This is a genomic window from Mesorhizobium sp. B263B2A (assembly GCF_020165775.1).
Lineage (GTDB): Bacteria > Pseudomonadota > Alphaproteobacteria > Rhizobiales > Rhizobiaceae > Mesorhizobium > Mesorhizobium opportunistum.
The window spans coordinates 1-41,821 of the sequence record NZ_JAIUIU010000040.1 but is presented as its reverse complement, the minus strand read 5'-3'; the positions used below and the strand labels follow the sequence as shown (position 1 = coordinate 41,821).

37 protein-coding genes and 1 pseudogene are annotated in these 41,821 nt (G+C 63.5%); 17 read left to right on the top strand and 21 right to left on the bottom strand.

Going from position 1 to position 41,821, the window contains the following annotated elements:
• The first annotated feature begins 168 nt into the window (after nucleotides 1-168).
• Nucleotides 169-894: a DNA polymerase III subunit epsilon gene (gene dnaQ, locus LB568_RS31815; protein WP_224732262.1), complete on the top strand. Its 726-nt coding sequence runs from the start codon at nucleotides 169-171 to the stop codon at nucleotides 892-894.
• Between the two features lie 3 nt (nucleotides 895-897).
• On the opposite strand, the gene LB568_RS31810 is transcribed toward dnaQ, so the two are convergent.
• The 9 genes from LB568_RS31810 to LB568_RS31770 form a co-directional block, all read right to left on the bottom strand.
• Nucleotides 898-1,854: an alpha/beta hydrolase gene (locus LB568_RS31810; RefSeq protein WP_224732261.1), complete on the bottom strand. Its 957-nt coding sequence runs from the start codon at nucleotides 1,852-1,854 to the stop codon at nucleotides 898-900.
• 9 nt (nucleotides 1,855-1,863) lie between these two features.
• Nucleotides 1,864-2,544, bottom strand: a complete 681-nt coding sequence (locus LB568_RS31805) for an isochorismatase family protein (protein WP_224732260.1) — start codon at nucleotides 2,542-2,544, stop codon at nucleotides 1,864-1,866.
• A gap of 93 nt (nucleotides 2,545-2,637) precedes the next feature.
• Nucleotides 2,638-3,942, bottom strand: a complete 1,305-nt coding sequence (locus LB568_RS31800) for a M24 family metallopeptidase (RefSeq protein WP_224732259.1) — start codon at nucleotides 3,940-3,942, stop codon at nucleotides 2,638-2,640.
• Nucleotides 3,943-4,264: 322 nt separating this feature from the next.
• Complete coding sequence (locus tag LB568_RS31795) at nucleotides 4,265-5,233, bottom strand: GlxA family transcriptional regulator (protein WP_224732258.1); 969 nt, start codon at nucleotides 5,231-5,233, stop codon at nucleotides 4,265-4,267.
• Between the two features lie 48 nt (nucleotides 5,234-5,281).
• Nucleotides 5,282-6,463 (bottom strand): trans-sulfuration enzyme family protein, encoded by a 1,182-nt coding sequence (locus LB568_RS31790; RefSeq protein ID WP_224732257.1) that lies wholly within the window; start codon nucleotides 6,461-6,463, stop codon nucleotides 5,282-5,284.
• Nucleotides 6,460-7,899 (bottom strand): pyridoxal-phosphate dependent enzyme, encoded by a 1,440-nt coding sequence (locus LB568_RS31785; RefSeq protein ID WP_224732256.1) that lies wholly within the window; start codon nucleotides 7,897-7,899, stop codon nucleotides 6,460-6,462. Before LB568_RS31785 ends, LB568_RS31790 begins: the two co-directional genes overlap by 4 nt.
• Nucleotides 7,900-8,261: 362 nt before the next feature.
• The gene (locus tag LB568_RS31780) at nucleotides 8,262-9,596 is read right to left on the bottom strand and encodes an FAD/NAD(P)-binding protein (protein ID WP_224732255.1); all 1,335 of its coding nucleotides are present in this window, start codon (nucleotides 9,594-9,596) and stop codon (nucleotides 8,262-8,264) included.
• Between the two features lie 55 nt (nucleotides 9,597-9,651).
• Nucleotides 9,652-10,155 carry an RrF2 family transcriptional regulator gene (locus LB568_RS31775; RefSeq protein ID WP_224732254.1) on the bottom strand — a complete coding sequence of 168 codons (504 nt, stop codon included), beginning with the start codon at nucleotides 10,153-10,155 and terminating at the stop codon, nucleotides 9,652-9,654.
• Between the two features lie 484 nt (nucleotides 10,156-10,639).
• A complete protein-coding gene (locus tag LB568_RS31770; RefSeq protein ID WP_224732253.1) occupies nucleotides 10,640-11,842 on the bottom strand; it encodes a helix-turn-helix transcriptional regulator in 1,203 nt (400 codons plus the stop codon).
• 523 nt (nucleotides 11,843-12,365) lie between these two features.
• Here LB568_RS31770 and LB568_RS31765 point away from each other — a divergent pair.
• Entirely contained in the window at nucleotides 12,366-13,007 is a 642-nt protein-coding gene (locus LB568_RS31765) for a LysE family translocator (protein ID WP_013892115.1), read from the top strand.
• 24 nt (nucleotides 13,008-13,031) lie between these two features.
• Here LB568_RS31765 and LB568_RS31760 read toward each other — a convergent pair whose 3' ends face one another.
• Both LB568_RS31760 and LB568_RS31755 read right to left on the bottom strand, forming a co-directional pair.
• Nucleotides 13,032-13,661 carry a hypothetical protein gene (locus LB568_RS31760; RefSeq protein WP_412033940.1) on the bottom strand — a complete coding sequence of 210 codons (630 nt, stop codon included), beginning with the start codon at nucleotides 13,659-13,661 and terminating at the stop codon, nucleotides 13,032-13,034.
• 126 nt (nucleotides 13,662-13,787) lie between these two features.
• Nucleotides 13,788-15,002, bottom strand: a complete 1,215-nt coding sequence (locus LB568_RS31755; protein ID WP_224732251.1) for a YadA-like family protein — start codon at nucleotides 15,000-15,002, stop codon at nucleotides 13,788-13,790.
• Nucleotides 15,003-15,589: 587 nt separating this feature from the next.
• Here LB568_RS31755 and LB568_RS31750 point away from each other — a divergent pair.
• The 6 genes and pseudogenes from LB568_RS31750 to LB568_RS31725 all read left to right on the top strand — a co-directional run bounded on the left by LB568_RS31750 (nucleotide 15,590) and on the right by LB568_RS31725 (nucleotide 21,950).
• The gene (locus LB568_RS31750; RefSeq protein WP_224732250.1) at nucleotides 15,590-16,711 is read left to right on the top strand and encodes a helix-turn-helix transcriptional regulator; all 1,122 of its coding nucleotides are present in this window, start codon (nucleotides 15,590-15,592) and stop codon (nucleotides 16,709-16,711) included.
• Between the two features lie 125 nt (nucleotides 16,712-16,836).
• Complete coding sequence (locus LB568_RS31745) at nucleotides 16,837-17,958, top strand: helix-turn-helix transcriptional regulator (RefSeq protein ID WP_224732249.1); 1,122 nt, start codon at nucleotides 16,837-16,839, stop codon at nucleotides 17,956-17,958.
• 965 nt (nucleotides 17,959-18,923) lie between these two features.
• A pseudogene (tauA, locus tag LB568_RS31740) lies at nucleotides 18,924-19,936 on the top strand (taurine ABC transporter substrate-binding protein).
• 156 nt (nucleotides 19,937-20,092) lie between these two features.
• Complete coding sequence (locus LB568_RS31735; RefSeq protein ID WP_224732248.1) at nucleotides 20,093-20,884, top strand: taurine ABC transporter ATP-binding protein; 792 nt, start codon at nucleotides 20,093-20,095, stop codon at nucleotides 20,882-20,884.
• Complete coding sequence (locus LB568_RS31730) at nucleotides 20,881-21,741, top strand: ABC transporter permease subunit (RefSeq protein ID WP_224732247.1); 861 nt, start codon at nucleotides 20,881-20,883, stop codon at nucleotides 21,739-21,741. Before LB568_RS31735 ends, LB568_RS31730 begins: the two co-directional genes overlap by 4 nt.
• A gap of 20 nt (nucleotides 21,742-21,761) precedes the next feature.
• On the top strand, nucleotides 21,762-21,950 hold the full coding sequence (locus tag LB568_RS31725) for a hypothetical protein (RefSeq protein ID WP_224732246.1): 189 nt from the start codon (nucleotides 21,762-21,764) through the stop codon (nucleotides 21,948-21,950).
• 233 nt (nucleotides 21,951-22,183) lie between these two features.
• Here LB568_RS31725 and LB568_RS31720 read toward each other — a convergent pair whose 3' ends face one another.
• Complete coding sequence (locus LB568_RS31720; RefSeq protein WP_181176821.1) at nucleotides 22,184-22,381, bottom strand: hypothetical protein; 198 nt, start codon at nucleotides 22,379-22,381, stop codon at nucleotides 22,184-22,186.
• 309 nt (nucleotides 22,382-22,690) lie between these two features.
• Between LB568_RS31720 and LB568_RS31715 the strand changes: the two genes are divergently transcribed.
• From LB568_RS31715 to LB568_RS31700, 4 genes are all read left to right on the top strand, one after another.
• Nucleotides 22,691-23,056 carry a septal ring lytic transglycosylase RlpA family protein gene (locus tag LB568_RS31715; RefSeq protein WP_023769300.1) on the top strand — a complete coding sequence of 122 codons (366 nt, stop codon included), beginning with the start codon at nucleotides 22,691-22,693 and terminating at the stop codon, nucleotides 23,054-23,056.
• Nucleotides 23,057-23,285: 229 nt separating this feature from the next.
• Nucleotides 23,286-24,563 carry a polyhydroxyalkanoate depolymerase gene (locus LB568_RS31710; protein ID WP_224732245.1) on the top strand — a complete coding sequence of 426 codons (1,278 nt, stop codon included), beginning with the start codon at nucleotides 23,286-23,288 and terminating at the stop codon, nucleotides 24,561-24,563.
• A gap of 245 nt (nucleotides 24,564-24,808) precedes the next feature.
• Entirely contained in the window at nucleotides 24,809-25,429 is a 621-nt protein-coding gene (locus tag LB568_RS31705; protein ID WP_013892103.1) for a transglutaminase-like cysteine peptidase, read from the top strand.
• 150 nt (nucleotides 25,430-25,579) lie between these two features.
• A complete protein-coding gene (locus tag LB568_RS31700) occupies nucleotides 25,580-25,822 on the top strand; it encodes a hypothetical protein (RefSeq protein ID WP_013892102.1) in 243 nt (80 codons plus the stop codon).
• A gap of 90 nt (nucleotides 25,823-25,912) precedes the next feature.
• On the opposite strand, the gene LB568_RS31695 is transcribed toward LB568_RS31700, so the two are convergent.
• From LB568_RS31695 to LB568_RS31680, 4 genes are read right to left on the bottom strand one after another with little or no spacing between them, the layout of a single operon-like run.
• Nucleotides 25,913-26,281: a helix-turn-helix domain-containing protein gene (locus tag LB568_RS31695; protein WP_013892101.1), complete on the bottom strand. Its 369-nt coding sequence runs from the start codon at nucleotides 26,279-26,281 to the stop codon at nucleotides 25,913-25,915.
• Between the two features lie 25 nt (nucleotides 26,282-26,306).
• Nucleotides 26,307-26,837 (bottom strand): Smr/MutS family protein, encoded by a 531-nt coding sequence (locus LB568_RS31690; protein ID WP_013892100.1) that lies wholly within the window; start codon nucleotides 26,835-26,837, stop codon nucleotides 26,307-26,309.
• On the bottom strand, nucleotides 26,837-27,943 hold the full coding sequence (locus LB568_RS31685; RefSeq protein ID WP_224732244.1) for a murein transglycosylase A: 1,107 nt from the start codon (nucleotides 27,941-27,943) through the stop codon (nucleotides 26,837-26,839). Before LB568_RS31685 ends, LB568_RS31690 begins: the two co-directional genes overlap by 1 nt.
• Before the next feature lie 24 nt (nucleotides 27,944-27,967).
• On the bottom strand, nucleotides 27,968-28,678 hold the full coding sequence (locus LB568_RS31680; RefSeq protein ID WP_013892098.1) for a Tim44/TimA family putative adaptor protein: 711 nt from the start codon (nucleotides 28,676-28,678) through the stop codon (nucleotides 27,968-27,970).
• A 216-nt stretch (nucleotides 28,679-28,894) separates the two neighbouring features.
• On the opposite strand from LB568_RS31680, the gene LB568_RS31675 reads away from it, so the two are divergent.
• The 3 genes from LB568_RS31675 to LB568_RS31665 all read left to right on the top strand — a co-directional run bounded on the left by LB568_RS31675 (nucleotide 28,895) and on the right by LB568_RS31665 (nucleotide 32,438).
• Nucleotides 28,895-29,395 (top strand): FxsA family protein, encoded by a 501-nt coding sequence (locus LB568_RS31675; RefSeq protein ID WP_224732243.1) that lies wholly within the window; start codon nucleotides 28,895-28,897, stop codon nucleotides 29,393-29,395.
• A 385-nt stretch (nucleotides 29,396-29,780) separates the two neighbouring features.
• Nucleotides 29,781-30,287: a protein-export chaperone SecB gene (gene secB / locus LB568_RS31670; protein WP_013892096.1), complete on the top strand. Its 507-nt coding sequence runs from the start codon at nucleotides 29,781-29,783 to the stop codon at nucleotides 30,285-30,287.
• A gap of 510 nt (nucleotides 30,288-30,797) precedes the next feature.
• Nucleotides 30,798-32,438 (top strand): ABC transporter substrate-binding protein, encoded by a 1,641-nt coding sequence (locus tag LB568_RS31665; protein ID WP_224732242.1) that lies wholly within the window; start codon nucleotides 30,798-30,800, stop codon nucleotides 32,436-32,438.
• Between the two features lie 98 nt (nucleotides 32,439-32,536).
• On the opposite strand, the gene LB568_RS31660 is transcribed toward LB568_RS31665, so the two are convergent.
• The 5 genes from LB568_RS31660 to lepA all read right to left on the bottom strand — a co-directional run bounded on the left by LB568_RS31660 (nucleotide 32,537) and on the right by lepA (nucleotide 39,963).
• Nucleotides 32,537-34,381, bottom strand: coding sequence for a C1 family peptidase (locus tag LB568_RS31660; RefSeq protein WP_224732241.1), 1,845 nt, complete (start codon nucleotides 34,379-34,381; stop codon nucleotides 32,537-32,539).
• Nucleotides 34,382-35,109: 728 nt separating this feature from the next.
• Nucleotides 35,110-35,619: a hypothetical protein gene (locus tag LB568_RS31655; RefSeq protein ID WP_224732240.1), complete on the bottom strand. Its 510-nt coding sequence runs from the start codon at nucleotides 35,617-35,619 to the stop codon at nucleotides 35,110-35,112.
• 31 nt (nucleotides 35,620-35,650) lie between these two features.
• The gene (locus tag LB568_RS31650; RefSeq protein ID WP_224732239.1) at nucleotides 35,651-36,679 is read right to left on the bottom strand and encodes a reverse transcriptase domain-containing protein; all 1,029 of its coding nucleotides are present in this window, start codon (nucleotides 36,677-36,679) and stop codon (nucleotides 35,651-35,653) included.
• Between the two features lie 537 nt (nucleotides 36,680-37,216).
• Nucleotides 37,217-38,110, bottom strand: coding sequence for a hypothetical protein (locus LB568_RS31645; protein ID WP_224732238.1), 894 nt, complete (start codon nucleotides 38,108-38,110; stop codon nucleotides 37,217-37,219).
• 47 nt (nucleotides 38,111-38,157) lie between these two features.
• On the bottom strand, nucleotides 38,158-39,963 hold the full coding sequence (lepA, locus tag LB568_RS31640; RefSeq protein ID WP_023769284.1) for a translation elongation factor 4: 1,806 nt from the start codon (nucleotides 39,961-39,963) through the stop codon (nucleotides 38,158-38,160).
• A gap of 209 nt (nucleotides 39,964-40,172) precedes the next feature.
• On the opposite strand from lepA, the gene LB568_RS31635 reads away from it, so the two are divergent.
• Both LB568_RS31635 and LB568_RS31630 read left to right on the top strand, forming a co-directional pair.
• Nucleotides 40,173-41,237 carry a TadE/TadG family type IV pilus assembly protein gene (locus tag LB568_RS31635; protein ID WP_224732237.1) on the top strand — a complete coding sequence of 355 codons (1,065 nt, stop codon included), beginning with the start codon at nucleotides 40,173-40,175 and terminating at the stop codon, nucleotides 41,235-41,237.
• A 31-nt stretch (nucleotides 41,238-41,268) separates the two neighbouring features.
• Nucleotides 41,269-41,703 carry an endonuclease domain-containing protein gene (locus tag LB568_RS31630; RefSeq protein ID WP_224732236.1) on the top strand — a complete coding sequence of 145 codons (435 nt, stop codon included), beginning with the start codon at nucleotides 41,269-41,271 and terminating at the stop codon, nucleotides 41,701-41,703.
• Nucleotides 41,704-41,821: the final 118 nt, after the last annotated feature.

Below are 41,821 nucleotides of genomic sequence, written 5' to 3'. Positions count from 1 at the left end.
ACGGATGAGGGGTGTTCCAGCGGAGTGAGGCATCTGCTTTCGCTGGAACACCCCTCATCCGTCGTCTTCGGCGACACCTTCTCCCGCAAGGGGAGAAGGGAAAACAGGCATTGGCCATTGCCATTTTGTTCCGGTCTGGCGATTCTGCCCCCAGGAGCACCTGATTCGATGCGCGAGATCATCTTCGATACAGAAACCACCGGCCTGGATTCGCGCGACGACCGCGTGATCGAGCTGGGCGGCGTCGAGCTGGTCAACCGGTTCCCGACCGGCCGCACCTTCCACCACTACATCAATCCTCAAGGGCGCGCGATCCATGCGGAGGCGCAAGCCGTGCACGGCATCAGCGCTGCCGACCTCGCGGGCAAGCCGACCTTTGCCGAGATCGTCGAGGAATGGCTGGCCTTCACCGACGGCGCCAAGCTGGTCGCGCACAATGCGACCTTCGATATCGGCTTCCTCAACGTCGAATTCGGCCGGCTCGGCCATCCCGTCGTCGATCCCGGCCTTGTCGTCGACACGCTGGCGCTGGCGCGCCGCAAGCATCCGATGGGCCCCAACTCGCTCGACGCGCTCTGCCGGCGCTACGGCATCGACAACGCCAAGCGCACCAAGCACGGCGCCTTGCTCGATTCCGAACTGCTGGCCGAGGTCTATATCGAGCTGATCGGTGGCAAGCAGGCCGCCCTCATCCTCGACAGCGCGACCGCGCCGGCGCAGCGCGGCGAAAATGTCCGCCACATCGAAATCATTGCCGCCGTGCGCCCGGGTCCGTTGCTGCCGCGCCTGACCGAGGCGGAGCGCGCTGCTCATGCCGCCATGGTCGCCACGCTCGGCGAAAAGGCGCTCTGGCTGAAGGCCACTTCATCCGAGGCAAAGGCCGCGGCGTCGTAAGAGTCAGTACGGCCACTCGCCGCGACCCAGAGCCGCGATAGCCGAAATGATGCGCCCAAAGGCTTGCGCCGCCGCCGGCACCGTGGTGCGGGCGCGCAGAAAACTGTGCACCAGGCGTTTTTCTTCATGCCACCATGCCTTGCCGCCGGCCGCCAGGATGTGGTCGCGATAGGTCTCGCCATCGGATGACAGCGGATCGCATTCAGCCATGACGATCGCCGTCGGTGGCAGGCCGGAGAAATCTCTGTCGCGCAGCGGCGAGAATGTCGGGTCGTCGGGCGATTGCCGCTTGGCCGACCGCACGTCGCGGTAAAAAGCAATGTCGCCGACGGACAGCAGCGGCGCGTTGGCGTGTTCGACATAGGAGCCGGACCTCTCGTCGCCGCCGAGGCCGGGATAGATCAGCACCTGGCCGATCGCAGCGCGGGGATGACCGCGCGTCGCCTGCGCCACCGCCGCCGCCAGATTGCCGCCGGCGCTCTCGCCGCACAGCACGATCGGTTCGCCAGTCTTGGCCGCCCATTCGAAGGCGGCCAGCGCATCGTCGAAGGCGGCGGGGTGGATATGTTCGGGCGCCAGACGGTAGTCGACGGACAGCACGGCATAGCCGGTGCCGGCACAGATTTCCGCGCAGATGTCGTCATGGCTGTTGAGCCCGCCAAGGATGAAGCCGCCGCCATGGTAGTAGAGCACCGTCGCGCGCGGCGCGCTGCCGGCGAGCTGGTAACGCCGAACCGGAATGTCGCGGCCGGCGGCAGCGATCAGCCCGTCCTTGGCGATGACGCCGGGCGGATAGGGCTGGCGCAGCGCCCGGCACATGCGGTCGTAGATCGCGCGCTGTTTGGCGATCGGCAGGTCGACGGTTTCGGGCGGATACCAGGCATTGATGGCGTCGATATAGGCCCACAGCGCCGGATCGAGCCGTGTCTCATATTCGCCGCGGCTGGTCTTGTCAGTCATGCCGGCAATTCAAAGCTCGGCATAGAGCGCGGCCGCATTGTCGAAGCTGAAGCGCAGCGGCACCGAGCCCTCGACCTGCCAGGCCGTCACGCTTTCGCCCGCCAGCAGCCGGCAGGCGCCGTCGGTATCGATGACCGCGCCGCCATAGAGCCGGTTGGCGAGGTTGAGGATGCCGGTCTGGTGCATGGCCGCGCTGCCGCTGCCGCAGGCATCCTTGACCAGCAGCACGCGAAATCCCCTGGCCACGGCGTCCTTCACGGATGCGTCGATGCAGGCCTCCGTCCAGACGCCGGCGACGACAAGCCATTCGATGCCGCTTGCCTTGATCTGATCGGCACCCGGCCCCGAACGGAAGGCGCTAGCCTCGGCCTTGATCAGCAGCGCCTCGCCCTCGGCCGGCGCCACCTCTTGGCAGATTTCGGTCAGCGGATCGCTCTTGTCGGAGAAGGCCGACTTGCCGTCCCCCCCGACCGGGTGAAACGGCCGGTCCTGTTTGTCGAGATCGACGATATAGGCCCAGTGATAGAGCGGCACATGGTTCTGCCGCGCCGCCGCCTGCAGGCGCTGGACGTTGGCGAGAATGCCGGCAAAGCCCTCGACCAGATAGCGCGGATCCTGCCGGTGTTCCTCCTGCAGGTCGATGAAGACGGCGGCCACGGTGCCGCGTTTGATGGAGATGGGGCTTTTCATGCGGATGCGCCTGGGTGTTGCATGGGCAAGGCAGTCAAAGACCCTTCCGTATGCCGGCAGGACAGGAACGAGGCGCTCATTGGTTGCCAACCGTCAAACCTGCTTCTCCAGAAACTCGTCCTCATAGGGGAAGCGCGACAGAAGCTCCGTACCAGTCTCGGTGATCAGGATCTCGTCCTCCAGCTTGACGCCCTCGCGGCCGCCCTTCTCGCCTATATAGCTTTCCACGCTCACCACCATGCCTGGCACGATATGGCCGTCGCGGCCATAGGTCTCGTAATCCATGGCATGGGCAATGAACGGTGTCTCGCCATGCATGCCGACGCCGTGCATGACCGAGGTGTAGCGCTGGTCGACGAAGCGGTCCGGGATCTTCCACGCCTTCTCGGCGATCTCGCGGAACGCCATGCCGGGTTTGACGATCGAAATGTTGTGTTGAACCTGGTCATGCGCCATGCGGTAGAGCGACTTCTGGTAGTCGGTCGGCTTGCCCGGCCCGCAGCGGAAGGTGCGCGAGAAATCGGAATAATAGCCATAGCAGCCGATCGTGTCGGTATCGAGCGCCAAAAGTTCGCCGGGCCGGATCTTGCGGCCGCTGGCCTCGTTGAACCACGGGTTGGTGCGCTGGCCGGAGGTCAGCAGCCGCGTCTCGATGAACTCGCCGCCCTGGCGGATCACCTCGCCATACATGATGGCGAACAGCTCGTTTTCGGAGACGCCGGGTTTGATCGCCTCGCGCACCGCGTAGACGGCGGCCTCGGCGCCAGCCATCGACACCTGCAGGCACTTCACCTCCTCCGGCGTCTTCACCGCGCGCACGGCAAGGATCTCGCCCTGGCAATCCTTGACCTCGCAGCCGCGCTTTTCCAGCGCCAACGCCTGCAGATGGCTGCAGCGGTCGAGCCCGAGCTTCATCGAGCCGCCGCCGTGCTGCTTCAGGAGTTCGGCGATCTCGTCGGCGAACGGACCGGCGGTCTCGTCGTCGCGGCCGGAGACCGACGACCAGACGAGCTTGGAAGGACGCGCCTCGTCGATCGTGTCGAGCACCATCGAGACATGGTAGCTCTGCGGATACTCGAACAGCACGATCGGCCCTTCGGTCGGAATGAAGAAATAGCGGGTCGAGTTGCGCAGGAAATAGCCGAACATGTTGCGCGAGCCGGTGGCGTAACGCTGGTTGTAAGGGTCGAACAGCACGACGCCGCCATAACCGGCGTCGCGCATCCAGCCACGCAGCTTGGCCAGCCGGCCTTTGCGCAGGGCGTCGGCATCGATGAAGGACGGCTCGGTGTCCGACAGCCACATGCCGCCCGCCGAATCGGCCGCCGCGGGGTGGCGCATGCGATCCTTGAAGTCCACGTCCTCGGTGCTGTCGGGGTCGAATACGACGATGCTCATGGGGTGCCTGGCCTTGGGTGGTTGCGAGGTGGGAGCATGGCGCAGGCGGGGCGGAAGCATTGTGCGGAAAACCGCGTGTGTTGTGCGGAATGCCGCTGGGCCAATGAGAGATGCTGGCGGGACAGCACCCCCCTCTGCCCTGCCGGGCATCTCCCCCGCAAGGGGGGAGATCAGCTGTCATTTCCGGCTTTCGCCAATCTCCAGCGATGTAAGGTGAACGGCGGCATTGAAACTGCCAATCTCCCCCCTTGCGGGGGAGATGTCCGGCAGGACAGAGGGGGGTGCTGTCCCGCTAACCTCTCATAGCGTCAGTGAGCGCAAACTAATGCCTCCGTGCCAGTTTCGGCGCGTGCCCATGCTCCTCGCGAAACGCGCGGGCAAAGCTCGACATCGAGGCGAAGCCGCAGGCCAGCGCCACGTCGCGCACGGCGAGCGTCGAGTGCGCCAGGAGGTCGGCGGCGCGTTTCAGCCTGAGCCGCCGGTAGTAGCCGTTGGGCGAGATGGCGAGTTCGGACCGAAAACTGCGCTCGAGCTTGTCGGAGGAGACGCCGAGCCGGGCCGTCAGCTCCGCCATGCCGAGCCGCTCCTCCACCGCGTCCTCCATGATGGCGATCGCCGACAGCACCAGCTCGTTCTGCACGCCGGTGCGCAGCCTGAGCGGCATCAGCTTGCGGTCGACGCTGGAACGCAACTGGCTGTGCACGAACCATTCGGCGACGCCGGCGGCAAGCTCGGCGCCGTAATCCCGGGTGACGATCTCCAGCATCATGTCGAGGCTGCCGACGCCGCCGGCCGAGGTGAAGCGCTTGCGGTCGATGACATAGAGGTCGCGCCTGAGCTCGATGTTCGGGAACGCCTCGGTGAAGGCGGCCTGGCTGGTCCAGTGCAAGGTGCAGGCATGGCCGTCGAGCAGGCCCGCGCGGGCGAGAAAGAACGCCGCATCCGCCACCGCACCGATATGCGCGCCATTGCGCAGGCTGCGGCGGATCCAGCTCGCGGCGTCTTCGGCGACGAGATGATCGGCATCGCCACCCGAGCAGACGACGATGCGGTCGACCTTGGGCGCATCCTCGGCATAAAAGCCCGGCTGGATGACGACGCCGTTCGAAGCCTCGACCGCCCCTTTCGAGCCGCCGACGATGATCCAGCGATAGCACTGCCGCTTGGCCAGCACATTGGCGGCGCGCAGCGGCTCGATCACCGAGCTGAACGCCATCATCGGAAAGCCGGGAAACACCAGCACCGCGAAGGTGAGGGGTTCGGTGGGTTTCGGAGGTTCGCGCGTGGCCATGGGCGCTACAATTCGGGCAGATGGTGTGCGGGGTCAACCGGGGATGGGCTATCCCCCCAGCGCCTGATCCAGATCCGCGATCAGATCGTCGCCATCCTCGATTCCCGCCGATAGCCGCACCAGCGAATCCGATATGCCGATCTCTGCCCGCTTCTCCGACGGGATCGATCCATGCGTCATCAGCGCCGGGTGTTCGATCAGGCTCTCGACCCCGCCGAGGCTTTCGGCCAGCGTGAACAATTGCGTTCGTTCGAGGAAGCGTTTTGTCCCGGCAAGATCGCGGTCCAGCACGACGGTGATCATGCCGCCGAAGGCGTACATCTGCTGGACGGCGATGGCGTGCTGCGGGTGGCTGGCGAGGCCGGGATAGATGACGCGGCGTATGTCCTTGCGGGCTTCCAGCCACTGCGCGATCTTCAGCCCGTTGTCGGAATGACGCTCCATCCTGAGCGCCAGTGTCTTCAGGCCGCGCAGCGCCAGGAAGCTGTCGAACGGACCCGATATGGCGCCGATGGCGTTCTGCAGGAATTTCAGCTGGGCGGCCAGCTCCTTGTTGTCGCCGACGACGGCGACGCCACCGACCATGTCGGAATGGCCGTTGAGATATTTGGTCGTCGAATGGACCACGATGTCGATGCCGAGTTCCAGCGGCCGCTGGATATAGGGGCTGCAAAACGTATTGTCGGCGACCGACAGGATGCCCTTGCGCTTGGCCAGTGCGGCGACGCCTTCGAGGTCGACGATGCGCAGCAGCGGGTTGGTCGGCGTCTCGACCCAGAGCATCTTCGTCTCCGGCCGGATCGCGGCCTCCACCGCCGCAAGATCGGTGAAATCGACGAACGAGACCTTGAGATCGGCAGAGCGCTTGCGCACCCGCTCCATCAGCCGGAAGGAACCGCCATAGATGTCGTCGGTGGCGACGATATGCGCGCCGCTGTCGAGCAGCTCCAGCACGGTGGCGATCGAGGCCAGCCCGGAGGCGAAGGCGAAGGCCGCCGAGCCGCTTTCGAGGTCGGCCACGGCGCGCTCGAAGGCAAAGCGCGTCGGGTTCTGGCTGCGGGCATATTCAAAGCCCTTGTTAACGCCGGGCGACTGCTGGCCATAGGTCGAGGTGGCGTAGATCGGCACCATCACGGCACCGGTCAGCGGATCGTGGCTCTGGCCGCCATGGATGGTGCGCGTCGAAAAAGCCAGGCGGTTTTTGCCCGATGGCGAGGGATTTTCAGTCATCGTGCGCGCCTCAAATGGTTGATCAGATCGATGCGGGTTATCAGGCCGACGAACTCGTCGCCGTCGAAGATGATGGCGACCTCATTGCGGTCGAACACCGGCAGCAGCGCATCCAGCGTCTGGCTGGCCTGCAGCGTGTGCAGGTTGGAAGTCATCGCCGTGCGCACCGGCATGTTGAAGCGTTCCCAACGCCCGTCATAGGGACCGTCGACATGAGCAAGAATATCGCTTTCGTCGACGATGCCGACGAGCTTGCCATTGTCGAGCACCGGCAACTGCGAGACATCGGAACGGCGCATGCGGCCATAGGCGTTGAGCAGGCTTTCGTCCGGGCCGATAGAGACGGTGTCGCCGGTGCGATGCGTGCGCATGACGAGGTCGCGCAGATCGCCATGCTGTTCGTGCTCGGCCAGCCCCTGCTCGGCCAGCCAGAAATCGTCGAACACCTTTGACAGGTATTTGTTGCCGCTGTCGCAGACGAAGGTGACGACGCGCTTGGCCGTCGTCTGTTCGCGGCAATAGCGCAAGGCCGCCGACAAAAGCGTGCCCGAGGATGAGCCGGCCAGGATGCCTTCACGGGACAAGAGATCGCGCACCGCCAGCATGCTCTGCTTGTCGGTGATCGAATAAGCCTTCTTGACCAGCGACAAATCGGCATTGGGCGGCACGAAATCCTCGCCGATGCCTTCCACCGTCCAACTGCCGGCCTCTTCCATCTTGCCGGTCTTGATCAAGGGCGCCAGCACCGAGCCGACCGGATCGGCGAGCACCATTTCGGTCTTCGGGGAAACCTTGGCGAAGTAACGGCCAAGGCCGGTCAGCGTGCCGCCCGAGCCGACGCCGACCACCACCGCGTCGACATCGCCATCAAGCTGCGAAAAGATTTCCGGGCCGGTGGTGGTCTCATGCGCCAGCGGGTTGGCCGGATTGGCGAACTGGTTGGCATAGAAGGCGCCGGGCACCTCCGCCGCGATCTTCTCGGCCATGTCCTGGTAATATTCGGGGTGCCCCTTGCCGACATCGGAGCGCGTCATGCGCACCTCGGCGCCCAGCGCGCGCAGATGCTGGATCTTTTCACGCGACATCTTGTCGGGCACGACCAGCACGATGCGGTAGCCCTTGGGGATGCCGACCTGGGCAAGGCCAAGGCCGGTATTGCCGGCGGTCGCCTCGACGATCGTGCCGCCCGGCTTCAGCCTGCCCTCCTTCTCGGCCGCGGCAATCATCGACAGCGCGATACGGTCCTTGATCGAGCCGCCCGGATTCTGGCTTTCGAGCTTGATGAACAGCCGGCACTTGCCCGTGTCGAACTTGGTCAGCTCGACCACCGGCGTCTGGCCGATCAGGTCGAGAACCGATTTATAGGGCGAACGCAGACGGGATGTCGCGCTTTCCGAGAGGTCGCTGTCAGGCGCGGCGATCTTGTGCTTGCTCATATCGAAACTCCCTGATCAAGCGACCGCCTCGCAGGCTGGGCGGCAGCGTAGCCTCTTTTCCGGCCGTTTACAGTCGGAAAGAAGATAGATCGTGCCAATCGGCCGGCCAGATAAGGAATGAAATTCCGGGTCTGGCGGTGGCGTACACCAGCCTCCCAATCCAACGATTGGCGGGACGCACCCCCCTCTGTCCTGCCGGACATCTCCCCCGCAAGGGGGGAGATTGGCCGTCATCTCGGCTTTCGCCTATCTCCAACGGCAAAGTTGGGGCCACCAGAGAAGCTGCAGATCTCCCTCCTTGCGGGGGAGATGGCCGGCAGGCCAGAGGGGGGTGCTGTCCCGCCGGCATCAAGAGGTTTGTCTCAGCCTAAGAGCCGCTTGCTCAGCCGCGCGCACTGCACGCGGATATCGGGGATGGCGTCGATTTCGAAGAAAGTGCCCCTGGTCAGCGGGCCGACGGCGAGGATCTTGGCCGAAACCGTGCCGTCGCTGGCGATGATCTCGCAATTGGCCGACACGTCGAGGCCGATGCGCAGCGGGTCCGGCCGGGCCAGCCCGCGGTCGACCAGCGAGCGCACCACGCTGTTCGACGAGGTCGAGATGTCGCGCACGATGCCCGAGCAATCATAGATGCGGGCGACGTCGAAGGTCTCGAGGCGCTGCGTGTGGCGCGACTGGACCTTGACCGTGAACTCCGCGCCGCGTGCGATGTCGATGACGCGTCCGGCCACCAGCCGGATGCGGCCGGACTGCACGGCCTGCGTCACCCGGGCGTAGACTTCGGGCGCCATGCGGTGGCGGTGGATGTCCCACCACGCCTTGGTGTGTTCGACGAAGCGGCGCTTGGCCGAGGATGGCCAGTTCTGCCAGATCTTCTGGTTGAACGGCCTGAGGCCGTCGACCACGTCGCGCCAGTCGACGCCGGCCTTCTGGTTTTCCTTGATCAGCTTGCGGAACCAGCCGACGAAATAGGAAAGCTGGGTGCCGAGCGGGATGTCGGCGACGTCGAGCTTGATCGGGTTGCCCTTGCGGTGCGGCGAGGGCAGCAAGCCGCGCCGCGACACCGCGACGATGTCGCCGCGATGGCCGCGCTGTTCCAGCGCCAGGAACGCGTCGACCATGCTGAGGCCGGTGCCCAGCACCATGACGCTGCTGTCCGGGGCGAGCGCGGTGTCGGCTTCCGAGCCCATCCGGATCGCATGGCCTTGGGCCGGCTCCTCGTCATGGCCGGTGGCCAGCACCGCAAGATGGGCGACGACGCTGGTGCCGTTGGCGAGCGCGACCTCGACGCCGGACGCGGTGGGGGTGATCGACAGGCTTTCCTCGCGGATCAGGCGAAGCCGCCCCGTCTTGAGTTCGCGGGCCTCGAGTTCGTCGAGCAGTTCGCCGAGATAACGCGCATAGACGCTGCGCGGCGCATAGACCGGCGCCTGGTCCTGGGTGGCAAGGCCGCGCTCCAGCAGCCAGCGCCAGAAATTGCCGGGATCGTCGGCATAGGCACTCATGCCGGCGGCGCTGACATTGAGCACATGCGCCGACAGCAGCGTGGAATAGGCAATGCCCTGGCCGAAATGCGGGCGCTTTTCGACCAGCGTCACGCGCAGATCGGGATTGGGCGATTTCAACAGATGCGCCGCCAGCACGACGCCGCTGGCGCCGCCGCCGACGATGATGATGGAATTGGCGCGCCCGCTCATGCGCGTTCCAGCCCCATGCGAACTGTCAGGATGCGAACTGTCAGGATGCGAGGCGTCAGGCCTTGAGCTTCACGGCGACTGCAAGGTCGTCGATGTCCCTCGCAACCGTAAGGTCGTCGCTGCCCGTCGCGTCCGCAAGGTCGTCGAAGCCGATATCGCGCATTTCGGCCAGGCTGCGCTGGTCGAGCACCTCGGCGATCGCCTGCCGGACCTCGAGCATCAGATGTCGGACTTGGCATGTCGCCTCGTTGCAGTCTTCACAGCGCTGATATTGTGTGCGGCTGGCGCATGGAATTGGCGCCAGCGGACCGTCGAGCACGCGTACGACGTGGCCGATCTTGATCTCGTCGGCCGGCCGCGCCAGGCGATAACCACCGTCCTTGCCCTTGCGGCTCTGGACGAAGCCGGCATTGCGCAGCTCGCCCAGGATGGCGTCAAGGAATTTCTTCGGGATGTTGTTGCCGGTCGCGATATCGCCGACGAAAGCGAGCTGTCCGGCCGGCATCCGCGCCAGGTGGACCAGCGCCTTAAGGCCGTACTTGCCTTTTTTGGTGAGCATGAACCGAACGTTTCTCTGTCATGCGATGGCCTCGAGCCATCCGTTGCGAAACGCCTGGCGTGCCTCCCCGCCGCGTCCAAGCATCCATGACACATAAATTCTAGTGACATGATATACAAGCCAATTGCGATTGATCTTGCTTGGTTTTCAAGCCGTTGCGGCCATTTTAGGCCCGGCTTGTGACGCCACGGACACAGAAACGCGGCTTGCGTGCCCCGAGGCCCGCGGCTGGAGCCCGGCGCCGCCGGCGATCGCCCCGATACGGTCGGTCTGGCCTCTCATCGTCGTCTCCGGCTCTCTATGTCGATAAGATTACTATACTTAACCTCCGGTACGTGGAACGAGTTGTCAAATCACAAGCCATTTGCAGCATGGATTTGCCTCCTGTTTGCCAAATTGGGAATTCTCCCCTGCAATGATGCAACACGGGATCGGCTGCCTTTGGCTGGTCATCCCGTGATCGTGCCCTCCCAGGTGCGAATGGTCAGAGCGGCGATGCCAGCGATGCGACAAGCCTGACGAGATCGACCTGGCGGCGAACATCGGTCTTCTCGAAAACATGCAGGAGATGTGTCTTGACCGTGGCGCTCGCCAGGCCAAGAGCCTTTGCGATCTCGCGCTGGGTGCGGCCGGCGACGATCAGTTCCACGATGCGAACCTCGGCGGGGGTCAGGCCGTAGAGGGCCGCGAACGCATCGAAGGGAAGACTTATCGGTCTGTCGACCGGAGCGACGAAGAGGGCCGCTATCGCTCGCCGGAACAGGCCGGGACGACTTTCGCGCCGCTTCAGCGGCAGGACATGGATGATGCGCGGTTCTCCCGACAGGCCACGTGTCGGAAAACCGGTGCCGCCGCGGCGCCCGAGCGCGGCCTCGTTGCCGGCGGCCTGGGCGACCGCGTCCTCTATCGCCGACGAGATCGCGGGCGAGGCGTCCGAGACGACAAGGCGGCCATTGCTGACCTTGATCGGGTCCTTGCGGGCCAGCATGGCCTCGGCGACCGGATTGGCGTGGACCAGGGTCATCAGTTCATCGACCAGCACGACGCCGACCGAGAGGCCGTCCAGCACCGATGACACGTTGGCGGCGGCTATCGATTGCAGTTCGAGCAGCTGGCCGATGGCGATGGCGCGCCGAAAATGCGGGGCCAGGAGACGCAAGGCGTCGAGTTCGGCGCTGCCGACGATGCCGGCCGTCTCATGCCGTCCGAAGGAAAGCGTGGAAACCATGCGCGCATTGCGCTCCAATCCGATCGCGACCGCGTCGACCACCCCTTGCGGCTGCGCCCATTCGAGAAAATAGCGGCTGGCGACAAGCGCGGCATCCGGCACGGCCTGCGACTGCGCGATCGGTTCCTCGAGCGGATATTGCTTTACCTTGGTGTCACCACCCCAGAGATCGACGAGGTCCTGGCCGTAAGCGGGAAGCTCGCCGAGCTTCACCGAATCGATGCCGGTTGCGACGCCGAGCGTAACCTCCCCGCCCGGAAGCGGATACACGCCGAGAACCGCGTAGCAGAAGTCCAGCTCGGTGCGGATGCTTTCGACCACCGATTGCCATCGCGCCGGATCGAGGACGCAATCGTAAATCGTGCCGATGAGTTCCGAAATGCGCTCCGCCGGATAGGAGCGGCCAGTCATGTCGCCGTTCATGCCGGCCCGCACGGGTTGACGGTCACTGTCAAGCATCGCGTGCTGCTGCGCCGACATCGCTTCAACGGGATCAATCCCTCGTTCGATTTTGCGATTTGCTGTCTGAAGCCGACGCGGAGGTGGGGCACACCGAAAGCCAACTGAAAGTCAGTAGAAAAAAATAGAAGTTGGGAGTCAAGCCTAATCCAAATGGTGGACGCCGCGATGCCTGTTTTGTGATTGGCTGCGCCGGCTTGAGGTTGAACTGAGTTCAAGGCACGTGAGGCGCATCGGGAGAATTGCATTTCTCCGCCGCCAGTAATGCGTCGGCACATCAGCCAGGTCTTGAACCCACAGGACGGAACGGCGTCTATGCGCAGACACATTACATCTAGCTAATACTTGGAGAGAAACTTCAAGACGACGTGCTTGTCAGCCCCGCCAACGGCCGTCTTACCCGAAGAACATCGAAGCAGCTCGCGAAAGCGGGGCGCCCGTTGCCGGCCTTGGCCGGCATCTGGCCAGGGTGTCGCCTGGCCGGGAATCCCGACGACGTGCGGCCAAAGGAAGATCTGTCGGCATGTCCTGCACAGCGGAACTTTTCCTGAGTGCGATGCGTGGGGCCTTGCTGGGTTTCGCGGTCGCGGCTCCCATCGGTCCCACCGGCCTTTTATGCGTGCAGCGCACGATCGCGGGCGGCATCGCACCGGGTCTGGCGACCGGCTATGGGGCGGCGACCACACACTCGGTCTATGCCTCCATTGCCGCCGCCGGGCTTGGGGCGGTGGCGCATGTGCTGATCGGCTGGCACATGCTGCTGCAGCTCTGCGCGGGCATGTTCCTGCTCTACATGGCGGTGACGGCGGCGCGGCTGACGCCGTCGCTGGACGCTGGCCAGCAGCGGCGCATGCCATCGGGCCGGGCCTATGTGACAGGGTTGTTCTGGACGCTGGGCAACCCAATGACGCTGCTCGGCTTCTTCACGCTGACGCCGGGCATACTGGGAGCCGGCATCCCGTCCTGGGAAAGCCTGGCCATTGTCTCGGCCGGCGTGCTGCTCGGCTCGGCGGCCTGGTGGACGACGCTGACGCTGGCCACCAACCATCTGCGCAAGCGGCTCAGCGCGCGCGGGCTGCGCACCGTCAACCTCGTCTTCAGCTCGGGCCTGTTGGTCTTCGCACTGTCGCTGCTGGCAAGCGCGCTGCGGCTGGAATTGCTCTAGCGGCGGCCGCATGCGCGTGCCGCTTCAAGGCTTCGCCGCCTTCTTCGGCTGCACGGTCATCGAGGGTGCATCCGGCGGCGGGGCGGCCTCGTCGGGTTTCTGTTGCCCGGCGACGGGTGTGTCGGGTGCCTGCGGCGCTCCGGACGTCAGGTTGACCGACACGCCGTAGATCTTCCACTGTCGGTTAGCCGGTTCGAACAATAGCTCGAAATTGACCTGCATTGGCACCGACGGGAAAAACCCAGCCATGTGCAGCATGCCGTTCGGTTCGATCTGCGGCAGCAGGATCAGTTGCGGCTCAAGCACGGCGACGGCTCCGAAGTCGAGCGCCTGCTTGCGTTGGTTGGCGAAGATGTCGCCGAGTTGGGCGGCACTGTTGGCCTGGAAATTCGGCGAGCCGAGATCGCGCAGCACCGTATAGTTGCCGGTCTTGTTGGCCTGGTCGAGCGCCAGCAGCGTGCCCCGGATCAGGATCAGCACGCCGTTGCGGTCGATGTTGGCCGGGCGGGCGGCGTGGACCTTGTCGCCCTTCTCCGTCTTTTTGGCCTGCGCCACCGCAGCGCCCTGGGATGCCGCCAACAGGCCGAGCGACAGCAAGGCTGTCGCGGCCGCCCGCGCCATCCGCCTGACCGATGAAGATTGCGGGTGCTTCATGTGGCCTCTGAAGTTCATCCGAGATCGAGCCGCCGGCGGGGAGACAGGCGACCGCGTCTGTGGGAACGCGGCCGCCAGCGGCTTTTTCAAGCCAGCCCCCTCGCACCTCGGATCATGCCGACCGCATCAGTTCAGCGTCCATGACGCCCCGACGCTGACGCCGACATCGCCATGGCTGGTGGTGGCCGACAGAGCGGCGTTGAGGCGGAAGTCCTCGCTGGTGTTGTAGCCAAGGCCAAGCGCCAGGCCGGATTGACCCTTGAAGTGGCCGAAGCCGCCGGCGAGCGACAGTTTTTCAGGCCTGTCGTCGTAGCGCAGCCCCGCCGTCGCCAGCGCCAGCGCGGTGCCGGCACGCGCTTCCGTGCGGTTTTCGCTGATCTGATCACCGAGGCCCTGGAAGCCGGCCTCGAGCGCGCCGACGCGGCCGTCGAGATGAGTGATGTTGGTGGTGTTGGTCGTTACCCGCGTGTCGAGGTCCGCGATCTCGATCGTGTGCAGCGCAATCGCGGTGGTGTTGTTGGCGATGCGCGTTTCGTGATCGGCGAGTTCGCTCGTGTGGCTGCTCACAGTGCTGTTCAGCGTGCTGATATCGCTGCTGTTCTGGGCGACCTGTGCCGGCAGGTTCGCAAGCGTCGCCACATCGAACGTCGACGCCGCCAGATTGCCGGTGCTGTCCGTCGTCATCAGATAGGTAGGACCGGCCTGCGCGGCCTTGCTTGCCTGCGAAGCGACGCCGGTCAGCGTGTAGGTATTGAGGCCATTGCCAAGCATGACCTGGTTGTCGCGCGTCGTCGTTGCGCCCACGCCGATGGCGATGGAGTTGTCAAAATTGGCCGTCGCAGCGTCGCCGAGGGCAATTGCATTCGCGGCATTTGCCGTAGCCCCGTTGCCAACGGCCGTGGCGTTGCCGCCGTTCGCCTGGGCCGAGCTGCCAAGGGCGGTGGCGTTCACGGCATTCGCCTGGGACGCGGTGCCGAGGGCGGTGGCATTGGCCTGGTTCGCCCCGCCGGCGCCGGCCTCGGCCCCAGTGCCGATGGCCGTCGTGTTCGCATTGTTATAGTCGGTGGTCAGGCCGCCCGCGTTCGTGTCGAAAACAAGCCCGCCTGCGCCGGCGTTGACGCCGAGCGCCACGCTGTTGTCCCCGAAGGCACCCGCGCCATTGCCCATCGCAACCGAGAGAGTGCCATTGCTATTGGCGGATCTTCCGCATGCGGTGCCGCCGGATGACGTCTGCGCGAAAGCCGCTCCACCATCCTGACCATTGAAATCCTGGCAGATGACTCCTGCCGCGCGCGCCGTGCCGGGCGCGAAGGCGACGAAGCCGGCAGCCACGACAGCCATGATGGCTGGGGCCCCGAGAGCGGGCACTTGGGAGGATGCCGCGCGCACGAAAGCCGCTGTTGCGGCAGACATCGATGCAATGTGTTGTCGCAGAGGACGCGTCGGCGCCACAGTTCTGATCCTTGTCCCGGCAATGGCGTCTTCCGGTATGCTCGCCCGTTCGCTCGTTTCCGCAATCACGCTCAAAGCCCTCGCCTCCAAATGATCAACCAAGTCTCGCCGGCTCGCGGTCCCGCGCGATGGCCAGGCCGGTGGAGAGGCTCCGGCCATGGCTGGGCTGAAATAAAGCAGTGCGCTACCGACCGTTCGTGCTGTCGTCCCCCGACAGCAGTCGCCTTGCAAAACACCGATGCCCTCGAATTCCGCGCAGGACCGCAGCACCCGACGGGCGCAAACGAACACAAAGAAAATACCGCGTCTTCCACCATTCGGTGGATAGCGACGGCCAAAGCCCGATGGTACCGCCAAAGACTGGATCACCATCTCCCTTGTGAGATGACAGGGCTTGCCCGATCCGGATCATGCGTTCATTTTGCTGCCATGCAGCAAGGGATGGTGCGATGCACTCTGCTTTCTCGATGGCTCAGTTGTCCGAACTGATCGGGCTGATCTACGACGCCGCGATCGATCCCTCTCGCTGGCCCGTCGCGATCGAGGAGATGCGCATCGCGCTTGGCTTCGGGACCGCCGCCATCCGCCTGCAAGCGTTGCCGTCGGGCGAGGTGCTGGTCAACGTAACCAGCAACATCCCGCAGCCCTATGTCGACCAGATGGTCAGCTACGGCGCTGAAATCGTCGAGCTATGGGGTGGCATGGCGGTGGTAGGCTCGCTGCCGATGGATCGGCCGGCGGTGTTGAGCCAGCTCAATCCCAACCTCGACATCACGACGAACCGCTATTTTGTGGAGCTCGGCAGACCGCAAGGCATGATCGATTCCCTGGCACTGCCGCTCGCGCGGGATGGGCGTGGTCTCGGCTCGCTGTCCTTCAGTCGCCATGTCGATGCCCCTCCCATCAGCGATCTGCAGATCGAGGCCGCCCGCTTGTTGATCCCGCATCTCCAGCGCGCCGCGACGATCAACCGGCTGCTGGACATGGCGGCGATGGCCCGGTCGACCTTCGAGTCGGTGCTCGACACGCTGACGGCACCGGTCTTTCTCACCACCGCGGATCTGCATGTCGTGCATGCCAATCCGGCAGCGCATGCGATTGTCGCCGGGGGCGAGCTGCTGAACATCCGCAACGGGGTTTTGACCCCCAGCGTTTCCGCCGTGTCCAGCGCGCTGGCCGTCGCGGTATCCCAGGCAGCGCAGGACGAGAGCGCCATCGGCCGCAAGGGGTTGGGAGTTCCAATGCGCTGGCGCGACGGCTCGGCTGGAGCCTTGCATGTCCTGCCGCTGCGCCCGGGGCGCGGGGCGTTCGATGCCAGCGTGGTCGCGGCGGTGTTTGTGGCACGCGCGGATACACCCTTTGTCGCGCCGACCGCGCTGGTCGCCGCGCTGTTCGGCCTGACGCCGGCTGAGGCGCGCGTCTTCGAGCAGATCGCGGCGGGCCGCACGGTTGAGGAGACGTCGGATGCTCTCAACATCGGCCGCAGCACGGTCAGGACGCATCTGTTGCGGCTGTTCGAGAAGACCGGCGTGCGGCGGCAGGTCGAGCTGGTTCAACTCGCCGCGTCGCTCGCATCGCCCGTAGCCGCCAGCGTCTGACCGGCTATGAGCAGGCGACAATCTCCATCGGAAATTGGAGACTTGCCCAATACGGATCATGCGTTCAATTTTTTTGCAGTGCGGCAAGGGTGGTGGCGATGCGTTCTCCTCTCTCGATGGCTCGGTTGTCCGAACTGATAGGGCTGATCTACGACGCCGCGATCGATCCCTCGCGCTGGTCCGTCGCCATTGAAGAGATCCGCATCGCGCTCGATTTCGAGAACGCGGCCCTCAACCTGCAAGCGTTGCCGTCGGGCGAAGTGCTGCTCAACGTGACCAGCAACATGCCTCAGGACTACGTCGACCGGATCGCGGACTACGCCGTTGACATTACCGACCAGTGGGGTGGGCTGGCGGTGCTTTTGGCGCTGCCGCTGGATCAGCCCGCGGTGATGAGCCGCGTCAATCCAGGGGCGAGTACGACCAACCGCTACTCGCTGGAGTGGGCCAAGCCGCGGGGGTTGGTCGATGTCATGGGGCTGGGGCTCGCTCGCGACGAGCATGGTTTTGGGTCGCTGGGCCTTGGCCGCCACGAGAGCGTGGAGCCGATCGGTGACTATGAGATCGAGGCCGCCCGATTGTTGATCCCGCACCTGCAGTGCGCCGCGACGATCAACCGGCTGCTCGACATGGCGGCGATCGCCCGGTCGACCTTCGAGACGGTGCTCGACACGCTGACAGCACCGATCTTCCTCACCACCGCGGATCTGCGTGTCGTGCATGCCAACCCGGCGGCGCATGCGCTCGTCGCCGGCGGCGACCTCCTCAACATCCGCAACGGCGTTCTCACCGCCAGCGTGTCGGCCGTGTCCAGCGCACTGGCCGTCGCGGTATCGCAGGCGGCGCAGGACGAAAGCGCCATCGGCCGCAAGGGGCTGGGAGTTCCGATACGCTGGAAGGACGGCTCGGCCGGAGCCCTGCACGTGCTGCCGCTGCGTCCGGGGCGTGGGGCGTTCGATGCCAGCGTGGTCGCGGCGGTGTTCGTGGCCCGGGCCGATACGCCCTTTGTCGCGCCAACCGCGCTGGTCGCCGCGCTGTTCGGCCTGACGCCGGCCGAGGCGCGCGTCTTCGAGCAGATCGCAGCCGGCCGCACGGTTGAGGAGACGTCCGATGTCCTCGACATCGGCCGCAGCACGGTCAGGACGCATCTGCTGCGACTGTTCGAGAAGACCGGCGTGCGGCGGCAGGTCGAGCTGGTTCAGCTTGCCGCGTCGCTCGCCGCGCCCCTGGCTGGTATGGCTCCATAGGCAGGCCGACCCGCAAGCCAACCTGCTCGATCCGCTGGCCAGCGACGCCTTCTTGATCTCCAATGAGATTTTTGTCTTCGCGCGTGCGGCGGGACCGAACAGTTCCGCTTCACAGACGTAAGTGGCGGCGCGTGGATGGGTTGCGTGCCGCTCGCCCCCAACATAGGGGCAGAGCGTTGCTCGAGCGCACCGTAGTTACTCAGGCTTCCCAAGCCAAAAGAGCTTTTCTTTCTCCTCATTGCTTAGTGAATCGTAGGAAAATCTATGCTCTATCCTATGATGTGGGGCGTGATCCGAGTTTTCATATTTCCAGACTGGCATCCAGCCCCTTGGCGTGTATAGTATTCCCAACTTCGCGTTCCTATCTAACCTCGCTTCCTGCGTTTTTCGAAATAGCTCATTGACGTTTTCTGTTAATTGAGCCAGATCTGCCGCAAACAATGCGCCATTCTTGTCTGGTGAAACGAAATAGTCGACATTTTCCCTAGCAGAAGCTACACGATGTATTACTATACACCCTCCGCCGGGTTGCTCGCATATTACGACTAAACCTCCGTTTCCATCGGGCGCAAACTCAGCTAACAAATTTTCTATCGGCATCATCTACCCTTTTTCTTTACGGACACCACGTCCAAGCTAACTGAAGTTCAATGACTTCCGCTAGCGCTGCCAGGCGGGAAACCAACGTTCCGCCATTGGCGGTAGGCCACCACAAAAGGGATTTCGCGTCGTCCACCGTTCGGTGGACAGCGGCGGCTCAAGTTCGATGATTTCGCTGCCCGAGGCAGCGCCGCGATGTGACGACGGGCGCGCCACAGCCTCCCTTTCCGCTTCGGCACCGCGCCACCGGTAGCTTTTTTCCAACAAATCCGCCTTTGTTGGAAGGATTTAACTCTACAAGAACGATAGAATTAGCTGACTATCATGGGGCAATCCGGTTTTCTCGTGTTTCATGGAGCCCTTTGATGTCCACCATTTCGCGACGCATCCTTCTCCTGTCGTCGGCGGCTCTTGCCGGCGCCGCCTTCCTCGGTCCGGCCATGGCGCAGGATCTCAAGATCACCATCGGCTACCAGACGGTGGTCGAGCCCTCCAAGGTGCCGCAGGCCGACGGCGCCTATGAAAAGGCGACCAAGGCGGCAATAGACTGGCGCAAGTTCGATTCCGGCGCCGATGTCATCGCCGCAGTCGCATCCGGTCCGTAGACATCGGCTATGTCGGTTCGAGCCCGCTGGCGGCGGCGGCCAGCCGCGAACTGCCGATCCAGGCCATCTTCGTCGTCGGCCTGATCGGGCAATCCGAAGCGCTGGTCGCCCGCAACGGCGCCGGCGTCGAGAAGGTTGCCGACCTCGCCGGCAAGAAGGTCGCCGTGCCGTTCGTCTCGACGACGCATTACAGCCTGCTCGCCGCGCTGAAGCATGAGAATGTCGATCCGAAATCGGTCGAGATCCTCAATCTCAGGCCGCCGGAAATCGCCGCCGCCTTCACGCGTGGCGACATCGACGCGGCCTATGTCTGGGACCCGGCGCTCGGCCAGATCAAGACGTCGGGCAAGGTCGTGGTGGACTCTTCGCAGGTCGCCGCCTGGGGCGCGCCGACCTTCGACGCCTGGATCGTGCGCACCGACTTCGCCGAGAAGAACCCGGAAGCGGTGCGCGGCTTCGTCAAGGTGACCGGTGCTTCCTATGCCGAGTACCTCGCCAAGCCGGAAACCTGGTCGGCGTCGTCGCCGCAGGCCGAAAAGATCGCCAAGCTCACCGGCGCCAAGCTGGAAGAAGTGCCGGAACTCCTGAAGGGCTATGTCTTCCCGACATTGGAAGAGCAGGCCTCCGACAAGTTCCTCGGCGGCGGCACCGTCAAGGCGATCGCGGCGGCGTCCGCCTTCCTTAAGGAGCAGGGCAAGGTCGACGCCGTGCTGCCGGACTATTCGAAATACGTGACATCGAAATACATCACCGAGGCGCAGGCCTCGAACTGAGTCCAGGTGCTGCTGCGTCCGTGCATCTCCTGACGGACATGCGGCACTCGAACGGCACGCGCGCTCCTTCCCTGGCGCCGCGTGCTGCCCGCCCCGGGTCCGCTGACGAGGAGCGGTTTCGGGGCAGGCGGATTTCCTTCAAATCGGCGAGGCACCATGCCGCATCTCGTGCTCGACCCCCATCTCGTACTGGACAAGGTCTCGGTCCACTATGACGGCCAGCCGGCACCGGCCGTGGAGCGGGTGTCGATCGACGTCGCCAAGGGCGACTTCGTCGTCCTCGTCGGCCGTTCCGGCTGCGGCAAGACCTCGCTGCTGAATGTCGCGGCCGGCCTGGTCGCGCCGGCGCGCGGCACGGCCACGATCGCTGGCCGTCCGATCACGGCACCCGGTTCGGACCGGGCGGTGGTGTTCCAGAACGATGCGCTGTTCCCGTGGCTGACCGCGCGCGAGAATGTCGCCTTCGCCCTCAGGCTGCGTGGCGTGCAGCCGGCGGAGCGGGCACGGCGCGCCGATGAGCTTCTGGCGCTGGTGAAGCTCGACGGTGCCGGCGACAAGCGCATCTGGGAGCTTTCCGGCGGCATGCGCCAGCGTGTCGGCCTCGCCCGGGCGCTCGCCGCCGAACCCGAATTCCTGCTGCTCGACGAGCCGCTCGGCGCGCTCGATGCGCTGACGCGCGAACGCATGCAGACGACGCTGCTCGATCTCTGGACGGCAAGCGCTGTCGGCGTGCTGATGGTGACGCACGGCATCGAGGAGGCACTGGTGCTCGCCACCCGCATCGTCGTGCTGGCGCCCGGACCGGGCCGCGTGGTGCGGACCTTCGAGCCCGGCTTCTCCAGGCGCCACGCGTCGGGCGAGGCCATCCGCGCCATCAAGGCCGATCCGGCCTTTGCCGCGGCGCGCGGCGAACTGACCGACGCCATCTTCGAAGGAGAGACGGCATGACCATTTCCTCCTACAGCGAGCGGCCCGGCTCCCGCATCGAGGAGGCCGACGGCCTGTTGGTGCCGTGGTCCAGGCCGAGCCCGAAGCGGACGGGCGTCTCGGCCCGCATCGTCAGCGCGGTCACCATCCTGGCGGTGCTGGCTCTATGGGCGCTGTCGGCCCGGCTGCAACTGGTGTCGCCGGTGTTCCTGCCCTCGCCGCTCGCCGTGTGGAACAAGTTCATCGTCGTTATCCGAGACGGCTTCGTCGACGCGACGCTCGCCCAGCATGCCGTCGCCAGCCTTGGCCGGGTGTTTGCCGCGCTGATCGCGGCCATCCTCGTCGGCGTGCCGGTTGGCCTCGCCATCGGCATCAGCACGGTCGGACGCGGCATCTTCGATCCGCTGCTGGAATTCCTGCGGCCGATCCCGCCGCTCGCCTACCTGCCGCTGGTCATCATCTGGTTCGGCATCGGCGAGCCGTCGAAGATCCTGGTGATCGCCATCGCCATGCTGGCGCCGGTGGCGTTGTCGACCGCCTCCGGCGTTCGCGGCGTCTCGCAGGAGCGCATCAACGCGGCGCGTTCATTGGGTGCCACGCGTGCGCAAGTCGTCCGCCACGTCATCCTGCCCAGCGCGCTGCCCTCGATCCTGACCGGCCTGCGCATCGCGCTCGGCGCCGGCTGGTCGACGCTGGTCGCGGCCGAACTGGTGGCGGCGACGCGCGGGCTTGGCTTCATGATCCAGTCGGCGGCCCAGTTCCTGGTCACCGACGTGGTGGTGATGGGCATACTGGTGATCGCGGCCATCGCCTTCGTGCTCGAATTCGCCATCCGCAGGATCGAGCGCGTGTTCGTCCCGTGGGCGGGACGCGAATGAAAAGGGAAAGGAGAACGACGATGACCCATTCCACCGCCATGCTGTTCGCCCATTTCCGCGCCTGGCTGCTGGGCCTTGCGTCCAACGACGAGGAGGCCAGGCAAGGCGCCCCCCGCTCGCCGGCGCCGGTCCGGCTCCAGCCCGGGCGCGACCGCTTGCCGCCACGCGACGAAAGTTTCTACTGGGCCTGGCAATATTGGTCGCAGTGAGAGAGCAGGATGCGCTGACCGGCTGTTCGGTTAGGTCCGTCTTGCAGCGGCTGCGCGACTGGCGAGCGGCTTCCCCCACTCCGTCTCGGCTTCGCCGAGCCACCTCTCCCCCCTCCGGAGGGAGAGGAAAGGAGCCAGCCTGCGTAAGCTCGCGCCTTTCCTCTCCCCCGTCGATCGGGGGAGAGATGTCGAGCGCAGCTCGACGGAGCGGGGGTCGACCCTTTCGTCGCAACTCACCCCTGCCGGTTTGCCCATACCAGCCCGCCCAGGCCGACCAGCATGGCGGCGATGCCGATATAGAGCCATTGCGACTGGCCGGTCATGAAACTGCCGCCGACCATGCCGATGCCTTGCAGCGACCACAGCGCGCCGATGGCCAGCACGATCAAGGCCAGCAGATTTTTGGCCAGCAGATTTTTGGTCGGTCTCATTGACGGATCTCGCTTTCCCAGTCGATCGCTCGTGGCGCCGTGACCACGATGAAAGAGCCAAAGGAAGTGGCTCAATCCTGACGATTTCTACTTGGAGATTAATCCCGGATATTGTCAAACGGATCTCGCATAGCAGCGAAAAGATCATCGCGAATTGATCAAATCTCGCCAAGAAATCCCTGACAGACTGTTACCCGGCGACTCCAAACGTGTGCTCTTGCCATGGAACTGCCAGATGACTGCCGCATTTCCTGCCTTATTTCGCACCTAACGGCTGGGGTCTGTCAAAAACGGAGCCTTCCCCCAAATATGAAGAACACAAAACAGACCGCGCTTGTCGCGGTAACGATCGCTGCTGGCCTCATGGTCGGCGCTTCCGCAACCTCGGCGACCGCTGCCGCTCAGTGTGGCCGTGCCTCGTGGTATGCCCTGCACTCCAGGACCGCATCGGGCGAGCGTATGAACCCATCGGCGCTGACCGCGGCCCACCGCACACTGCCTTTCGGCACCAAGCTGCGGGTGACCAACAAGAACAACGGCCGCAGCGTGGTCGTGCGCATCAACGATCGCGGCCCGTTCATCAAGGGACGCGTGCTCGACCTGTCGAAGGGCGCGGCCGGCCAGCTCGGCTTCATCGGCTCCGGCCACACCGCCGTCTGCATGGCACGCGTTTGAGATATCTGGGTCCGGCACAGGCCGGGCCCAGCAAGACCCGCCTTCGCAGCCGCACACTGAGCCGGCTCGCCCCGTTCAGGGCCGATTCCCAAGCCTTGGACGAAAGAAGGGCATAGATCACGCCACGTGACGTATTGCATCGCAGCAATTAGTTGTTAACTTCGCCGCGAGACATTTAGGCTCGGCGCGGCTCGTCGTCCCTTCGGTCGTGGCAGCAGCGGGGTTCTCGATGTTCTACCAGCTCTATGAAATGAACCACGCCGCCCTCCAGCCCGCGCGTCTTTACGCCGACGCGGTGCGGCTGTTCTACTCCAACCCGCTCAATCCGTTTTCGCACACGCCCTGGGGCCGTTCCATCGCGGCGACCGCCGAACTGTTCGAGCGCACCACGCGCCGCTACGGCAAGCCGGTCTTCGGCCTCGACAAGACCGTGGTCGACTGGAAGAGCGTCGCGGTCGCCGAAAAGACCGTGTGGTCGAAGCCGTTCTGCAATCTCGTCCGCTTCGAGCGCGCGGTTCCCGCCGGGCGCCGGCCGGATCCGAAGCTTCTGATCGTGGCGCCGATGTCGGGCCACTACGCGACGCTGCTGCGCGGCACGGTCGAAGCCATGCTGCCCTACGCCGATGTCCACATCACCGACTGGGTCGATGCCCGCATGGTGCCGCTGGCGGACGGCAGCTTCGATCTCGACGACTATATCGACTACGTCATCGACATGCTGCACACGCTGGGTCCGGACACGCATGTGATGGCTGTGTGCCAGCCTTCCGTGCCGGTTCTGGCCGCGGTGGCGCTGATGGAGGCCAAGGGCGATCCTTTCGTGCCCTCGACCATGACCCTGATGGGCGGCCCGATCGACACCCGCCGCAACCCGACCGCGGTCAACCTGCTGGCCGAGGAAAAGGGCATCGACTGGTTCCGCGACAATGTCGTCATGCAAGCGCCCTGGCCGGTGCCGGGCTTCGGCCGCGAGGTCTATCCCGGCTTCCTGCAGCTGTCCGGCTTCATGAGCATGAACCTCGACCGCCACATCATCGCCCACAAGGACTTCTTCATGCACCTTGTGAAGCATGACGGCGACAATGCCGAGAAGCACCGCGATTTCTACGACGAATATCTGGCGGTGATGGACCTGACGGCGGAATTCTACCTGCAGACCGTCGACACCGTCTTCGTGCGCCATGCCTTGCCCAAGGGCGAGATGACGCATCGCGGCACGAGGATCGATCCGTCCGTCATCCGCAACGTCGCTTTGTTTACCGTCGAGGGCGAGAACGACGACATTTCGGGCCTTGGCCAGACCAAGGCGGCGCAGGATCTGTGCGTCAACATCCCGGCCGACAGGAAGGCGCATTACATGCAGCCGGCGGTCGGCCATTACGGCGTCTTCAACGGCTCGCGTTTCCGCTCCGAGATCGTGCCGCGCATCGTCGATTTCATCACCAGCTATGGCCGCCAGACCCGGGTAGCGGTCAAGCCGAAGCTGGTCCGCACCGCCAAGCGATAGGCAATCGCGGCAAGACCGTTGACCGGTTTTGTCTCCGCAACGACTTCAAAAGACGAAAAAAAGCGGCGACGGCCGCCGGAATCCGGACCAATAGGCGCAAAGGCCGGCCACAAGCCCGATTCTGTTGCACAATAGACGCTGTTCCTCCCCGCGGGTAACCATGCTGCAAATCAGACTGTCGTCGTAATTGACACGGACTGTAAATCGCCCTTAACTTTTCGTTAACAACAGGGTGAGCGGGGACAATGAATTCCTCAACGATGGCGCGAAGGCTGCGCGCGTGCGCGGCAGCAGCCGGGCTGGCAGTAACGGGAGGCTGGGTGGCGCCGGCTTTGGCGGCCGGAGCAATGGCGACGGGGGGTCTTACCTCGCAGCCGATCGGCCACTACGATTTCTGCAGGCTGCATCCCGGTGAATGCTCGATCCGTCCGCCCAGGCTGGCGCCCGCCGCCTTGACCGACGGCTTGATGCGCAAGCTGGTCAATGTCACCTCCAGGGTCAACGCCGCCGTCAAGCCGATGAGCGACATGGACATCTACGGCAAGGACGAGGTCTGGGCCTATCCCGACAGGGGCGTCGGCGATTGCGAGGACTATGTCTTGGAAAAGCGCCGCCAGCTCTCCCGCATGGGCGTCTCGCTGGCCAACCTCCTGATGACCGTGGTGCGCAAGCCCGACGGCGAAGGGCACGCCGTGCTGACGGTGCGCACCGACGGGGGCGACTATGTGCTCGACAATCTGACCGACAAGGTCAGGCCATGGGACCAGACCGGCTATCGCTTCCTCAAGCGGCAGGCAATCGACAACACCGGCCGCTGGGTCTCGATCCGCGGTGGCCAGCAGGTCCTGGTCGGGTCGGTGCAGTAGGTTTCGCGTCGCGGTTTTACCAGCGTTGCCTAATATCCTCGCCACGAATGCGCCAAGCATTCCTCCAAAAAATTTTCGCACCTCCATGAACCATTTCGGTCCGGCCGGCGACACACAGCCGTGAACCGAAACCAAACATGGAGACTTCAAATGACTGCTTTTCTGCGTAACACCCTCCTCGCCGCCGTCGCGCTGTCGGGCCTGGCCGGATCCGCTCTGGCTGGCCAGACCGTTCCAAGCTGTGCCAACACGCAAAACAACGACGTTTGGGCCGGCCGCTGTTGCGGCGCCGGCACATCGGAATGCCTGGGCGGCGGCAATGGTGGCCGTGACCATCAAGGCAATGGCGGCAGGGGCGGCAATGGCGGCGGCAGCACTGCCGGCAAGAATTGATCTCGCTGCAGCGCCCGCCGGCTGTCGCCGGCGGGCGCTGTTTTGCGTCGAGACGAATGCCCAGCCGCCTCGGAATCCCTGCAATCCCGGCTACGGCCGCCGGCCGAGCGCCCTGCGGATCGACGCGGTGATGTTGCGCAGCTCCGCCTCGTCGAGTTTTTCGATGTTCTCGGCCAAAAGGTTGGCGAGCTCGGTGGCGGCCGGGCTCAGGCCCGACGTGTCCAGCCTGACACGCGGATGCGAGGCCTCGGCCAGCCGCGCCAGCTCCTCGGCATCGTCCCAGATGATGTTGAAATAGCCGATGATCTTCTGGATCAGCGTCCAGGTCGGCGCGCCGCGCCGGCCATGCTCGAGCGCCGACAGATAGGCCGCACTGACGCCGATCGCCGCCGCCATGTCCTTCTGGCTGACGCCGCGCTCGCTTCGGAGCGCCCGCAGCTTCTCGCCGAACGGGGTCATGCGCCCGGCCCCGTGGCTTCGGGCCTCACGAGCGCACCCGCCGCAGCCTGATATAGAGCGCGCCCGAACCGCCATGGTTGCGGGCCGCATGGTCGTGGCTGGAGACCAGCGGCCGGAATGCCGGCGTCGACAGCCAGGCCGGCACCGCGCGCCGCAGCACGCCGTCGCCGCCTGAGGACGACCCCTTGCCGGTGATGACCAGCACATAGCGGATGCCGCCGGCATGTGCCCGGTGCAGGAACGAGAACAGCAGCGAATAGGCCTCGTCCTGCGTCATGCCATGCAGGTCGACGCGGCCCTCGATAGGCAGCCGGCCCTTCGACAGTTTGTCCAGCGTCGGGTCGTCGAGGCGGTGCGTGACATGCTGTGCCTTCGGCTTTGCGGAACCGGCGGCATTGGTGGCGGGCTGGGCCGGTTGCGACGGCGTCGGCCTGGCTTCCAGCGCAATGTCTGGGATGTCGACGGCGGTTCTGCCCTTCAGCGGCTTGGCGGAGCGCGCCACCAGGTTCCACAGCACTCGGTCGTCCTCGCTCAGCCTATCTGGGCGCCTACTCATCACGCGCCCCCGATCAGCGGGCGCGGCACCAGCGCAAAAAAGTCGGCGGCGTTGCGCACCACGCCGGCGATCTCGCCGGCGGCATCACCCGAGCCGGCGAACAGATCACCGCGCGCCGGCCCGGTGATGGCCGAGCCGGTGTCCTGCGCGATCATCAACCGCCGGAACGGTTTTGCGTCGAAGGCGGTGAGCGTCGGCGCGTCGATGTAAAAGGGCGTGCCGAATGTGTGCAGCAGCCGGTCGACGGCGATCGAGCGGCCGGGCGTCAGCGGCACCTTGGCGGCGGCGATCGGGCCAAGGCCTGCGTCATCCACATCGGCCTCGCGGAAGAAGATATAGGAGCGGTTCTGCCACAGGATCTCGTCGACGCGGTCCGGATGCGCCTTGAACCAGGCGCGGATCGACTGCATCGTCACCTCGGCGAGCGGAATTTCGCCGAGCTCGCTCAGGATCTTGCCAGGCCCGGTGAAGCGCTGGCCGGATTTGGCGGCATAGGTGACGCGGCAGAGCCGGCCGTCGGTCATGGCAAGCCGCGCCGCCCCTTGCACATGGATGAAGAAGGCATCGACCTTGTCGGCGAGCCAGGCGATCTCCAGTCCTTGGCCGGCGAGCGCACCGCGCTCGATGGCGCCACGGTCGAAATATTCAGCCAGCCCGCCCGGGAGCCCGCGAGCGAAGGCCAGATAAGTATCCATCCCGTCAGGCCGGTTGGCGTCGTCGACATCGACGAGATCGGCCGGCCGCGACATGAGCGGCACGGAAAAGCGCTGCGTCCGCACCGGCGACGCCTCGACCTGCGGCTCGTAGAAGCCGGTGACGAGGCCGGTCTCGGCCCGCACCAGCATGGGCACGAAATGACGTTCGAAGAACGTGCGGGCGAAGAACGCGCGGGCCTGCGCCCCGTTCAGGGAAGAGACGCCGCGCGCCTCGGCATAGGCCTCCGCGAAAGCGCCGAAATCGACGCCGAGCGCACCGCTGCGATAGGGCTTGGACAGGACGTGGAAGGCGGAACGGCGAAAGGCCTCGAAGGCCGATGGATGGTCGTCGTCGCCCCAGCCGGGGAGATCGTCAAAAGACTTGGCCACGAAGGAGGGCGATAGCGACACCGGAGCCCCCGCCTTTATCTGGGCTCAGTCTTCTTCTTCGGTGGCGACGAGCTTCCAGTTCGGATCGCGCGAGCGCGTGTCGCGGGCGAAGGTCCAGACATCCTTGACCTCGGCCACGGTTTCGGGATCGCCGTCGATGACGGTGCCGGCCTTGTCGCGCGTCGCCGAGATCAGCTCGCTGATGATGCGCAGCGTGACATGCGCCTCGCCGCCCTTCATCTCGGCCGAGACGATATCGGCCTTGTCGATGCCGACGAAGGACGACTGGATCTTCTCCGACTTGGCCTCGCGCTCGCCGATCGCGGCGACGAAGCCGTCGAAAACCTCGCGCGACAGAAGGTTCTTCAGCGTTTTGCGGTCGCCATCGGCATAGGCCATGACGATCATCTCGTAGGCCATCTTGGCGCCGTCGACGAAACCCTTGGGGTCGAAGGACGGATCATTGTCCTTGATCGTGCGCAGGCCCTTGTTGAGGTCGGTGTCCGGCTTGGCGAAGGCATCGATCGCAGCATAGGCGTCGGGTGCTGCCGGCTCGCCCGGCAGCCGCTTGCGCGGCAGCGACACGACATTCTCGGGCTTCTGGGCGGCATCCTTGTCGCCGGTGCGCGCCGCCGTATAGGGATCGAAAGGCGGCCGCTCGCTACCGGTCCGACGGCCCAGCACGTTGCGCAGCTGGAAGAAGATCACCACCGCCGCGATCAGGAAGAAAATCGTGCCGAAGTCGAAGAATCCCATATCTTCCGCCAATCAATCCCTGCCTCGTGGCCGGACCGCCCGGCCCGCAAGCCCACGGTCGCATAGCGTTCAACATTCAAAGCATATAGAACGCAAGGCGCAATCATTCAAATCAAAGGCAGGCATACCTATCTAACAGCCCTAGTGCCAGCGGCGATTGGTCGCCAGCGGGCAAAACATCGAAAACGACCAAAACCACCGAAAGATTGGCAAGACTTGCGCATTTCGCTGCTTCCCCTTTTTCTTCTCGCACTTCCGCTGCTGGAAATCGCCGGTTTCGTCATCGTCGGCCGTGAGATCGGCGCGCTGGCGACGGTCGGCCTGGTGCTGGCCTCCAGCCTCGCCGGCGTGCTTTTGCTGCGGCACCAGGGTTTCGGCGTCATGTCGCGCATCCGCACCGAGATGAACGACGGCCATGATCCCAGCCGCCAGCTCGCCCATGGCGCCATGATCGTGGTCGCCGCGATCCTCCTGATCATCCCGGGTTTCATCACCGACATCATCGGCCTGCTGCTGTTCCTGCCGCCGGTGCGCGACCTTGCCTGGAGCCGGCTCAAAGGCCGCATCGTCGTCGCCACCAATTTCTCGGCCGGCGGCTTTCGCGGACGCCAGCGCGACAAGGTCATCGACCTCGACGACGGCGACTATTCGCGCGAGGACGATTTGAAGCGCGGCCCGGATCACAATTCGCCCTGGCGGCGGCTCAAGGACGATTGAGACAGCGGCTGCAGCGTTCTGATTTGTTATGAACGGCCAGCGCCGCCCCAGCCAGGCTCCTTCCTCTCCCTCCGGAGGGGGGAGAGGTGGCTCGGCGAAGCCGAGACGGAGTGGGGGAACCACGTGGCAAGCGCCACGAACGGATTGAAAAGGGACCAAGGCGCAAGCATTGCCCGCCTTGCGCCAACGTCGTCGAGCTTCGCTCGACACCTCTCCCCCGATCGACGGGGGAGAGGAAGGGAGCCCTTCCGCAACGGCTGCGGAGGACGGGCAGCCATCGCCCGGCACCGAAGGCGGCAAACCTTGTCTTGTCATGCCGACCATGGTAGCGAACGCCCGATTTCAATTCGGTCAGCAACGCTGCCCAGGCAAAAGGAAAAGGCTCATGGCCAGCAATGATGACGCGCCGGTCGGCGCGGCCAACGGAAACGGCAACGCGGCACAGCAGCCGTCGCTCAACGTCCTGGCCCAGTATGTGAAGGACCTGTCCTTCGAAAGCCCCGGCGCGCCCAATTCGCTGCGCGGCCGCGACAAGGCGCCCGGCATCGCCATCAACGTCAACGTCAACGCCAATCCGCTCTCCGACAAGCAGTTCGACGTCAATTTGACGCTGAACGCCAAGGCTTCCTTCGACCAGGAAGTGCTGTTCAATGTCGAGCTGGTCTATGGCGGCGTCTTCGCCATTTCGGGCTTCCCGCAGGAGCACATGCTGCCGATCCTGTTCATCGAATGCCCGCGCCTTCTGTTCCCCTTCGCCCGCCAGATCATCGCCGAGGCGACCCGCAATGGCGGCTTCCCGCCGCTGATGCTCGACCCGATCGATTTCGCGCAGATGTTCCAGCAGAAGATGGCCGAGGACCAGGCCGCGGCTTCGAAGACCCAGGTCAGCTGATTTCAGCCTGAACGGATTTGCTTGAGAAACCCGGCCTCGCGCCGGGTTTTTGTTGGGCGCCTCTATGTTGCTATGCTGGCGGGCCAGCAGCCATAGGCCGCACCGTTCTGATCGAAATACAACGACCGAGCCATGGGTCGACCCCCACTCCGTCGAGCTGCGCCCCCCACCTCTCCCCCGGTCGACGGGGGAGAGGAAAGGCGCGAGCTTGCCGACCTTGGCGCCCTTCCTCTCCCTCCGGAGGGGGGAGAGGTGGCTCGGCGAAGCCGAGACGGAGTGGGGGAAGCCGCTGGTGAACGCGAAGCCGCGGACCAGACGTGACGGAATCGGCGATCGGGATTGGCTCTCACGCCACAATCACCCCCTGCGGAGCACCGCATAACTCCTGCGGATTCCAGAACACTCCCTAGCGTCACCCAGCCCTATCATTCCCACCAGCAAATGGCGCCCCCGGCGGTCGCAGCCCCCGCGTGGCGACCGGCCGGAACGCTCAACAACAGGGGAATGACCATGAAATTCATGCTGACCGACCGCAAACTGCACCCGCAAGCCGGGCTCGTCGCCGACGATTTCAGGAAGGGCGGCATCAACCGCCGTGAATATCTGGCGCTGATGGCCGGCCTCGGGGTTAGCGCCGCCGGTGCGCTGGCGCTCGGCGGTCTCGCCCCAACCCTGGCCCGCGCGGCCGAGCCCAAGAAGGGTGGCACCTTGCGCGTCGCCATGAACGTCAAGGGTTTCAAGGACCCGCGCACCTTCGACGGCGTCGAGATGTCCAACGTCGCCCGCCACTGCAATGAATATCTGGTGCGCTGGAACACCGATTTCTCGTTCGAGCCCTGGCTGCTCGAAAAGTGGGAGATGAGCGACGACGCCAGGACGCTGACGTTGCATGTGCGCAAGGGCATTTCCTGGTCGAACGGCGACGCCTTCAACGCCGACGATGTCGTCCACAACCTCACCCGCTGGTGCGAGGCCGGTGTCGCCGGCAATTCGGTCGCCGCGCGCATGGGCGCGCTGGTCGACGCCGACACCAAGAAGGCGGTCGATGGCGGCATCGAGAAGGTCGACGACTTCACCATCAAGCTCAACCTGCCCAAGCCAGACATTTCGCTGATCGCCGGCATGGCCGACTATCCGGCGCTGATCATGCACCGCTCCTATGACGGCGACGGCGATCCGATGAAGGCGCTGGCTATCACCACCGGCCCCTGCGAGCTGGTGAGCTGGGATGCCGAGACCGGCGCCGAGGTGAAGCGCAAGTCGAAGCCCTGGTGGAAGGGCGAATTCTGGCTCGACGGCATCAAATGGGTCGATTACGGCTCCGACCCCAACGCCATGCTGTCGGCGTTCGAGTCCGGCGAGATCGACACCGACCACGAGACCGCTTCCGACGCCGTCTCGCAGACCGACCAGATGGGGCTGATGAACTCCGAGATCGCCACCGGCTCCACCATCGTCGCCCGCTTCAATGTCGGGAACGCGCCCTATGAGGACGTCAAGCTGCGCCGCGCCGCCCAGCTCGCCGTCGACAATTCCGCCGTGCTGAAACTCGGCCTCGACGGCCGCGGCAAGCCCGCCGACAACCACCATGTCGGCCCCATGCACCCCGAATATGCCGATATCGGCCCCGCCAAGCGCGATGTGGAGGCGGCCAAGAAGCTGCTGGCGGAGTCCGGCAAGGCGGACCACGAATACGACCTCATCTCCGTCGATGTCGAATGGCAAAAGAGCACCGGCGACGCGATCGCCGCGCAGATGCGCGAGGCCGGGCTGAAGATCAAGCGCACCGTGCTGCCCGCCGCCACCTTCTGGAACGACTGGAGCAAATACCCCTTTTCCTGCACCGAATGGCTCGGCCGCCCGCTCGGCGTCCAGGTGCTGGCGCTCGCCTACAAGTCGGGCGCCGCCTGGAACGAAAGCGCCTACGCCAGCAAGGAGTTCGACGAGCTGCTGGACAAGGCGCTGGCCACCCCGGACGCCAAGGCGCGCAAGGAGATCATGGCCGGCATCGAAAAGAATTTGCGCGATTCAGGCATCATCATCCAACCCTACTGGCGCTCGGTCTACCGCACCTACCGCAAGGGCGTCGAAGGCTGCGAACAGCACCAGGCGCTGGAACAGCATTTCGAGAAGGTTTGGATCGAGTCCTGACACGCCCGCCGAGCTCACTTTTGGGCGACGGGCATAAGGGCCTGCGGGTTCCCATCCGCAGGTCACCAGTCATGACCGGGCATGCGAGCAAGCCCGGTCTAGCGCCGCAGGGCCACGTCCAGTTTTTGACGGTATTGGATGCGCGCCTCACGCGATTGCACCAGTGCCGGCGGCGGTGGCGGCAGCGTCGGCGGCGACACCGTGGAGCCGACGATGCGCTTCAACGTCGAACGCAGCGTGGTGTCATCATTGTCGAAATCGCCGTGATGGCGCGCGTGGCTGGCGCTTCCTGGTGATATCAGCCATTTGCGCGCCGGCTTCTTCCAGAAATCCTTGGGGATCGTGCCCGCGTCCAGCGCCCTGCCCAGAAGGGGAACACCGTTTTGCTTGTCGTGTACGCCCGGTATGCGTGGCCAGTCCTCGAGGGCATTGCTGACCAGATAGAGCAATGACTTGTGGTAGATATTGGCGCAGTCGTCGTCCTGTTCGGTGGCGTCATCCAACGTATAGAGGTCGAACGCCTCTATGACGCCCTTCTCGATCAGCGGCTTGTACACCGTATTGAACAGCTTCAGCGTGCAGGCTGGCGCCCAAAGGCTGACGCTCTTTATCTTGACGCCCGCCTTGCCCAATCTCGCCGCCAGCGGCGCGAGAAAGATGGCTCCCGCGCTATGGCCCACCAGGTGGATTTCATCGATCTTGCCCGCGAGGTCGATGAGATGGCCGGCAGCCAACCTCGCGGCCCCGTATTTCTGGCTGGAGGCCTGCTCGGCATTTTTCTTCATTTCGTCCCAAAGCGCCTTGCCGCCGAGATTTCGCGCGACGACCTCGAGCATGTCGTCGACCCGATCGAGCATGAAATCCTTGGCCTTGTCGAGGATGCCCTCGTCGCGGCGCCGTGTCATCGAGTCCTGGAGGATGTCGCGGATGGTGCTCCACACGTCGGAGCGCCAGATGAACGACAATGGATAGACCTGGGCCTTGAGCAAGGGGCCAAGGTTGTTGGCCACGGTCTGGATCGCGGAATCGATAGGAACCAGCCCGCCATGCGCATAGAGCAGGACACGCTTGGTCCGCCATGTGCTCATCGCCGCCGGCATACGCTCGGTCATCAGTGTCTTGAGCCCGTCCTCGGTCAGCCCATAAGTGTCCTTGCTATCGAGGATGCCGTCGTTCTTGGAGGTGATGATATAGGGCCGCAGATCGGCGTAGACCTGGCTTTCGTAGCTGCGCGGGGCACCGGCGCGCATCATTGCCGTGGCGACGGGCGGCCCGAGGTCGATGGGCGCCCCCAGTGCGGCCACCCAGACGTCCTTGCCGTTGGCCAGCCAGTCGGCATAGGACAGGTTCGAAAGCCCGCCTTCGCCCCAATCGGGTCCCCAGCTGTTCTGGATCCAGAAGCCGCGCAAATCATATCCCACGATGGCGAAGGCATGGCCGCCGATGGTTCCCGGCCGGAACGTGATCGCCGCATCGCCCTTGCCAACCTGCTGCCAGCCTTCGTGCACGGCCGCTGTCGCGTAGAGCACGCCGACTTCGCTGATCGCCGAGTGCATGGCGACCAGGTCCTTGTGATTGACGCGAAAATACGCACCCAACGGGCGCCGGATCGCATCCGCCGACCGCTCGGAGCTCAATTTGGGGTCCGGCACCTTCTCCTTCCACAGGGTCATGGCGCAAAGCCCATGCTTGAACCAGCCCTTCATGGCGCCGCGCGCGCTGGATCCGGCATAGTCTTCGCCGGGCCATTCATCATAGCGCTTTGCCATGGTGTAGAGCATCCAGGCGCTCACCTCGTCCGCGTTCGGGTTCTCGCCGCGGACGCGCAACAGATAGTTCGCCGCCGTGGCGAGCCCGAAGCCCGTGCAAGCCCCTTCGCTGCCCTGGTTGAGCACTGGAATGCGATGGGATCGATACGTCGCCAGGTCCGAGACCGGCGCCACGCGTATGAGTGTCGGGACAAAAATAGTGTCCCTGAAATCAACAGTATCGGGAAGTGCATCGAATGTGCGTTTCCTCGGTGCTTTGCGCGTTCCTTTAGCCACGTTCATCCCCCCTTGGTTGACTTGACCAGCCCAATGCGTGGTGCCCCAAAATGACTTCGATTTCTGGGAGAACGACATGCACCGGAAACAAAGAGCTGAGGCGCGTCGCCTGAATCCGTTCAAGCGCGGTGCGCTTTAGTAGCCCTGCGCAAGTCAGACAATCACGGAAAGCCACTTTTGGGAATACGCATGGATCGAATTCTCTAGCTCTTCTTGCCGTGGCGAATGATTTTCATGTCCACCATAGGACAAACGGCAGCCGATTCGCCGGGAAGAGCATTCCGGCTCCAGCCTGCCGGCGCCCGATCCGCTTGATTGCCGTTATTGCAATGGAGAAGCGCCGCCAGCATCGGGCTTTGCCGACTACATTTGGCCGGGGCACCGCTTGGGAAATGGCCGGCGCGATGCCGTTGTGACAATTGCCTGAGCCCCGCGCCGGCCACCCAGCGACCTTGTTCAGGTCCGCCGCCCGATTTGTGTACCGGTCCGATATTGCACGAGCAACCGAGCCGGGAACTTGGTACGGTTTCGTACCGTCGTGTCGGATTGATCTTGGGAGAGCGCTCGGCGGCGCGGGCGGTGAAGCGCGTTCTTCCCTTCCCCCCTTGTGGGGGGAGGAAGACCCCTCACCGCTCCCTCAGCAGCGTCCAGATCCACCCGACAAAAGTCAGCACCAGGAACGGATAGCCGGCGGCGGGCAGCGGCGCCGAGGTCGGCAGCAGGGGCGCGCCCCAGAGGATCATGCAAGCCGAGACGACGAACAGCACGGCGGCCACAAGCGCGGTGAGCCGCATCCACAGGGCAAATGTCCTGGGCGCGCTGACCATGACCAGTGCCGCCGCCCAAAGCGAGATGCCGCCGACGTAGGAGGGCACGCTAGCCTGCAAGCCGGCCGCATTGCCGGCCATCAGCAGCGTCTCGCCGGCAAGGAAGGTCAGGAACCCTGCGGCCACGCAGTCATTGCCAAGACGCTGGTATTTCATCGTCAGCAGCGCGGTCGCCACCACCAGCGCCGCGCCGTCGATCGTCCAGAGTGTTTCGCGCAGCGGGGCGCTGGCGACGAAGGTGCCGGCGAGGCCGAAGGCGCCGCCGATAGCTAGGCCGAGAGAGGCGACGGTGTCTGAGGTGGTGCGCATGCGATGTCTCCCCAAACAACTGCCAACTGCGCTAAGTCCCCGTAGTCTGCGATTCCCCCTTTGCCAAGGAAATCATTTCATTGAGGGCCACGCGAATTCTTTTGTTATCGGGGTCAATGTGGCTCCAGAAATGCAACTTTCCCACCAACCTGTCGAGAACGAACGGGTCGCCATCTTCAACCATCGCCGAATTGACGCCGATTTTCCGTATTCTTGCCAGTCTTCGTTTCACATCCTTTCGGAATGCCCGAGTGGGTAGCATCCTCCCGGACCCAATCGATATGCCAGTTACGATCCTCCTACCTGCCGACGTTGCCAACTTTGTCTTTTTATCATTTATTGCGAACCCGTTCGACTCAATAAGTTCGCGCAACGTCGCTATAATTTCCTTCGAGATGTGACGCCCGGAAATGCATATATCGTCAGAATATCGACTGTATATCAGCTCATTTTTGGCGCAGATCGACCCTATCGCCTGATCGATGTGGTAGAATATGATATTGCTTATTGATGGGCTAGTAGCGGCTCCCTGTGGTGCAAAATCACCCAATGTACAAATTTTCGCAAGGTCAAAACTTAAATTTCTTGAATATCCTGCAGCTCGGAATATCCCCAACACCATGCTCAGTGTGATTGAGCCAAAGAAATTTTGTAGGTCCATCTTAAGCAAGACGCGCCCGGATCTATGATTCTGCGCGTGGCTAACAATTGACCTTCCATTAACATACGCGTGCGCAAATTCACTCACCGCAAATTTCTCAAGTATTTGGTGATTTATCCAGCGTTGGATAGACAGCAATGCTGGGAGAGGAGCACATATCTCGCGCGTTCCTCCTGTCTTCTTCGGAATTATAAATATTCGATAATGGATATTCGTCGCGTAAACGCACGACAATACGAAGGACAGATCGATTTCCGTGAGGATAGCTAGGTGCTTCAGTTCGAATATAACCGGCACACCGTTCTCGGTGAGCCTCTGCGCGTAGCTCTCATAAGCATCAATCCATCTAACCGGAACCCCTCGCTCTCGGAGCGCCCCCGCTAATGTCTCATCAGTCATTTAAGAACGCCTGACCGCCTCGATTACTATTCATCATTATACATATTTGTATTTCATCCATGCGCGTTAGCGACATGGCAATGAGCCTGTTAGGGCTCATTAGCGATGGGCGTTAGCCCTCGCAGAGATGATAAAGACACCTTTAGTCCCGAGGCGTAACACCTCATCGTCCTAACCGGGGCGGCCAGGAGACCTGTATAGGATGCTATTTGCTCATCTTCAAGAGCGAACGGTCCACTAGGCTGTAGACGGGTAGATGTTGGACACCGGCATCCTCTTTTGGCCGAGCCCAGTAATCTGGTACTACCTTCCAACCCTTGTTAGAGAACAGAGCAAAGCGCTTCTCAAACATCTTCGAAAGTCCAGAGTCAGTAATAACGATGCGGCTACCTTCCAAGTTACATATGCCAAGTCCGTGCAAATCGCCAAACGCATCTTGAACCTGAAATGGAGTTAATCTGTATTTCACGTGCAACGAATACGAATCACAGACGCCCTTCTTAAGGAGCTCGAGCGCAACGATTTTCAAGTGCGGTGTCATGCAGGCGTTAATACAGTTTGTCTTTCACTGCCATCTGATAGCCACGGCCAGTGAAATATTGGGAATACGTTATTGGGCGTTGAACTGCTGTGATTCTTAAAAAGCGCTTCCGCTTGCCTATAACCAAGCGAGTATAGCTTTCGAGGTCTCCCATTTAGGAAGCCGGTCTTCGCGAGCTTGGTTTCGATTTCCTTCATCTCCGATATAAGCTTCTTTCTCTGTGTAAAACTATTGAAGTCAGAAATACCTCGTTTCATCCACCTTGCCGCCTCAAAATCAGCGACAAGGGGTGAAACTCGCGATTTTGAACGACCCATAGCTGTATAGGAGAAGATAAACAAAGTCGATTCTATTTTATGCTTGTCGAGATGCTCTCTTAGCGATTTAACTACGCTAATAGCCTGATCGCCACTGCCTACGAACTCATCGACCAAAACAATCTTTTGAGCGTTATGAGCATGTGCGGCGCGAAAAGCAGAGTTATAATCGTCTAAACGCACTTTTCCCGGCTTTTTCATCTCATTTGATATACGGTGCAGCACTGCTTGAGAGCTATCGGCTCTTATATCGTTGTGCAATGGCGCAATTACTGTGTCAGCAGTACTTAATGCCCAAATAGGAATGCAATGAGAAAAGAAATAGTCCACACAGTTTGAAATATCCTGCTCGTAAAAATACACAAATCGGTCCAAAAGGTCAAAAATCAACTCCTTTTGGGCTCCGCTCTCACAAAGGCTTATCAGCTCGAATATGGCATCATGCGCCTCACGAAGCCATGGCTTCGCATAGAAAGCTCCTACTCTCGCGAACTCATCTTGCGAAAGTATAATGTCCGTCTTCCTTAACTCTCGCATCGCCCGCCTGGCATAATTCTCCCGCTGTCTCTTCAAGACAGGCTGTCACCCGCAGCAAGATCATAGATGCGAGAGAGATTTTCTCAATCCCCCATCTTCAGCGCCTGGATAAACGCCTCCTGCGGGATATCGACCTTCCCAAACTGCCGCATCCGCTTCTTGCCTTCTTTCTGCTTGTCCAGCAGCTTGCGTTTGCGCGAGACGTCGCCGCCGTAGCATTTGGCGGTCACGTCCTTGCGCAGGGCGGAAATGGTTTCGCGGGCGATGACCTTGCCGCCGATGGCGGCCTGGATCGGGATCTTGAACAGATGGTGCGGGATCAGCTCCTTGAGCTTCTCGACCATCTGCCGGCCGCGCTTTTCCGCCGCCGTGCGGTGCACCAGCATGGAGAGCGCGTCGACAGGCTCCTCATTGACCAGGATCGACATCTTCACCAGATCGCCCTCACGATAGTCGGTCAGGTGATAGTCGAACGAGGCGTAGCCCTTGGAGATCGATTTCAGGCGATCGTAGAAATCGAAGACGACTTCGTTGAGCGGCAGATCGTAGGTCAGCATGGCGCGCTTGCCGACATAGGAGAGGTCGGCCTGGATGCCGCGCCGGTCCTGGCAAAGCTTCAATATGCCGCCGAGATAGTCGTCGGGGGTCAGGATCGTGGCGCGGATCCATGGCTCTTCGATGGCCGAGATCTTCACAACGTCGGGCATGTCGGCCGGGTTGTGCAGCTCCTTCATCGAGCCGTCATTGAGGAGCAGCCGGTAGACGACCGAGGGCGCCGTGGCGATCAGGTCGAGGTTGAACTCGCGCTCCAGCCGCTCCTGGATGATTTCGAGGTGCAACAGGCCGAGGAAGCCGCAGCGGTAGCCGAAGCCGAGCGCCGCACTGGTTTCCATTTCGTAGGAGAAGGACGCATCGTTGAGGCGCAGTTTGCCGACGGCGGCGCGCAGATCCTCGAAATCGGCGGCGTCGACCGGGAACAGGCCACAGAACACCACCGGCTGCGCCGGCTTGAAGCCGGGCAGGGCATGGCCGGTCTGTCGCTTGTCCTCGGTGATGGTGTCGCCGACGCGGGTGTCGGCCACTTCCTTGATCGAGCCGGTGAAGAAGCCGAACTCGCCGGGGCCAAGCTCGTCGACATTGATGCGGGCGGGCGTGAACACGCCGGTGCGCTCGACCAGATATTTGGCGCCGGTGCCCATCATGCGGATGGTCTGGCCCTTCTTCAACACGCCGTCGATGATGCGCACCAGAACGATGACGCCGAGATAGGCGTCGTACCAGCTGTCGACCAGCATCGCCTTCAAGGGTGCGTTAGCGTCTCCCTCGCGCGGCGGCGGCAATTGGTGGACGATGGCTTCGAGCACATCGGGAATGCCGAGGCCCGTCTTGGCCGAGATCAGCACGGCATTGGAGGCGTCGATGCCGATCACCTCCTCGACCTGCTCGCGGATGCGCTCGGGCTCGGCGGCCGGCAAATCGACCTTGTTCAGCACAACGACGATCTCGTGGTTGTTGTCGATCGCCTGGTAGACATTGGCGAGCGTCTGCGCCTCGACGCCCTGTGAGGCGTCGACGACGAGCAGCGAGCCCTCGCAGGCGGCGAGCGACCTCGACACTTCATAGGCGAAGTCGACATGGCCGGGCGTGTCGATGAGGTTGAGGATATAATCCTCGCCATTCAAGGCGCGGTACTTCAGCCGCACCGTCTGCGCCTTGATGGTGATGCCGCGCTCGCGCTCGATATCCATCGAGTCGAGCACCTGCTCCTTCATGTCGCGCAGCTCCAGCCCGCCCGTGGACTGGATCAGGCGGTCGGCCAGCGTGGATTTGCCATGGTCGATATGGGCGACGATGGAGAAATTGCGGATGTGGTCGAGGGGCGTGCTCATGCCGCGCGCTTTAGCAGGGGCGGCCAGCGGCGGCAAGGCTTGCGGGCCAAGGGCCGCCCTGTCGATCACAAAGCGGTGAGCCGCGCCAAAAAGCCCGGAATACCGGCCCGGCGGCCAGGAATGCCTAAACTTTGATCTATCGCGTTAGACCTTGGTTTGCCGGCTGCATGGTACCTGCGCAGTCTCTAATATCCTTTGGGGGTTGCGAAATGCGCAGGGTTGCCAGCGGGTTCGCCCGTTCACGCAGCGGGTCGATGATGCCGCTGTTCTTTCTCATGCTGGTGCCGATCATATCCGCCGTCGGCTTCTCGGTCGACTATACCAGCGCGGTCCAGACCCGGTCCAACCAGCAGCAGGCGCTGGATGCGGCGCTCCTGTCGATCACAACCATGGATACCACCTCGACGCTGGCGCAGCGCCAGGCGGCGCTGCAGGATTCCTTCATCGCCAACGGCGGACAAGGCACCGCGACGCTGAACAGCTTCGTGGCTGGTACCACCACCGCCGCCGCCACCGCCCGGGCCACGGCAAGTTTTGCCATGCCGACCATTTTCATGAAAATCGCCAGGATCGACACCGTGCCGGTTGCCGTCGTGTCGGCGGTCAGCAAGCCGCCGTCGCTGGTAAACGCGACCTTCAAGGTCACCGGGGTGTCGGGCTACTGGAACAAGACGATGACGCTCTACGGCACACAATTCGGTGCGGCGGTGGCCAAGCCGCTGATGACGATCGACTACACCTATGGCAACACGAAGGACCCCAAGGGCTACGGCACCACCAACGTCAGCGTCCTCACCACCGATTCAGCGGGGAAGACCGTCACCACCTTGGTTCAGAACCAGGTCTGCACCGTCGGCAACAACCCGCCTACCGGCGTGACCCTCAGGACCGACGCGAGCGGCACGAAATATTACTGTGTCGATACGATGTACCCGGCCAATAGCGCCGGCGCGGCGGTCGATGTCAGCACGATGGGCGGCCTCTATCTGCAGATGGACGTGCCGTCGGGTAACCCGAAGAAGCTGATGTCGAACGATCCGGCGACATCCAACCGGCTCTATAACGGGGCATACGCGAACAGCCTGACCGAGACCGCGACCGGTCAGACCGTCGATATCTTCAGCATCGTGCCCTGCGGCGCGACAAGCTACCAGGCCTGGGAAGACGGCGGCAACCCGGTCCCGGCGCCGGTCAGCAACGCCGACTTCTTCTACAACGTCACCGGCAAATGCGACTTCAACAAGCGGCCCTCGGCCACGGCACTGACGCAGTAGGAGGCAGCCGATCTCCCCCTCAAGGGGGGAAATGTCGCCAAAGGCGACAGAGGGGGGGCGCTGGACGGAGCGCTGCGGCGGACTAATCTGGCCCCATGCCGCATCAACCCGTCGCCCCGCCAAGCGCAATTTTGCCCGTTCGCTCCGGCGCGACATGACGGAAGCGGAAGGCAAGCTTTGGCAGGAACTGCGCGACCGCAGGCTCGATCGGATAAAATTCCGGCGTCAGATGCCCATCGGAAAATATGTTGCCGATTTCGTTTGCCCTGAAGCCGGGCTGATCATCGAGATCGATGGCAGCCAGCACGCGGACTCGGACACTGACCGGATCCGCAAGAGAGAGCTCGAGGCGAAGGGTTTTCGCATCCTGCGCTTCTGGAACGACGATGTCCTGAGAGACATGAACGCCGTCTGCGACACGATCATCGCCTATGCGCGGGACAAGAGTTTGCAGCCTTGGCGATAGGAGCACCTTCTTCCCTTCTCCCCTTGTGGGAGAAGGTGTCGCCGAAGGCGACGGATGAGGGGTGCTCCAGCTTGGCGCCGACGTCTCACTCCGCTGGAACACCCCTCATCCGTCTCGG

Coding starts and splice junctions, on each gene's coding strand:
- LB568_RS31650 (WP_224732239.1), bottom strand. CDS start 36,679: ATGACTGATGAGACATTAGCGGGGGCGCTCCGAGAGCGAGGGGTTCCG.
- LB568_RS31770 (WP_224732253.1), bottom strand. CDS start 11,842: ATGCTTGACAGTGACCGTCAACCCGTGCGGGCCGGCATGAACGGCGAC.
- LB568_RS31710 (WP_224732245.1), top strand. CDS start 23,286: ATGTTCTACCAGCTCTATGAAATGAACCACGCCGCCCTCCAGCCCGCG.
- LB568_RS31705 (WP_013892103.1), top strand. CDS start 24,809: ATGAATTCCTCAACGATGGCGCGAAGGCTGCGCGCGTGCGCGGCAGCA.
- LB568_RS31720 (WP_181176821.1), bottom strand. CDS start 22,381: ATGAGACCGACCAAAAATCTGCTGGCCAAAAATCTGCTGGCCTTGATC.
- LB568_RS31655 (WP_224732240.1), bottom strand. CDS start 35,619: ATGCGCACCACCTCAGACACCGTCGCCTCTCTCGGCCTAGCTATCGGC.
- LB568_RS31765 (WP_013892115.1), top strand. CDS start 12,366: ATGTCCTGCACAGCGGAACTTTTCCTGAGTGCGATGCGTGGGGCCTTG.
- LB568_RS31805 (WP_224732260.1), bottom strand. CDS start 2,544: ATGAAAAGCCCCATCTCCATCAAACGCGGCACCGTGGCCGCCGTCTTC.
- LB568_RS31775 (WP_224732254.1), bottom strand. CDS start 10,155: ATGCTCACCAAAAAAGGCAAGTACGGCCTTAAGGCGCTGGTCCACCTG.
- LB568_RS31680 (WP_013892098.1), bottom strand. CDS start 28,678: ATGGGATTCTTCGACTTCGGCACGATTTTCTTCCTGATCGCGGCGGTG.
- LB568_RS31800 (WP_224732259.1), bottom strand. CDS start 3,942: ATGAGCATCGTCGTATTCGACCCCGACAGCACCGAGGACGTGGACTTC.
- LB568_RS31780 (WP_224732255.1), bottom strand. CDS start 9,596: ATGAGCGGGCGCGCCAATTCCATCATCATCGTCGGCGGCGGCGCCAGC.
- LB568_RS31795 (WP_224732258.1), bottom strand. CDS start 5,233: ATGGCCACGCGCGAACCTCCGAAACCCACCGAACCCCTCACCTTCGCG.
- LB568_RS31715 (WP_023769300.1), top strand. CDS start 22,691: ATGAAGAACACAAAACAGACCGCGCTTGTCGCGGTAACGATCGCTGCT.
- LB568_RS31755 (WP_224732251.1), bottom strand. CDS start 15,002: ATGGCTGTCGTGGCTGCCGGCTTCGTCGCCTTCGCGCCCGGCACGGCG.
- LB568_RS31735 (WP_224732248.1), top strand. CDS start 20,093: ATGCCGCATCTCGTGCTCGACCCCCATCTCGTACTGGACAAGGTCTCG.
- LB568_RS31790 (WP_224732257.1), bottom strand. CDS start 6,463: ATGACTGAAAATCCCTCGCCATCGGGCAAAAACCGCCTGGCTTTTTCG.
- LB568_RS31810 (WP_224732261.1), bottom strand. CDS start 1,854: ATGACTGACAAGACCAGCCGCGGCGAATATGAGACACGGCTCGATCCG.
- LB568_RS31785 (WP_224732256.1), bottom strand. CDS start 7,899: ATGAGCAAGCACAAGATCGCCGCGCCTGACAGCGACCTCTCGGAAAGC.
- LB568_RS31695 (WP_013892101.1), bottom strand. CDS start 26,281: ATGACCCCGTTCGGCGAGAAGCTGCGGGCGCTCCGAAGCGAGCGCGGC.
- LB568_RS31725 (WP_224732246.1), top strand. CDS start 21,762: ATGACCCATTCCACCGCCATGCTGTTCGCCCATTTCCGCGCCTGGCTG.
- secB (WP_013892096.1), top strand. CDS start 29,781: ATGGCCAGCAATGATGACGCGCCGGTCGGCGCGGCCAACGGAAACGGC.
- LB568_RS31635 (WP_224732237.1), top strand. CDS start 40,173: ATGCGCAGGGTTGCCAGCGGGTTCGCCCGTTCACGCAGCGGGTCGATG.
- LB568_RS31690 (WP_013892100.1), bottom strand. CDS start 26,837: ATGAGTAGGCGCCCAGATAGGCTGAGCGAGGACGACCGAGTGCTGTGG.
- LB568_RS31665 (WP_224732242.1), top strand. CDS start 30,798: ATGAAATTCATGCTGACCGACCGCAAACTGCACCCGCAAGCCGGGCTC.
- LB568_RS31700 (WP_013892102.1), top strand. CDS start 25,580: ATGACTGCTTTTCTGCGTAACACCCTCCTCGCCGCCGTCGCGCTGTCG.
- LB568_RS31630 (WP_224732236.1), top strand. CDS start 41,269: ATGTCGCCAAAGGCGACAGAGGGGGGGCGCTGGACGGAGCGCTGCGGC.
- LB568_RS31730 (WP_224732247.1), top strand. CDS start 20,881: ATGACCATTTCCTCCTACAGCGAGCGGCCCGGCTCCCGCATCGAGGAG.
- dnaQ (WP_224732262.1), top strand. CDS start 169: ATGCGCGAGATCATCTTCGATACAGAAACCACCGGCCTGGATTCGCGC.
- LB568_RS31760 (WP_412033940.1), bottom strand. CDS start 13,661: ATGAAGCACCCGCAATCTTCATCGGTCAGGCGGATGGCGCGGGCGGCC.
- lepA (WP_023769284.1), bottom strand. CDS start 39,963: ATGAGCACGCCCCTCGACCACATCCGCAATTTCTCCATCGTCGCCCAT.